General features: G+C 71.9%; 55 protein-coding genes (1 of these 55 running past the window's edge). 27 read left to right on the forward strand and 28 right to left on the reverse strand.

Going from position 1 to position 56039, the window contains the following annotated elements; all coding sequences use genetic code 11:
- Nucleotides 1-1479, forward strand: a 1479-nt coding sequence (locus ACFYOS_RS10105) for a zinc ribbon domain-containing protein (RefSeq protein ID WP_387137957.1), incomplete at its 5' end; no start/stop codon positions are given.
- An 11-nt stretch (nt 1480-1490) separates the two neighbouring features.
- On the opposite strand, the gene ACFYOS_RS10110 is transcribed toward ACFYOS_RS10105, so the two are convergent.
- The 4 genes from ACFYOS_RS10110 to ACFYOS_RS10125 all read right to left on the reverse strand — a co-directional run bounded on the left by ACFYOS_RS10110 (nt 1491) and on the right by ACFYOS_RS10125 (nt 7195).
- Entirely contained in the window at nt 1491-3368 is a 1878-nt protein-coding gene (locus ACFYOS_RS10110) for a potassium transporter Kup (RefSeq protein ID WP_387137960.1), read from the reverse strand.
- Nucleotides 3369-3899: 531 nt separating this feature from the next.
- Nucleotides 3900-5276, reverse strand: a complete 1377-nt coding sequence (locus ACFYOS_RS10115; RefSeq protein WP_387137962.1) for a transaminase — start codon at nt 5274-5276, stop codon at nt 3900-3902.
- Between the two features lie 92 nt (nt 5277-5368).
- Nucleotides 5369-6235 (reverse strand): NAD(P)-dependent oxidoreductase, encoded by an 867-nt coding sequence (locus ACFYOS_RS10120; RefSeq protein WP_387137965.1) that lies wholly within the window; start codon nt 6233-6235, stop codon nt 5369-5371.
- A gap of 186 nt (nt 6236-6421) precedes the next feature.
- Nucleotides 6422-7195, reverse strand: coding sequence for a hypothetical protein (locus tag ACFYOS_RS10125; RefSeq protein WP_387137968.1), 774 nt, complete (start codon nt 7193-7195; stop codon nt 6422-6424).
- Between the two features lie 224 nt (nt 7196-7419).
- Between ACFYOS_RS10125 and ACFYOS_RS10130 the strand changes: the two genes are divergently transcribed.
- Nucleotides 7420-7848, forward strand: coding sequence for a hypothetical protein (locus tag ACFYOS_RS10130; RefSeq protein WP_387137969.1), 429 nt, complete (start codon nt 7420-7422; stop codon nt 7846-7848).
- Between the two features lie 170 nt (nt 7849-8018).
- On the opposite strand, the gene ACFYOS_RS10135 is transcribed toward ACFYOS_RS10130, so the two are convergent.
- Nucleotides 8019-8678 carry a TMEM175 family protein gene (locus ACFYOS_RS10135; protein WP_387137972.1) on the reverse strand — a complete coding sequence of 220 codons (660 nt, stop codon included), beginning with the start codon at nt 8676-8678 and terminating at the stop codon, nt 8019-8021.
- Between the two features lie 136 nt (nt 8679-8814).
- On the opposite strand from ACFYOS_RS10135, the gene ACFYOS_RS10140 reads away from it, so the two are divergent.
- Nucleotides 8815-9228 (forward strand): TIGR03668 family PPOX class F420-dependent oxidoreductase, encoded by a 414-nt coding sequence (locus ACFYOS_RS10140; protein ID WP_387137975.1) that lies wholly within the window; start codon nt 8815-8817, stop codon nt 9226-9228.
- 16 nt (nt 9229-9244) lie between these two features.
- On the opposite strand, the gene ACFYOS_RS10145 is transcribed toward ACFYOS_RS10140, so the two are convergent.
- The 4 genes from ACFYOS_RS10145 to ACFYOS_RS10160 form a co-directional block, all read right to left on the reverse strand.
- A complete protein-coding gene (locus ACFYOS_RS10145) occupies nt 9245-10156 on the reverse strand; it encodes a TIGR03619 family F420-dependent LLM class oxidoreductase (RefSeq protein ID WP_387137978.1) in 912 nt (303 codons plus the stop codon).
- Nucleotides 10157-10243: 87 nt separating this feature from the next.
- Complete coding sequence (locus ACFYOS_RS10150) at nt 10244-11872, reverse strand: family 10 glycosylhydrolase (RefSeq protein ID WP_387137981.1); 1629 nt, start codon at nt 11870-11872, stop codon at nt 10244-10246.
- Nucleotides 11873-11977: 105 nt separating this feature from the next.
- Nucleotides 11978-12754 carry an alpha/beta fold hydrolase gene (locus tag ACFYOS_RS10155; RefSeq protein ID WP_387137983.1) on the reverse strand — a complete coding sequence of 259 codons (777 nt, stop codon included), beginning with the start codon at nt 12752-12754 and terminating at the stop codon, nt 11978-11980.
- Nucleotides 12751-14139, reverse strand: coding sequence for an acyltransferase (locus ACFYOS_RS10160; RefSeq protein ID WP_387137986.1), 1389 nt, complete (start codon nt 14137-14139; stop codon nt 12751-12753). Before ACFYOS_RS10160 ends, ACFYOS_RS10155 begins: the two co-directional genes overlap by 4 nt.
- 265 nt (nt 14140-14404) lie before the next feature.
- Between ACFYOS_RS10160 and ACFYOS_RS10165 the strand changes: the two genes are divergently transcribed.
- From ACFYOS_RS10165 to hypE, 13 genes are read left to right on the forward strand one after another with little or no spacing between them, the layout of a single operon-like run.
- A complete protein-coding gene (locus ACFYOS_RS10165) occupies nt 14405-15817 on the forward strand; it encodes a hypothetical protein (RefSeq protein WP_387137989.1) in 1413 nt (470 codons plus the stop codon).
- Complete coding sequence (locus ACFYOS_RS10170) at nt 15814-16398, forward strand: hydrogenase maturation protease (protein WP_387137992.1); 585 nt, start codon at nt 15814-15816, stop codon at nt 16396-16398. The genes ACFYOS_RS10165 and ACFYOS_RS10170 overlap by 4 nt, the downstream gene beginning before the upstream one ends.
- A complete protein-coding gene (locus ACFYOS_RS10175; RefSeq protein ID WP_387137995.1) occupies nt 16391-16747 on the forward strand; it encodes a hydrogenase maturation nickel metallochaperone HypA in 357 nt (118 codons plus the stop codon). Before ACFYOS_RS10170 ends, ACFYOS_RS10175 begins: the two co-directional genes overlap by 8 nt.
- Nucleotides 16747-17286: a hemerythrin domain-containing protein gene (locus ACFYOS_RS10180; protein WP_387137998.1), complete on the forward strand. Its 540-nt coding sequence runs from the start codon at nt 16747-16749 to the stop codon at nt 17284-17286. The genes ACFYOS_RS10175 and ACFYOS_RS10180 overlap by 1 nt, the downstream gene beginning before the upstream one ends.
- Nucleotides 17283-18404: a hydrogenase expression protein HypE gene (locus tag ACFYOS_RS10185; protein WP_387138001.1), complete on the forward strand. Its 1122-nt coding sequence runs from the start codon at nt 17283-17285 to the stop codon at nt 18402-18404. Before ACFYOS_RS10180 ends, ACFYOS_RS10185 begins: the two co-directional genes overlap by 4 nt.
- Complete coding sequence (locus ACFYOS_RS10190) at nt 18401-20200, forward strand: nickel-dependent hydrogenase large subunit (RefSeq protein ID WP_387138004.1); 1800 nt, start codon at nt 18401-18403, stop codon at nt 20198-20200. Before ACFYOS_RS10185 ends, ACFYOS_RS10190 begins: the two co-directional genes overlap by 4 nt.
- Nucleotides 20193-20804 carry a hypothetical protein gene (locus ACFYOS_RS10195; protein ID WP_387138007.1) on the forward strand — a complete coding sequence of 204 codons (612 nt, stop codon included), beginning with the start codon at nt 20193-20195 and terminating at the stop codon, nt 20802-20804. The genes ACFYOS_RS10190 and ACFYOS_RS10195 overlap by 8 nt, the downstream gene beginning before the upstream one ends.
- Nucleotides 20801-21415 carry a DUF5947 family protein gene (locus ACFYOS_RS10200; RefSeq protein WP_387138010.1) on the forward strand — a complete coding sequence of 205 codons (615 nt, stop codon included), beginning with the start codon at nt 20801-20803 and terminating at the stop codon, nt 21413-21415. Before ACFYOS_RS10195 ends, ACFYOS_RS10200 begins: the two co-directional genes overlap by 4 nt.
- A 14-nt stretch (nt 21416-21429) precedes the next feature.
- Complete coding sequence (locus tag ACFYOS_RS10205; protein WP_387138013.1) at nt 21430-21633, forward strand: hypothetical protein; 204 nt, start codon at nt 21430-21432, stop codon at nt 21631-21633.
- A gap of 31 nt (nt 21634-21664) precedes the next feature.
- On the forward strand, nt 21665-21766 hold the full coding sequence (locus tag ACFYOS_RS10210; protein WP_387138016.1) for a DUF6893 family small protein: 102 nt from the start codon (nt 21665-21667) through the stop codon (nt 21764-21766).
- Between the two features lie 21 nt (nt 21767-21787).
- Nucleotides 21788-22060, forward strand: a complete 273-nt coding sequence (locus tag ACFYOS_RS10215; RefSeq protein ID WP_387138019.1) for a HypC/HybG/HupF family hydrogenase formation chaperone — start codon at nt 21788-21790, stop codon at nt 22058-22060.
- Between the two features lie 10 nt (nt 22061-22070).
- Nucleotides 22071-23198: a hydrogenase formation protein HypD gene (gene hypD / locus ACFYOS_RS10220; protein WP_387138022.1), complete on the forward strand. Its 1128-nt coding sequence runs from the start codon at nt 22071-22073 to the stop codon at nt 23196-23198.
- The gene (gene hypE, locus ACFYOS_RS10225) at nt 23195-24346 is read left to right on the forward strand and encodes a hydrogenase expression/formation protein HypE (RefSeq protein WP_387138024.1); all 1152 of its coding nucleotides are present in this window, start codon (nt 23195-23197) and stop codon (nt 24344-24346) included. The genes hypD and hypE overlap by 4 nt, the downstream gene beginning before the upstream one ends.
- Nucleotides 24347-24353: 7 nt before the next feature.
- On the opposite strand, the gene hypF is transcribed toward hypE, so the two are convergent.
- The 6 genes from hypF to ACFYOS_RS10255 form a co-directional block, all read right to left on the reverse strand.
- Nucleotides 24354-26618 (reverse strand): carbamoyltransferase HypF, encoded by a 2265-nt coding sequence (gene hypF, locus ACFYOS_RS10230; RefSeq protein ID WP_387138027.1) that lies wholly within the window; start codon nt 26616-26618, stop codon nt 24354-24356.
- Nucleotides 26619-26643: 25 nt separating this feature from the next.
- Entirely contained in the window at nt 26644-27309 is a 666-nt protein-coding gene (locus ACFYOS_RS10235) for an SIS domain-containing protein (protein ID WP_387138030.1), read from the reverse strand.
- Complete coding sequence (locus ACFYOS_RS10240; protein ID WP_387138033.1) at nt 27306-27548, reverse strand: HypC/HybG/HupF family hydrogenase formation chaperone; 243 nt, start codon at nt 27546-27548, stop codon at nt 27306-27308. Before ACFYOS_RS10240 ends, ACFYOS_RS10235 begins: the two co-directional genes overlap by 4 nt.
- On the reverse strand, nt 27545-28147 hold the full coding sequence (locus ACFYOS_RS10245) for an SIS domain-containing protein (protein ID WP_387138036.1): 603 nt from the start codon (nt 28145-28147) through the stop codon (nt 27545-27547). The genes ACFYOS_RS10240 and ACFYOS_RS10245 overlap by 4 nt, the downstream gene beginning before the upstream one ends.
- Nucleotides 28148-28169: 22 nt before the next feature.
- On the reverse strand, nt 28170-28547 hold the full coding sequence (locus tag ACFYOS_RS10250) for a helix-turn-helix transcriptional regulator (protein ID WP_387138039.1): 378 nt from the start codon (nt 28545-28547) through the stop codon (nt 28170-28172).
- Between the two features lie 169 nt (nt 28548-28716).
- Complete coding sequence (locus ACFYOS_RS10255) at nt 28717-29982, reverse strand: Ig-like domain-containing protein (RefSeq protein ID WP_387138042.1); 1266 nt, start codon at nt 29980-29982, stop codon at nt 28717-28719.
- 525 nt (nt 29983-30507) lie between these two features.
- On the opposite strand from ACFYOS_RS10255, the gene ACFYOS_RS10260 reads away from it, so the two are divergent.
- On the forward strand, nt 30508-31761 hold the full coding sequence (locus ACFYOS_RS10260) for a D-alanyl-D-alanine carboxypeptidase family protein (RefSeq protein ID WP_387138044.1): 1254 nt from the start codon (nt 30508-30510) through the stop codon (nt 31759-31761).
- Nucleotides 31762-31902: 141 nt separating this feature from the next.
- Here the strand turns inward: ACFYOS_RS10260 and ACFYOS_RS10265 are convergent, their stop codons facing one another.
- Both ACFYOS_RS10265 and ACFYOS_RS10270 read right to left on the reverse strand, forming a co-directional pair.
- Nucleotides 31903-32961, reverse strand: coding sequence for a S8 family serine peptidase (locus tag ACFYOS_RS10265; RefSeq protein WP_387138047.1), 1059 nt, complete (start codon nt 32959-32961; stop codon nt 31903-31905).
- A 169-nt stretch (nt 32962-33130) separates the two neighbouring features.
- Nucleotides 33131-35437 (reverse strand): hypothetical protein, encoded by a 2307-nt coding sequence (locus ACFYOS_RS10270; RefSeq protein ID WP_387138050.1) that lies wholly within the window; start codon nt 35435-35437, stop codon nt 33131-33133.
- A 149-nt stretch (nt 35438-35586) separates the two neighbouring features.
- Between ACFYOS_RS10270 and ACFYOS_RS10275 the strand changes: the two genes are divergently transcribed.
- Entirely contained in the window at nt 35587-36738 is a 1152-nt protein-coding gene (locus tag ACFYOS_RS10275; protein ID WP_387138052.1) for a hypothetical protein, read from the forward strand.
- A 184-nt stretch (nt 36739-36922) separates the two neighbouring features.
- A complete protein-coding gene (locus ACFYOS_RS10280) occupies nt 36923-37942 on the forward strand; it encodes an ice-binding family protein (protein WP_387138054.1) in 1020 nt (339 codons plus the stop codon).
- A 28-nt stretch (nt 37943-37970) separates the two neighbouring features.
- On the opposite strand, the gene ACFYOS_RS10285 is transcribed toward ACFYOS_RS10280, so the two are convergent.
- Nucleotides 37971-38939: a DMT family transporter gene (locus ACFYOS_RS10285; RefSeq protein WP_387138057.1), complete on the reverse strand. Its 969-nt coding sequence runs from the start codon at nt 38937-38939 to the stop codon at nt 37971-37973.
- 105 nt (nt 38940-39044) lie between these two features.
- Here ACFYOS_RS10285 and ACFYOS_RS10290 point away from each other — a divergent pair, with 105 nt between their 5' ends.
- On the forward strand, nt 39045-39941 hold the full coding sequence (locus ACFYOS_RS10290) for a LysR family transcriptional regulator (protein ID WP_387138060.1): 897 nt from the start codon (nt 39045-39047) through the stop codon (nt 39939-39941).
- A gap of 24 nt (nt 39942-39965) precedes the next feature.
- Here ACFYOS_RS10290 and ACFYOS_RS10295 read toward each other — a convergent pair whose 3' ends face one another.
- The 9 genes from ACFYOS_RS10295 to coxB are packed head-to-tail and all read right to left on the reverse strand — an operon-like array spanning nt 39966 to nt 48649.
- Nucleotides 39966-41732, reverse strand: a complete 1767-nt coding sequence (locus ACFYOS_RS10295; protein WP_387138062.1) for a cytochrome bc complex cytochrome b subunit — start codon at nt 41730-41732, stop codon at nt 39966-39968.
- Entirely contained in the window at nt 41729-42592 is an 864-nt protein-coding gene (locus tag ACFYOS_RS10300; protein WP_387138065.1) for a Rieske 2Fe-2S domain-containing protein, read from the reverse strand. Before ACFYOS_RS10300 ends, ACFYOS_RS10295 begins: the two co-directional genes overlap by 4 nt.
- Complete coding sequence (locus ACFYOS_RS10305; protein WP_387138068.1) at nt 42589-43374, reverse strand: c-type cytochrome; 786 nt, start codon at nt 43372-43374, stop codon at nt 42589-42591. Before ACFYOS_RS10305 ends, ACFYOS_RS10300 begins: the two co-directional genes overlap by 4 nt.
- A 3-nt stretch (nt 43375-43377) precedes the next feature.
- Nucleotides 43378-43764, reverse strand: coding sequence for a c-type cytochrome (locus ACFYOS_RS10310; protein WP_387138071.1), 387 nt, complete (start codon nt 43762-43764; stop codon nt 43378-43380).
- Nucleotides 43761-44675: a cytochrome c oxidase assembly protein gene (locus tag ACFYOS_RS10315; protein WP_387138074.1), complete on the reverse strand. Its 915-nt coding sequence runs from the start codon at nt 44673-44675 to the stop codon at nt 43761-43763. The genes ACFYOS_RS10310 and ACFYOS_RS10315 overlap by 4 nt, the downstream gene beginning before the upstream one ends.
- Nucleotides 44663-45064, reverse strand: a complete 402-nt coding sequence (locus ACFYOS_RS10320; RefSeq protein ID WP_387138077.1) for a hypothetical protein — start codon at nt 45062-45064, stop codon at nt 44663-44665. The genes ACFYOS_RS10315 and ACFYOS_RS10320 overlap by 13 nt, the downstream gene beginning before the upstream one ends.
- Entirely contained in the window at nt 45064-45693 is a 630-nt protein-coding gene (locus tag ACFYOS_RS10325; protein ID WP_387138081.1) for a heme-copper oxidase subunit III, read from the reverse strand. The genes ACFYOS_RS10320 and ACFYOS_RS10325 overlap by 1 nt, the downstream gene beginning before the upstream one ends.
- Nucleotides 45690-47618 (reverse strand): cytochrome c oxidase subunit I, encoded by a 1929-nt coding sequence (ctaD, locus tag ACFYOS_RS10330; protein WP_387138084.1) that lies wholly within the window; start codon nt 47616-47618, stop codon nt 45690-45692. The genes ACFYOS_RS10325 and ctaD overlap by 4 nt, the downstream gene beginning before the upstream one ends.
- Before the next feature lie 8 nt (nt 47619-47626).
- Entirely contained in the window at nt 47627-48649 is a 1023-nt protein-coding gene (gene coxB / locus ACFYOS_RS10335) for a cytochrome c oxidase subunit II (RefSeq protein WP_387138564.1), read from the reverse strand.
- 144 nt (nt 48650-48793) lie between these two features.
- Here coxB and ccsA point away from each other — a divergent pair, with 144 nt between their 5' ends.
- Genes ccsA through ACFYOS_RS10360 form a run of 5 tightly spaced genes read left to right on the forward strand, consistent with a single transcriptional unit; the run spans nt 48794 to nt 53333 of the window.
- Nucleotides 48794-49552 (forward strand): cytochrome c biogenesis protein CcsA, encoded by a 759-nt coding sequence (ccsA, locus tag ACFYOS_RS10340; RefSeq protein ID WP_387138087.1) that lies wholly within the window; start codon nt 48794-48796, stop codon nt 49550-49552.
- Nucleotides 49552-49959, forward strand: a complete 408-nt coding sequence (locus tag ACFYOS_RS10345) for a cytochrome c maturation protein CcmE (RefSeq protein WP_387138090.1) — start codon at nt 49552-49554, stop codon at nt 49957-49959. Before ccsA ends, ACFYOS_RS10345 begins: the two co-directional genes overlap by 1 nt.
- The gene (locus tag ACFYOS_RS10350) at nt 49949-51880 is read left to right on the forward strand and encodes a heme lyase CcmF/NrfE family subunit (RefSeq protein ID WP_387138092.1); all 1932 of its coding nucleotides are present in this window, start codon (nt 49949-49951) and stop codon (nt 51878-51880) included. The genes ACFYOS_RS10345 and ACFYOS_RS10350 overlap by 11 nt, the downstream gene beginning before the upstream one ends.
- A complete protein-coding gene (locus ACFYOS_RS10355; protein ID WP_387138095.1) occupies nt 51877-52437 on the forward strand; it encodes a TlpA family protein disulfide reductase in 561 nt (186 codons plus the stop codon). The genes ACFYOS_RS10350 and ACFYOS_RS10355 overlap by 4 nt, the downstream gene beginning before the upstream one ends.
- The gene (locus tag ACFYOS_RS10360) at nt 52434-53333 is read left to right on the forward strand and encodes a cytochrome c-type biogenesis protein CcmH (RefSeq protein ID WP_387138098.1); all 900 of its coding nucleotides are present in this window, start codon (nt 52434-52436) and stop codon (nt 53331-53333) included. The genes ACFYOS_RS10355 and ACFYOS_RS10360 overlap by 4 nt, the downstream gene beginning before the upstream one ends.
- Before the next feature lie 90 nt (nt 53334-53423).
- On the opposite strand, the gene glpK is transcribed toward ACFYOS_RS10360, so the two are convergent.
- Nucleotides 53424-54941 (reverse strand): glycerol kinase GlpK, encoded by a 1518-nt coding sequence (gene glpK / locus ACFYOS_RS10365; RefSeq protein ID WP_387138101.1) that lies wholly within the window; start codon nt 54939-54941, stop codon nt 53424-53426.
- Between the two features lie 128 nt (nt 54942-55069).
- On the opposite strand from glpK, the gene ACFYOS_RS10370 reads away from it, so the two are divergent.
- Nucleotides 55070-55840, forward strand: a complete 771-nt coding sequence (locus ACFYOS_RS10370) for an ArsR family transcriptional regulator (protein ID WP_387138104.1) — start codon at nt 55070-55072, stop codon at nt 55838-55840.
- A gap of 22 nt (nt 55841-55862) precedes the next feature.
- Nucleotides 55863-56039 carry the 5' end (the start) of a VOC family protein gene (locus ACFYOS_RS10375; RefSeq protein WP_387138107.1) on the forward strand. Its footprint extends 207 nt past the window's final position, so the window shows 177 of its 384 coding nt (coding positions 1-177); the start codon lies at nt 55863-55865; its stop codon lies off the right edge, out of view.

Here is a 56039-nt window from a genome sequence, read left to right on the forward strand (position 1 = left end):
GTCATCAAGGGCCGTACCCGGCAGGCCGCCACGTTCCTTGCCGCGCATGGCCGCCTGCCGATGGACGTGTTCGAGCTCGAAGGCGCCCCGCGAGTTGCGCGGATGCTGCTGCTGGCCGCGTGTGATCGGCAGCAGGCCACCATCGAACGTAGCGAGGCCGACGCTGGCAGGGCGCTGCTGCGCTTGCAATTGCCCACCCGACCTGATCCGCGAGCGTACCGGGACTGGACATGGGTCGCCTGTCCGATCACGCTGCCACCCACGGTTCCCGTCTCGGCGGTGCTGCACCTACCCACCCTCCGCGTCACCGGCCGACAGGTACGCGCCGATATGGCATACACCCACGCCGTGCCGAAAGCCCGACGCACCGGTCACACGGTGGCGATCGGCGTGGACTGGGGCCTGAACACGCTGCTCAGCGCGGGGGCCCTGCGACTGCAAGGGGACGGCCGGATCTCCGCGTTGGGGGCTGGCGCCCAGTTCCGGGCCGCCGGTGTCGTGGCCAAGCAGCACCGCCTGCGCCGTCACAGTGAGCGGCTGCACGCCAAGGCCGACCAGTACGTGCGGCTGATCGGCGGCCGTACCGACGAGCACCTAACCGCGAAACACGAGGTGCTGCGCGACGAGATCCGCCACGTGTCCGCTCGCCGCTCGAACCTCAACCACGCGCTCGCTCGGGCCGCGGCCAGGTGGACTGTGGACCAGGCGATCGCCGCCGGGGCGACCGTGATCTATGTGGAAGACCTGCGGTCGATGGAAGCCAAGGGCATGAGCGCCACCATGAACACCCGCCTGTCCCAGCAGGTCCGCGGGCAGATCAGCGACCGGATGCGGCACCTCGCCGCCGAGCACGGTATCGCCGTCGTCACCGTCCCCGCCCGCAACACCTCAAAACACTGCCCGCAGTGCCTGACCCCGCTACGACATTGCAAAGCCCCTGACAAGCCGACCGTGGCCGGTTGGAAGTGGGCCATCTGCCCCAAACAGTCCTGCCGGTGGCAGGGCGACCGCGACCACGGCGCCTGGCGCCGCATCGCCGCCCGCGGCCTGACCCACCAGGCCAACACCGTCACCGACCGCACCAACGGCGCCATGACGATCCGCTCGGTCGTGGACGCGCTCGAAGCCACAGCCGTCATCACCGTGACCGCCAAGGCCAGCCGTCAGGATCGGTCGAAGACCGGCCCTACCCGGCGCCACACCTCACGCCCCGCGCCCCGGCGACGCAGGGCACCCTCCCCCACCCGGCCCCACAGCCGAGCGGGCAAGCGTCCGGAGGGACACGCACCAACGGACCGGACGAGGCTGCCCCGCGCAGCCCACCGGCACCAGGACGTGACCACGATCAGCACACCCACCACCGGCCACCGGCCACGAGGGGCCGCACTGGGCGCGGGATTCCACTTCCACGCCCACGCATCCCCGCCACGGTGGGAAACGATCCCGGAAACCCAATCCGACTCAGGATCACTAAGCTAATCAGAGACGCTCTACACGTCGATGTGGGCGCCCATGATGACGGTGCGGTCGCGCGGCAGGCCGAAGTGCTCGGCGGCATCGGCGGTGATGTAGGAGGTGGCGATGAACAGTCGCTTGCGCCAGGGCGCCATCGTCGGACTTTCTCCGCGCCGAAGCTCGATCTTCGACAGGAAGTAGGAAGCCTGGTCGAGCTCCAACCGCCCCTCGGTCACGGCCGGGTCGAGCAGGCGTAGCACCTCGGGCACGTCCGGTGCCTCCAGGTAGCCGAACCGGGCGCTGACGAAAATGATCCCGTCGTCGGCGTAGCCCAGGTCGTCAACACTGGTCCGCTGGTACGCGGGAACCCGCGGCATGGGCTCGGTCTCGATCGAGAGGATCAGGATGTGCTCGTGGCGGACCCGGTTGTGCTCGACGTTGGCCCGCATGGCCAGGGGGGCGGTGTCCCTGCCCCGGTTGAGGAAGACGGCCGTGCCCGCGACGGTGTCCGGCGGTTCGTTGCGCAGTCTGGTGACGAAGTCGTGCAGGGACCCCTCGCGGCGTTGCCGTTCCGCGGTCACGATCTCGCGTCCCCGTTGCCAGGTCGTCATGATGGTGAACGCGGTGAGGCCGATGAGCAGCGGCAGCCACGCCCCGTGCACCAGCTTGGTCACGTTGGCCCCGACGAACAGCAGGTCGACCACGAGCAGTGGGATCGCGCCGAGGCCGAGCAGCCACGCCGGGACGTTCCATTTCCAGCGGCCGACGTAGAAGAACAGCAAGGTGGTGATCGTGATCGTCCCGGTGACCGCCATGCCGAACGCGAACGCGAGCGCCACTGAGCTGCGGAACGCGAACACCAGAGTCAGCACCGAGACCATCAGCAACCAGTTGATCCACGGGACGTAGATCTGGCCGATCGTGGATTCCGACGTGTGGATGACCCGCAGCCTGGGCAGGTAGCCGAGCTCGGCGGCCTGCGACGCGACGGAGTAGGCGCCGGTGATCACCGCTTGGGAGGCGATCACCGTCGCCGCGGTGGCCAGGACCACCAACGGCAGCCGCCCCCAGGTGGGTACGAGCAGGAAGAACGGGCTGCTGACGTTGTCGCCGTCCGCGAGAATCAACGCGCCCTGGCCGAGATAGCTCAACACGCACGCGGGAAAGACCAGTGCGAGCCAGGCTCGGGTGATCGACCGGCGGCCGAAGTGACCCATGTCCGCGTACAGCGCCTCGGCGCCGGTGACCGCGAGCACGATGGCGGCCAGGGCGAAGAACGCGACGCCGAAGTGGCCAACCAGGAAGGTGAGCGCGTAGGTCGGCGACAACGCCCGGAGGATGGCCGGGTGGTGTGCGATGCCGATGATGCCGCACGCGCTGATGACCAGAAACCAGATGATCATGATCGGCCCGAACAGGCGGCCGACGGTCGCGGTCCCCCGGCGCTGCACCATGAACAGCGCGATGATGATCACCGCGGTGATCGGCACGACGAGGTCCGCCAGCGACGGTTCGACGACCTTCAGCCCCTCGACCGCCGACAGCACCGAGATCGCCGGGGTGATCATGCTGTCGCCGAAGAACAACGCGGCACCGAAGATGCCCAGCCCGGCAAGCACCGGCACCGCCCGCCGGCTCTGCGCTGCCTTCGACCGCCGCAGCAGGGTGATGAGCGCCATGATGCCGCCCTCACCCTCGTTGTCGGCGCGCATCGCCAACAGCACGTAGGTGACCGTGACGATGATCATCACCGACCAGAACACCAACGACACCACCCCGAACACGTTCTCGGTGCTGATCGGAACGGGATGCGGATCGCTCGGATTGAACACCGTCTGCAGGGTGTAGATCGGACTGGTGCCAATGTCACCGAACACCACCCCGAGCGCACCGACCACCAACGCAACCGGCACCGGCCCACCCGGACGCGGACCGTGGGCGGCCAACGACCGCGACGCGGGCCCGGTGTCCGTCGTGCTCGGTTGCCCTCGCTCGGTCACGACGAGGCCTCCCGCATCGGAAGGTGCACGTCCTCGCATGCCCACGACATGCCGGCGCTGGGTGTCAACACACCCGGACAGTACTGGCCGCGCCGGCGACGCGCGGCACGTCACGACGATTCACACCGGCCGGTGGCTCGTCGCAAACGCTCCTGACGTTGGCCGCCTCGCAGCTCGGGTCACCGCTGCCATCCGGCCAGATGTCGCCGTGCTGGTCAACGCGGCCACGGCGCCGTTCCACCGACCACACCCTGATCGCCCGCGACTCGACCGGCCCGCTCTCCACCCTCGGCGGCTGAGCCCGGTCGAAGCCGTGGCGCCGGCGAGTCAGAACCGGGCACTGGAACTGGACGTGCCGGGCCTCGCTGGCACTGCTCGCATTTCCGACCGGGCCCCCGCTCATCGGCGGCCGGGCCCACGTCGGCCCGCCTCCCGGCGCGCTGTTCAGCCGAGCAGCTCGCGCAGCGCGTCGGCGAAGACCTCGTGGTGCCGGGCGACGTCGTCGACGGTGGTCTGCGGGCACATCAACGCCATGTTGTGGAACGGGGTCAGCAGGATGCCCCGGTTGATCAGGTAGACGTGCAGGTAGTCCTCCAGGCCGGGGTCGGCGCAGGCGGCGGACTCGGTGCCGGTGCGGGGAGCCGGAGCGGCGAAGCGGTACTCCACCCGCGCGCCGAGCTGGCTCACCGACCAGGGCAGGGCGTAGTCCCCGATGAGCTTGCGGATGCCCTCGGCGAAGACGGTCGCCACGTCGATCATGCCGGCGAACGCGTCGTCGGTGAGCACCTCCTGCAGCGTGGCCCGGGTGGCCGCGATCGACACCGGGTTGCCGGCGAGCGTGCCCCCCACACCGCCCATGTCGACCAGGTCGAGGTCCGCCCGGCCGGTCAGCGCGGCGGCGAGCTCGGCAGACAGGCCGTACGCGCCGACCGGGACACCGCCACCGATGGCCTTGCCGATCGTGACCACGTCCGGCGTCAGGCCCCACGCGGCGGTCGCCCCGCCCGGCCCGGCGGAGAACGTGTGCGTCTCGTCGTTGATCAGGTAGGTGCCATGCTGTCGGGTGAGCGCGCGGACCCCGTCGAGGTAACCGGGTTCGGGTAGGACGATGCCGATGTTGGTCAGCGCCGGCTCCATCAGCACCGCGGCGACGTCGCCGTGGGCGAGTTCCCGGGCCAGCCCGTCGAGGTCGTTGAACTCGGCGACCCGGCTGGTCAGGGTCACGTCGCAGGGCGCGCCGACGTTGCCCTCCCGGCTGCGCGGGCGCCCGTCCGACCCGACCACGATCAGTGATTCGTCCACCGAGCCGTGGTAGCAGTAGCTGTTGACCAGGATGCGCGGACGGCCGGTGACGGCGCGCAGCAGCCGGATCGCCCACCGGTTGGCATCGGTGGCGGTCAGCGTGAAGCTCCAGGCGGGGAGTCCGAAGCGACGGCTCAGCTCGGCCCCGACCGTCGCCGCCTCCTCGGTGGGCAGCATCGTGCTCGCCCCGCCGAGCTCGGCCAACCGCCGGGTGACCGCGGCGACCACCGGAGCGGGAGAGTGACCGGCCATCGCCCCGGTGTCGCCGAGGCAGAAGTCGACGTAGTCGTTGCCGTCGATGTCGGTGAGTCGGGCACCGCGCGCCCGGTCCACGTACACCGGAAAGCCGGCCGCGTTCTTGTTCATCCACGTCATCGGCACCTTGCCGAACAGGTGGTCGGCGCGGGCGTACGCGGCCGCGGACCGGGGGTGCCGGTCGACGAACGCGGCCCGCTCCCGCTCCAGCAGCCTGCCCAGGCGCGCGCGATCAACCCCGACAGCTTCGAAATCCGTACGCATTCGGCGACGGTAGCAACGTAGTCGTCATCGAACCAGTGTCTGGACGACTGATTCCTACCCAGCGCCAGGTAGCCGCATCCGTTGTTCCTGGCTCATCGCGTGTCCTCGAGCGCCCGTGTCACGACCGTCAGATCGTCCCCGCCGAGGCCCTGCTCCACCGCCCGCCGCCACTCCGCGGCGAGAGCCTCCGCTGCGGGGAAGCGGCCGGGTCGCACCTCGTGCAGCGCGAGGTCCACGTCCTTGAGCGCAAGGTCGAGCGTGTACTGCGCGGTGAAGTCGTCCCGGCCGATGCGCTCCAACTTCTCGGCCGCCCAGGGCGACACCAGCGGACTACCGCCCAGGGCGTGGAGGACCGCGGCGCGGTCCAGGCCGAGCGTGTCACCGAGGGCGACCGCCGCAGCGACCCCCTCCGCGACGAAGGCGAGCAGCAGGTTGTTCACCAACTTCAGCCGCGACCCGGCGCCGACCGGCCCGACCCAGAGCGTCTGCTGCCCGATCGCGTCGAAGACCGGCGCCACCCGGTCCCGTACCTGCTCCGGGCCCGAGGCGAGGACGACGAGCCGGCCCTGCTGCGCCGGTCCCCGACTGCCGGCAACCGGAGCGTCCACCAGCGTCACCCCGGGACGCTGCGCACCGACCAGCTCGGCCAGGCGCTCGGTCTCGGTCACCCCGATGGTGCTCATCTGCGCCCAGACAGCCTCGTCGGGCAGTGCGGCCAGCATGCCCTGGCCGACCGCGATGGACCGCACCGCGTCCGCGTCGGTCACCATGGTCACGACCACGTCCGCCTGGCGTACCGCGTCAGCTGGGCTGGCGGCGACCTCGGCGCCCTGGTCGCCGATCCGGCGAGCCGGCTCCGGTCGCCGGTTCCACACCACGGTGGTCAACCCGGCCCGGATCATGTTCGCTGCCATCGGCGCTCCCATGCCGCCGAGCCCCAGCACCGCTACCCGCGTCATCGCCGCCCCCGCCATCCCTCCCCGGCAGCGTAGGCAGAACGACGACCGCGGGCGACCGGACCGCCGACACTCACTCGCCGGTGACAGACACCTGTCGCGCCGCTGGTCTGACTATCCGTACTGCTCGGCGGGTGGGCTGATCTTCTGCCAGTTCACCACCTCGAAGCGTACGAGCGGCCGGGAGCGTCACCGGTCGTAGTAGAAGTCGGCGGCTTCCCCAGCGCCCGCCGGCGCCTTGATCTTCAGGGGCTTCCCGTGACCACTCATTGTGGTGGTCAACGTCAGCTTCGGGCCTTTGCTGGGCGTGAGCTCCACTTTGATCGAGGTGACCCAGCCCTGGTCGTCGGTCGTGATCGTGAACGGCGACAGGGGCATGCCGAGCGAGACGAGGCTCGGTGCACCCACAGGGAGGAACGACTTCGTGTCTTTGCCGTCCGGGTCGAAGCGGCCGGTATAGGTATATGGGCCGGTTCGCTGCACCGAGGTGATCGTCGCGGTGAACGTCTTCAGGCCGGTCGGGTCGATCCAGTCGAAGCGCAGGAAGGGGTCGTCCCGCTTCAGCCGCTTCAGGTCGACGTGCACCCAGTCTTTCTCGTCGGCCGGCCGGACGTAGCTGTCGTTGCCGATCACGATCCGGCTTCCCGCCGCCGGGTACTTCCCACCGGTGACCGCGATCGTCGCTTGGAACCGGCGCGTCTTCGGGTCGAAGGCACCGGTGCCCTTGATGTTCTGCCCCTCGGGCAGGTTGCCGCGCACCGCATACCGATGGGTGACGCCCTGCGACCGCCGCAAGGCCTCGCCCAATTCGGCACGAGCCGTGTCGGGCGTCGGAGTTTGCGCGACGGTGTCGGCCCTGGCCGTCGGTCGAGGCTGGCTGGGCTCCGCCGACCCGGTGCATCCAGTCGAGAGGAACAGGATGCCGGCCAGAGCCGGCGTGAGCAGGGTGGCGCGGTGTTTCATGATGGTCCCCCGTGCAGTAGCCGACCGGTGGCCGGGACGAAGGGACGATAGCGAACTCGGCCGACGCCGGATGCCCCTCGGCGACGGGCCGGTACCGGCCTGCGACGCTGCCAGGGTGACCTCCATTCGGTCGGCGATCTGGTAGGTTGCGGCGGCGAACGCGGGGGCAAACGGGGAGGAACACTGTGCGGTCGGCTCGACTTGGACTGCTCAGCTCGGTCGTCATGGCGCTGGTCGTGATGACGGGCTGCACCGATGGCACCGATTCGACGGGCACCGCCGCGCCATCGACCGGCGGCGACGCGGCGGCCACCGCGCCGAGCGCCGCGGCGGGCCCGGACACCGAGACCAAGGCCGCCTGCGCCACCATGAGCGCCGACATCAAGACCACCATGGCGAAGGTCGCCAAGGCGGAGAAGATCGGACCTCCGGCGGGACACTCCGCGGTCAGCGCGCAGTACTCCGCTGGCGCCGCCGGGTTCTACGCCCACACCTTCACCACAAGCGACCCGGTCAACGACGCCGCGAAGCAGGTCGCGACTGCCATGTCGGACCTCGCCGACAAGTACGCGACCGGCCCGGCAGACAGGCCGAGCCGGACGGCCTTGGACACGGCCGTCAAGCAGCTCACGGCCGCCTGCGCGGCGAACTGAGTCCACTGGCCGCCCGGCGCTTCGACCCGTTCGACACCCCGACCGTTGACGTACCACTGAGCCGCCGGAACGTCCGGTTCACCTGACGCCACCAACGTGGACCCGCTCGCCAGCACTGTCCGGGCATCGGACGCGCTGCGTCCTGGCACAGATGCCACCACCACCGGCGGTCAGTCGCTGGGCGGTCTGGTGATTCGGACGGCGAGGAGCTGCGCGAGCGGGAGGCAGACGAGGACCAGCAGGCCAGCCGTGGGCGAGGTGAACGCCACCAGGGTGGCGACGGCAAAGGTCACCGACAGCGCAATGGGCGGCATCAGCGCCCGGGGCGTTCCCGGACTCGACGCCGCACGTAGTTCGGGGCGACGGGCGACCCACCAGGCCTGAGCGAGCGCAAGCAGGCTGATGACCAGCATCTTGCTGAGATAGAGGACCGCGGAGTCGGTACGCAGGCGCGTCTCCACGAAGAGCCGCGCGGTGGGAAACGGCAGGAAGACCACCGCCATCAGCCACATCGTGTTGAGGATGAGCAGGCGCTCGTCGTAGTCGACGAGCTGTTCGTAGAGGTGCCGGTGCGTTCGCCAGAACAACGCGATGACCAGGAATGACACCGCGAAGGACAGCACGTCCCCGAGGTGCTCGGCGAACAGTTGCGCCACCGACTGCCGGGCCGTACTCGCATCGGCGAAGTCGACAAGCGGAAGCACCAGCAGGGTCAGCGCGATCGCCACACCTGCGTCGGTGAACGCGGTGACTCGCTGCAGCGTGCGCTCACGGCGCTGGCGGACGTCGGGGCGCCGGCGTGGACCAGCGCCGGCGCGTTCCTCGCTCATGCCCTGATTCTGACGAACGGGGCATCCTCGTGTTCCGAGGTTTCGCGTCGCCTGAGTGCCTGCGGTTGGGTAGCTGCCAAGACCTGGGCCGTCGCAAGGAGTCACCTCGACGAGCGTCCGCTGTTACGGTCGGTCTGTGCCCACCGAGGAACTCCGGCATCGGGTAGGGACGGCCCGAGTGGCTCGGCTGGCCACCGTCGGGGCCGATGCCTGTCCGCACCTGGTGCCGGTGTGCTTCGTTCTGCTCGGCGACGTCGTCTACCACGCGGTCGATGAGAAGCCCAAGCGCCACCGGCGACTACGCCGGCTCGAGAACATTCGGGCTACGGGGAACGCCTGCCTGCTGATCGACGAGTACGACGAGGACTGGTCGCGGCTGTGGTGGGTCCGGCTGGACGGGCACGGCTGGCTGGTGGGTGACCGCGCGGAGGAGGCCGCGGCCCGCGTGGCGCTGACCGACAAGTATCCGCAGTACCTCCAGCGGCCGCCGGCCGGGCCGGTGGTGGCGGTGCGGGTGACTCACTGGTCGGCGTGGTCCGGGGCGGAGTGACAGCGGGCCCTGGGTGTCAGCGGGTCGGAGCGAGGGCGTCGAGCACCTCTTCGGCGCGCCGCAGCGACGCCTGCGCGTCCGCGCGTGGTGAGCCGATCTCCGGATCGAAGTTGAGGTCGACGAACAATTCGGTGATGCCCGCCTCGGCAAGCCGGTTGAGATCCGACTGGACCTGCTCCAGGGTGCCGGTGAGCGGCTGGCGCTCGGGCGGGCCGGCCGGGCGTACGCGGACCGCGCCGCGACAGACGAACCGCAGCGGGCGCGGATCACGCCCGGCGTCCGCCGCGGCGGCCTTCACCGTCGCTACCGCCTCGCCGATGCTCGTCAGGTCCGCCTGGCTGCCGCTGACCCAGCCGTCGGCGAGCCGGCCCGCCCGGCTCAGCGCCGCGGGCGCGTGGCCGCCGAGCAGGATTGGCGGGTGCGGCCGCTGCACCGGCTTCGGCTCGAGACGCGTCGGCGGCACCTGGTAGAACTCGCCGTGATGCTCGGCGACGTCGTTCTGCCAGAGGGTGCGAAGGACCACGAGGAACTCGTCGGCCAGATGGCCCCGCCGATGCTTCGTCGCACCCGTCGCCTGATACTCCTCGTCCGCCCAGCCGAGGCCGAGTCCGAGGTCGAGCCGTCCTCCGGCGAGGATGTCGAGCGTTGTGGTCTGCTTGGCCAGCACCACCGGGGAAATGAACGGCATGTTGAGCACCGCGACGCCGAGCCGGATCCGCGTGGTGTGGGCCGCCAGGAACGCTAGTGTGATCAGCGGGTCCTGGACACTGTGGTAGGCCTCGCTCCAGTTGAGGTCGGCGGGCACCAACAGGCGCTGGAACGTCCATAGCGAGTGGTATCCGAGCTGCTCGGCGCGGCGGGCGACGTGGATCATGTTCTCCGGTGTGGCCCACGAGCCGGATATGGGCGGGGCGAAACCAATCTCCACCCCGACACGGTAACCAGTTCCGACCTGTGCCGGACTGGAACCACCGGCAGGTGCGCCGGGAGTCCAACCGCCGGGCGGGTTTGCCGCTTATGGCGCGGGCACGGACATCGGCGCACTGATCCGGCCCTCGTTTCCGCTGCGGTCCAGGCCGGACACGCAGTAGGACAGCGAGCGGTCGGCCGGGGCGGTGCGGTCGACCCAGGCGGTACCTCGGGCGGTGCCGACGAGCCGTGCCACGTCGCCGTCCACCCGGTACACGGCGAAGCTCGTGGCGCCGTCTCCCCGCCAGGTCAGCGCCACCCCGCCGGTGCCACGCCGCACGTCGGCGACTGCGGGTGCGGCCGGCGGCGCCGCCGGTAGCTGCGCCATCGCGGGCACCAGCGCCGGATCGGCGTAGTGCGCCCTGCTGTACCGGCTGACCGCCCCGAGCTTGTCGGCGCGGACCTGCCTGGCGCTGAAGTGCACGCTCCCGTTCACCCCGTACCGCCGGTTGAGGGTGAGCTGGCGGTCCAGCTCGGCCGGGTCGCGCCAGGCGCCGCGTTCGCCCACCCGGTAGTCGGCCTGGCCGATGTAGAGCTGCACCCGGGTGCCCTTGACCGTGGCGGCCCACCAGGGCAGCAGTTTGGCGTAGTCGGCCTTGCCGAACCCGATGTGCCAGTAGAGCTGCGGCACGACGTAGTCCAGCCACTGCTCGCGTACCCAGAGCCGGGTGTCGGCGTAGATGTCGTCGTAGCTCTGCAGCCCCGTGGTCGCCGAGCCGGCCGGGTCGGTGCGCTTGTTGCGCCAGATACCGAACGGGCTGATGCCGAACTTCACCCACGGCTTCATCGCCTTGATCCGCTCGCTCATCTCCCGGACCAGCGTGTTGACGTTGTCCCGGCGCCAGGCGTGCTTGTCGGCGAACCGCCGGCCGTACCGGGCGAACGCCGCGTCGTCCGGGAAGTCCTGCCCGGCCTCCGGGTACGGGTAGAAGAAGTCGTCGAAGTGCACCCCGTCGACGTCGTACCGCTGGACCGCCTCCAGCATCGAGTCCTCGACGAACGTGCGCGCCTCCGGAATGCCGGGGTTGAAGTAGAGGCGGCTGCCGGGCCGGTCGGCGCTGGGGTAGGTCACCACCCAGTCGGGGTGCTGGCGCAGCGGATGGGTCGGCGCGAGCTGGTCCAGCCGAGGGCCGGGACCGCCCACGGTGGCGGGCTGCCCACCCCGGTACGGGTTGAACCAGGCGTGGAACTCCAGGTTGCGGGCGTGAGCCTCGGCGACCATGAACTCCATCGGGTCCCAGCCCGGGTCACGGCCGTCGCGTCGCCCGGTCAGCCACTCCGACCACGGCGCGTACCGGGACGGCCAGAGCGCGTCCCCGCTCGGCCGCACGTGCACGAACACCGCGTTGTGGTTGCGCCGCACGGCCAGGTCCAGCCAGCCCCGGAACTCCGCCTTCGCCGTCTCGGCCGGCAGCCCGCGCCGGCTCGGCCAGTCGATGTTGTTCACCGTCGTGATCCACATGCCGCGCAACTCGCGGGGCGCCCGGACGGGCCGGCCGGCGCAGCTGGCGGTCCCGGTCGCCGTGCCGATCGCCGGCTCCCGTGCACCTCCGTCGTCGACCACCCGGTCCCGCAGCGACCAGGCACCGACTCCGACCGCCATGGCGAGCGTGGTGATCACCGCGACGAGCGTCCGGGTACGACGGCGGTGTACGGGCGGAGCGGCGGCGGACATTGACCCAGTCTGCCCAGTCGGGCTGGCCGGGGTGAACCAGGGCTCCGGTTACTTAACGGTCAGCTAAGGCAGGCGGCTGACGCAGACCGCCGCGGGCGGGCCCGATCAGGCCCCGAGGAAATCGTCTGTCACCCGCGCGAACTCGTCCGGGTGCGTCCAGATGAGGGCGTGGTCGGCATCGTCGATGACGATCAGGCGGGACCCGGCTATGCCGTCATGGAGCATCTTCGCGTGGTGGATCGGCACCGCTTGATCGTTCGACGCGGCGAGGACGAGCGACGGGCAGGCGATCTGCGTCAGCCGGCGCCGGCTGTCGAACGCCATCGTCTCCTTCCAGGCGGAGACCATCAACGTACGGTCCTGGTCGGCCATGAGCCCGGCGAGCCAGTCGGCACGCTCCTTGCCGAGCTGCGACGCCCCGCGGGACACCACCAACTTCGCCATCAGCCGCAGGCCGAGGACCCGCAGCATCAACGGCACGACCTGGCCCTCCACCTTTTCGCGCCACGTCACCATGTTGAAGGCGTACGTGCAGGCGAGCACGAGGCGGTGGCACCGTTCGGGAAAGCCGAGGACCAGTTGTTGGGCGATGGCGCCGCCCTGCGAGTAGCCGAGCACGGCGGTGGAGTCGATACCCAGATGGTCGAGCAGCTGCGACAGGTCAGCCGCGAGCTGCGCCGGCGCGTACGGCGGTGGAAGGTTCCGGCTCCGCCCGTGGCCGCGCAGGTCGGGCACGATCACGCGATGCCGGGCGGCGAAGTGCTCGATCACCGGCGCGAACATCTCGCCGGTGACCATCAACCCGTGCACGAGCAGGAGGGGCGGACCCGACCCGTGCTCGGTGAAGTAGAGCGGCAGGGCAGGCGAGCGGGCAGAGCTCATGGCCGCGTTGATCTGAGGAGCCGCAGGATGCCGGCCCCGATCAGGTAGGCGACCAGTGTGCCGAGCGGCAGCCCCAGCGGCTCGGGCGCCGACATCGGGGTCATGGTGTTGATCACCAGGCCGGCCACCACACCCGCGTAGCCGATCGCGGTGAGCAGCGTGCGGGCGGTGTCGGCCCGGCCGGTGCCCGCCGGTTCACGGTGTCGATGGCGGGTCCGGCGGACGGTACGCATCTCGATCGGGCCGAGGACGGTGACCAGCGGCAGCAGGACCACGGCCAGCGCCAGGACCCAGAGCGCGCGGAGCGCCCACCAGGTTCCGCCGCCCACCGGTGCCGAGGGCAGCCAGTGGACCAGGTTCAGCACGCCGACCAGCAACAGGACCGCGCTCAGGTGCCACAGGAAGACGGTCAGGACGACGGCGTTCACCCCGATCACCGCCCGCCAGGGCCGGGGACGGCGCAACCACCGTTCGATCGGGCGGTGCAGCAGCAGGATGAGCCCGAGCTGCAGGGTGGCCAGGGCCAGCAGGGCCAGGCTGGGTGGCGAGGAGTTGTCCAGCCGCTCCCCCGGCACTGTGATCATCTGGACCGGATAGGGGCCGACGACGGTGAGCAGCAGCAGCCCACCAAACCCCACGAGCAGGAGGGAAATGGCCGCTGGCCGGCCTGTCGGCAGCCGACGGGGGAGCAGCCGGCGAAGTCCGTCGCCCGCGGCCCGGCCGGTCCGGTCCCGCAACGCGTCGTACCAGGCGAAGCCGATCTGGTGGATGACCAGCCAGCCGAAAAGGAAGTTGCCGCCGGATACCCGGCCGTGGCCGAGGAGCCGCCCGACGTCGCCGGCGGCCACCAGCACCAGCAGCACCAGCGGTACGAGGAACCCGACGCGGCGGTGCAGCGGATACATGATCGGAGTGAGCCCCACCACGGCGACGTAGGCGCTGAGGAACCACAGCGGGATGGTGAGCAGCGAGACCACGGTCCGGATCTGGACGGGATCCGCGCCCGACAGCCGCCCGACCAGGCTGCCGACGGCGAGGGTCAGGAGCAGCACGGTGGTGGGGCCGATCAGCCGTGCGCTGCGGTCCAGCAGCCATTCGGCGACGTTGCCGCCCCGAGCCTGGCTGTTGGTCAGCGAAGCGGCGTTGGCGAAGCCACCCACCAGGAAGAACACGGGAATCACCTGGAAGATCCAGGTGAGCGGACGGGCCCACGCGAGGTCGGTCAGCGCATCGATGACGGTGAGATGGCCGGAACTGTCGTAGACCACGACGACGTCCGTCCAGTGACCCACCACCACGAGGCAGATCGCGAGGGCCCGGAGGAGGTCGAGGTACCGCTCCCGGCCAGCCGGCGTGCGCTCGGCGAGCTGTCGCACCCGGTACATCGGCTCAGCCGGGGGCGGCAACCATGCCGCTCTCCGGTCGGAAGTGGTCACGCGTCATCGGCGCCTCCGGTCGCCGGGTACCCGGCGACGACGCCGGCACACCTCCGCCCCGGCTCGGAACACCGGCCGTGGCCTCACCCGGTCCGGTGAGTGCTGTCGGCACCTACCCGCGGCGCGCACTTACCGGCGCCCGTCCGGGCGAGGTAGACCAGGGTGACCGCTTGCCGGAGCGGGTTCCTGCGTGCTCTGAAGGGGGTCGACGACCGTGCGGACCGATTGCCCCAGCCCCCCGCTCGACGGAGCCGAGGCGGTCGCGGACGCGATCCTGTACGAGGGGTACCTGCTCTACCCCTATCGGCGTTCATCGGTCAAGAACCGGGTCCGCTGGCAGTTCGGGGTCCTGATGCCCCCGGCCTGGGCGGAGGCGCACGGCCTGGCCGACAGCGGCGTGGCCGGTTCGGCGGAGTCGCCGTGGCAGCAGACCGCCTGCCTGGTGGAGGCGCAGGACACGGCGACCGTCCGGATCCGGTTGCGGTTCCTGCACCTGCAACGCAAGGTGGCCGAGCTGCGCACGGCCGACGGCGGGTACCGGCCGGTCGACCGGATGGAGGTCGGTGACCGCACGGAGCTCAGCTTCGACGAGGCGGTGCCACGGGAGTTCGACATCGAGGCGTCGGTCCGCGACCTGCGGCGTGGCCGCCGCCTCGACGTCCGGGTGCCGGGCGGGGAGGACGTCGAGCCGCTGTTCGACGACCGGGGCGAGCCGGTCGGGCGGGTGGTCCGCCGCCGATGGCCGTTGTCCGCAGCGGTCACCGCTTCCGCCGTCCCGTGTCAGGCGCCCTTCCGCCTGCTGCGGCTCGGGATCCGGGTCGAGAACACGGACCGGACGACGGCGCCGGACAGCCCGCGGGACGAGGCGTTGCGCTGCTGCCTGCTCGCGGCCCACACGCTGGCCGCCGTCAGCCGGGGGCGGTTCCTGTCCCTGCTCGACCCGCCCGAGTGGGCGGCGCAGGCCGCGCGGGAGTGCCGCAACGTGCACACGTTTCCGGTGCTCGCCGGCGAGCCCGGCACCGCCGACGTGCTGCTCTCGTCACCCATCATCCTCTACGACCATCCGCGGATCGCGCCGGAGAGCCCGGGCGACCTGCACGACGCGACCGAGATCGACGAGATCCTCTCGCTGCGTACGCTCACCCTGTCCGACGCGGAAAAGCGGGAGGTACGGGCCACCGACCCCCGCGCTGCCGCCATTCTGGACCGGGTCGACACCATGCCACCAGAGGTGTTCGAACGGCTGCACGGGGCGATCCGGGCACTGGGGCCCGTCGGCCGGCGCGGCGACGCCGCCACCGACCCGGAACGGCCGTGGTGGGAGCCGGGCGCCGAGGCGGCAGTGTCGCCGGACAACGAGACGGTCCTGGTCGGGGGCACCGTGCTGGCGCGGGGTAGCCGGGTCCGGCTACGACCGCGTCGGCGGGGCACGGACGCGCACGACATGTTCCTGGACGGCCGTACCGGCCGGGTGGAGCAGGTGCTGCTCGACGTGGACGGGACGCGGTTCCTGGCCGTGACGGTGGACGACGACCCGGGCGCGGAACTGCACCAGTGGTACGGGCGCCTGCGTCACTTCCGGCCGGAAGAGGTCGAGCCGTTGTCCGGAGGGACGGCAGCGCCGTGAGCAACCCCAACAGCGGGCGGATCCTGGTCGCCGGCATCGGCAACATCTTCCTCGGCGACGACGCGTTCGGCGTCGAGGTCATCCGGCGCCTCCGGGACGCGGTCCTCCCACCGGCGGTGGATGTGTCCGATTACGGCATCCGCGGGATGCATCTGGCCTACGATCTGCTGGACGGCCGCCACGACGTGCTGGTCCTGGTGGACGCGTTGCCGCTGGACGAGCCGCCCGGGACGTTGGCCGTCGTCCAGGTGGACCTCGACGACCCGGGCTGGACGCTGCGGCCGGCCGACGTGTTGGCGGCGCCGGCCGCCGACGCGCACGCCATGGATCCCGAGTCGGTGCTGCGCCTGCTGCGCAGCCTGGGCGGCCGGGTCGACCGGGTCTTCGTGGTGGGTTGCCAACCCGCCGTCCTCGACGAGCGCATGGGGCTGTCAGCTCCGGTGGCGGCCGCGATCGACGAGGCGATCCGGATGGTGGTCGGGATCGCAGCGGAGGAGGCGGCGCGGCTCACCGCCGTGCCCGAGCGGCGGGAGAGCGCGCTGCGGGTGGCAGCCGATAGGGGGGTGAGCACCGATGCATGAGACTGGTCTGGCCGAGGCGATCGTGTCGGCGGCGGTACGCCGAGCCGCCGGCCGGCAGGTCACCGGCCTGCGGGTGCGGATCGGCGGCCACGCGATCGACCCCGACGTCGTCACGCAGGGCATCCAGGTCGCCGCGGCCGGCACGGTCGTCGCGGACTCCACCGTCGATCTGGTGCTGGAGCCGATGACGGTGCGGTGCCACGAGTGCGGCCGTAGCGGTCCGGTTCGCGACCATCTGGCGATGGTGGCCTGTCCGCAGTGCGGGGGCGTCGACATCGACGTCAGCGGCAGCGACGACGTCGTGCTGGAGTCCATCACGGTGAACAGCGCCGAGCTGGGGGCGGTCTGATGGACGCCACCGAGCTGCTGCGGCACGACCACCGGGTGGTGGAGCAACTGTTCCGGGACTATCGGGCAGCGGAGTCGGACGCGCAGCGTCGCGGCGTCGTGGAGATTCTCGTCCGCGAGCTGTCGAAACACGCCGCCCTCGAGGAGGTCCTCTTCTACCCGTTCGCCGCGAAAGTGCTGGCCGACGGGCAGGTCGACCGACACCTCGCCGAGCATGCGCCCATCAAGGAGCTGCTCCTCGAACTGGACCGCTGCCGGGCCGGCGACCGCGCGCAGGACGAGCTGATGGACCGGCTGGCGTCCGCCGTCGCGCGGCACGTCCGGGACGACGAGAACGAGCTCATGCCGCAGCTGTGCGCCCGCGCCGACGAGCAGGCCCTCCGGGAGTTGGGACAGGAGATCGACGAGGGCAAGCAACGGGCCCCGACCCGCCCGCACCCGCACGCGCCGGACAAGCCGCCGGCGCTGGCCCTCGCGGCGCCGGTGGCGGCCATCTACGACCGGCTGCGGGATCGCATGCAAGGGAGACCACGCACATGACGCAGAGCAGGCGCGACACCGCGGTGATCCCCCGGGAGAACGGGTTCGACGAGATCACCATCCTGTGGATCTCCGAGGGCATGAGTTGTGACGGCGATTCCGTGTCGATGACCGCCTCCGCTCAGCCGGCGATCGAGGACATCGCGCTCGGGCTCATTCCCGGTCTGCCGAAGGTCAACCTGCACAACAAGGTGTTGTCGCCGGCAGCCGGCGGCGAGGAGTTCCTGGCGCCGTACCGCCGGGCGGCCCGTGGGGAGATGACCGAGCCGTTCATCCTCGTCATCGAGGGCTCGATCCCGAACGAGAACATCAACGGCGACGGGTACTGGACGTCGTTCGGCAACGACGAGAAGACCGGCGAGCCGCTGACCCTGAACTGGTGGATCGACCACCTGGCGCCCAAGGCCTGGGCGGTCGTCGCGGCCGGCACGTGCGCGACGTACGGCGGCATCCATGCCATGGCGGGCAACGCGACCGGGTGCATGGGCCTGGCCGACTATCTCGGCTGGGACTTCCGGTCCCAGGGTGGCCTGCCGATCGTCAACGTGCCCGGCTGCCCGATCCAGCCGGAGAACTTCATGGAGACCCTGACCTGGGTGCTCTACCACGCCGCCGGCTCGGCACCACCCCCGCCGCTGGACCACATGCTGCGGCCGCAGTGGCTGTTCGGCAAGACCGTGCACGAGGGCTGCGACCGGGCCGCCTACTACGAGCAGGCCGACTTCGCCAAGGACTACAACTCGCCCAAGTGCCAGGTGAAGATCGGCTGCTGGGGGCCGGTCATCAACTGCAACGTCCCGAAGCGCGGCTGGATGGGCGGCGTGGGCGGCTGCCCCAACGTCGGCGGCATCTGCATCGGCTGCACCATGCCGGGCTTCCCCGACAAGTTCATGCCGTTCATGGACATGCCTCCCGGCGGCAGCCTGTCCACGTTGCTCATCAAGCCGTACGGCGCCCTGATCCGCCGCCTGCGCGGCATCACCAACGTCACCGCCAACCGGGAACCGAAGTGGCACCACAACGGTCCGGAGCTCACCAGCGGCTACAACCCCCGGTGGCGCCCGTACGGTCCGGCCGATCCCCGGCGACAGGCAGCAATCGAGAGGAACCGACCGTGACCGCGACGAAGCCGAAGCCGGCCACCGGCCAGAAGCCCGGCGAACTGGTGGAGATGGCCTGGGACCCGATCACCCGGATCATCGGCAACCTCGGCGTCTACACGAAGATCGATTTCGCGAACCGCGTGGTCGCCGAGTGCCACACCACGTCGTCGCTGTTCCGCGGCTACTCGGTCTTCATGAAGGGGAAGGACCCACGCGACGCCGGCTTCATCACCAGCCGGATCTGCGGCATCTGCGGCGACAACCACACCACCTGCTCCGTCTACGCGCAGAACATGGCGTACGGCATCAAGACCCCACCCCTGGCGGAGTGGATCATCAACCTCGGCGAGGCCGCCGAGTACATGTTCGACCACACCCTGTTCCAGGACAATCTCGTCTTCGTCGACTTCTGCGAGGCGATGGTCAAGCAGACCAACCCCAGCGTCCTCGCCCGCGCGGAAGCCACCGCCGCACCCGGCCGGGACATCCACGGCTACCGGACGATCGCCGACATCCTGCGGGCCTACAACCCGTTCGAGGGCGAGGTCTACAAGGAGGCGCTGAAGGTCAGCCGGACGACCCGGGAGATGTTCTGCCTCATGGAGGGCCGGCACGTCCACCCGTCCACGGTCTACCCCGGCGGCGTCGGCACCATGCCCCAGCCGACGCTGTTCACCGACTACCTGAGCCGGCTGATCAGCATCCTGGACTTCGTGAAGAAGGCCGTCGCCATGAACGACGACGTCTTCGACTTCTGGTACGAGGCCCTGCCCGGCTACGAGGAGGTGGGCCGCCGCCGGGTCCTGCTCGGCTGCTGGGGCGCGTTCCAGAACCCCGACGTCGTCGACTACCGGTACGAGACCATGCCGACCTGGGGGCGGGCCATGCACGTCACGCCCGGCATCGTGGTCGACGGCGAACTGCTCACCACCGATCTGGTCGACATCAACCTCGGCATCCGGATCCTGCTCGGCAGCTCGTACTACAAGGACTGGGTCGGTGCGGAGGAGCCGTTCGTCAGCCACGACCCGCTCGGCAACCCGGTCGACATCCGCCATCCCTGGAACCAGACCACACTGCCGGATCCGCAGAAGCGCAACTTCGACGACAAGTACAGCTGGGTGATGAGCCCGCGATGGTTCGACAAGAGCAGCGGACAGCACCTCGCGCTGGACACCGGCGGCGGCCCCTTCGCGCGGCTGTACACCACGGCGCTGGCGAAGATGGTCGACACCCCGTACGTCAAGTCGACCGGACGCAGCGTGCGGATCTCGCTGCCGAAGAGCCAGCGGCTGCCCGAGATGACGTTGGAGTGGAAGATCCCGCGCTGGTCGAACGCGCTGGAGCGGGACCGCTCCCGGGCCTACTTCATCGCGTACGCCGCGGCGATGTCGCTGTACTTCCTCGAGCGGGCGATGGAGCGGATGCGTGGCGGCGACATGCGCGTCTTCGCCGAGTTCGACGTGCCGGACGATGCGATCGGCTGCGGCTTCCACGAGGCCGTCCGGGGCACCCTGTCCCACCATCTCGTGATCAGGGACCGCAAGATCGCCAACTACCACCCGTACCCGCCGACGCCGTGGAACGGCAGTCCCCGCGACAGCTACGGCACACCCGGTCCGTACGAGGACGCCATCCAGAACACACCCATCTTCGAGGAGAACGGCCCGGACAACTTCAAGGGCGTGGACATCATGCGGGCGGTGCGCAGTTTCGATCCCTGCCTGCCCTGCGGCGTGCACATGTACGTCGGCGGTGGTCGTACCCTCCAAAAGATCCACTCACCGATGTTCGGCGCGTCCCATGGGTGAGCAGCCGGACATCCGACGTCTCGACGATGCGGCCGTCGAGCCGCGGCTGGCCCGCCTGGACGCCGTGCTCGGCCAGCTCGAGCAGACCCCCGGCCGCACCGCCGAGCTGGCGCTGGAAGCGGCCGAGCTCCTGACCGAGGTGTACGGCGAGGCGTTGGCCCGGGTCACCGAGCTCGCCGCCGACAGCACCCAGGCGCTCGACCGGCTCACCGGCGACGAACTGCTGCGGCACCTGCTGTTGTTGCACCGCATCCACCCGGATCCGCTGGACCGGCGCGTGGCCCGGGCGGTCGACGATCTCCGGCCGCAGCTGCGCGCGCAGGGCGCCGAGATCGCGTTGGTCGGCGTCCAGGACGAGGTGGCGAGGATCAGCCTGGCCGCGAGCTCGTGCGGCGGTGGCGGAGCCGCGCTGCGTGACCTGGTGCGGGAGCAGGTGTTGACGTTCGCGCCGGAGCTGTCCGCAGTCGACGTGGTGGCGCCCGCCCCGGCTCCGGCACTGATTCCGGTCGCCTCCCTGTGGCAGCGGCCGGACCGGACCGACGAGGCGACGATGAGCGAGGTGGGGAAAGCCGCCCAGCCGCTCGCCCGGGGTGGCACGGCATGACGGCGGGCGGCCTGCAGCGGGCGATCCGACGCACGAGGCAGCGCGCGGCCACGGTCGAGCGCTGCGGCATGTGCGCCGGGCCGGTCGGCCCGGCACACCGGCACGTGTGGGACGAGCAGGACGGCGAGCTGATGTGCGCCTGCCCGCCGTGCTCCCTGCTGTTCGAACGCGAGGCGGCCGGCGCCGGCCGGTACCAGCTCGTCCCGACCCAGGGCAGCGAGTTGACGGGCCTGTCCGTCGACGAGCTCGGTGTTCCGGTCGGCCTGGTGTTCTTCGTGAAGCAGCGGGACGGCCGGGTGCTCGGCCACTACCCGAGTCCCCTCGGCACGACCGAGTCGGAGATCGATGCCGACGCCTGGCGCACGGTCGAGGCGCGATCGCCCGCGCTGGCCGAGCTGAAGCCACGGGTCGAGGCGTTCCTGGTGTGGACCGGCACGCTGCGCGGCGGCAGCCAACAGTGGGTGGTACCGGTCGACGACTGCTTCCGGCTTGTCGCGCTCATCCGCCAGCACTGGACGGGCATGTCTGGCGGAAGCGCGGTGTGGCGGGAGATTCCCCGGTTCTTCGACGATCTCGGCCGACGACATGCTCGGCTGTCCGGCAACGACTGACGGAGGAGGCGGCAATGGCGGAGATCCGGGTTGGCGATCCCGATGTCGAACTCGACGCCCCGGCGCACACCAAGGGGGTGGAGGAGGGCAACTCGCGGAGAAGAAGGCAGTCAGGCCATCACGATGACGGGACGGTGGACGCCCGCCGCTCGACCGGCGTCCGGCCCGAGAAGCACGGCCCGATCCTGCCGATCATGCCGAACCTGCCGCCCGGCTGAGGATCCGGCGCGGGCCCGAAGGAGGTGAATCATGCGGAAGCTGTTGGTGCTGCTGGCCGGGGTGGCCGTGGCGGGGATGTTCTGGAAGGAGCTTCCCGCGCTGCGGCGCTACATCAAGATCGAGAAGATGTGACCGGAGAGGACGGGTAGATCGATGTGCCTTGGCATCCCGGGCGAAATCGTCGAGATCAAGGCCGGCCGCGACGACCTCGCCATCGTCGACGTCGTGGGTGTTCGGCGGGCGATCAACATCGGCCTGCTCGGTCCGGACCAGGTCGGTATCGGCGACTGGGTGCTCGTCCACGTCGGCTTCGCCATGTCGAAGATCGACGAAGCCGAGGCGGCCGCCACGTTGGCAATGTTGAACGGTCTCGGACAGGCGTACACCGACGAGCTGCAGGCGCTCGCCGAATCCGACATCACCTAGGAAAGATCAGATGCGTTTCGTCGACGAGTACCGCGACGCGGACAAGGCCCAGGCGTTGGCCACCCAGATCGCCGCACTGTGCGAGCCGGGCCGGCAGTACAAGTTCATGGAGGTCTGCGGCGGGCACACGCACACCATCTACAAGCACGGGATCGAGGACTACCTGCCGGAGAGCGTCTCGCTGGTGCACGGGCCGGGCTGCCCGGTCTGCGTCATCCCGATGGGCCGGGTGGACGACGCCATCGCCATCGCCCACGAGCCGGGCGTCATCATGACGGCATTCGGCGACATGATGCGGGTCCCGGGCGGGACCGGCTCCTTCCTCGACGCCAAGGCGGCCGGTGCGGACATCCGGATGGTGTACTCGCCGCTGGACGCCCTGAAGATCGCGCGGACCAACCCGGACCGCAAGGTGGTCTTCATGGCAATCGGGTTCGAGACCACCTCGCCGTCCACCGCCGTGACCGTGCTGCGGGCAGCGGCCGAGGGCATCGACAACTTCTCGATCTTCTGCAACCACGTGACGATCCTGCCGGCGATCAAGGCGATCCTCGACTCACCGGACCTGCGTCTCGACGGCTTCCTCGGGCCCGGGCACGTCTCCACCGTCATCGGCTGCCGGCCGTACGAGTTCATCGCCCGCGACCACGGCAAGCCGCTGGTGTGCGCCGGGTTCGAACCGCTGGATCTCCTGCAGTCGGTCTTCATGCTGCTCAAGCAGCTCGCCGAGGGCCGCTGCGAGGTGGAGAACCAGTACACCCGGGTGGTGCCCTGGGACGGCAACCTGCGGGCGCTGGAGGCGATCGGCCAGGTCATGCAGCTGCGGCCGTACTTCGAGTGGCGCGGGCTCGGCTTCATCTCGCACTCGGCGCTGCGGATGCGGGACGAGTACGCGGCGTACGACGCCGAGCGGATCTTCGACGTTCCCGGGGTGCGCGTGGCGGACCCGAAGGCCTGCCAGTGCGGCGAGGTGCTCAAGGGAGTGCTCAAGCCCTGGGAGTGCAAGGTGTTCGGCACCGCGTGCACGCCGGAGACGCCCATCGGCACGTGCATGGTCTCCTCGGAGGGCGCGTGCGCGGCCTACTACAACTTCGGCCGCTTCACGCGGCAGCGGCTCACGGAGGCGACCCGGGCATGACGACCGAGCGCACCGCCGGCTGGGCCGAACACGCGGTGGCCGAGGCCGAGACGACGACCGGTCACGAGCCGGGGCGGCTGTCGCCGGAGCAGCTGGTGCTGCAGCGCATCGAACGGGCCCGCCGGCGCGCGCCGAAGATCAGGGAGAGCCGGATCACCCTCGCGCACGGGGCGGGCGGAAAGGCGACGCACAGCCTGATCGAAGGGCTGTTCGTCGAGGCGTTCCGCAACCCGACGCTCGAGGAGCTCGACGACGGGGCGGTGCTCACCGTGGGCGGCGGCCGGCTGGCCTTCACCACCGACTCGTACGTGGTGTCGCCACTGTTCTTCCCAGGCGGGGACATCGGCGATCTCGCCGTCAACGGCACCGTCAACGACCTCGCGGTCAGCGGCGCCCGCCCGCTGTACCTGTCGGCCGGGTTCATCCTGGAGGAAGGCTTTCCCGTCGCCGACCTGCGGCGGATCACCGCGTCCATGGCCGCCGCCGCCGAACGCGCCGGCGTCCAGGTGGTCACCGGCGACACCAAGGTGGTGCAGCGGGGCAAGGCCGACGGTTGCTACATCAACACGGCGGGCGTCGGCGTGCTGGAGCGACCGGTGAGCCTGGGCACCTCGCACGTCCGGCCGGGTGACGCGGTCATCGTCTCCGGGCCGATCGGCGACCACGGCGTCACCATCATGCTCGCCCGGGGCGAGCTGGACATCGCGGCGGACCTCGCCTCGGACACCGCGGCGTTGCCCGGTCTGGTGGATGCCCTGCTGGACGCGGCGCCCGGGGTGCGGCTGCTGCGCGACGCCACCCGGGGTGGCGTGGCGACCATCCTCAACGAGGTGGCGCAGGCGGCACAGGTCGCCGTCGTCGTCGACGAGGCCGCGGTCCCGGTGCGTCCCGCCGTGACCGGCGCCTGCGAACTGCTCGGCATCGACCCGCTCTACGTGGCCTGCGAGGGCCGCCTCGTGGCCGTGGTGGACGGGGCGCAGGCCGACGCCGCCCTGGCGGCGCTGCGCGAGCACCCGCTCGGCGACGGCGCGGCGGTCATCGGCCGGGTCACCGCCGACCCGCCCGGGATGGTGTTGCTCCACACGGCGTTCGGCGGCACCCGGGTGGTCGACATGCTGGTCGGCGACCCGCTCCCCCGCATCTGCTGACGGCACCTCAGGACGCGGGAACGGCCCGGGCCGCGGCCACCACGGCCTGGCCGAGGGAGATGCCACCGTCGTTGGGCGGCACCCGCGAGTGCACCAGCACCCGGAAGCCGTCCCGCTCCAGCCCGCTCACCACCCGGTCGAGCAGCAGCACGTTCTGGAAGACCCCGCCGGAGAGCGCGACCGCGGCCAGGCCGGTGCGCTCCCGGACGGCTCCCGCCGCCCGGACCACGGCGTCCGCCAGGCCGTGGTGGAAGCGCGCCGCGATCCGGCCGGCGTCCACCTGGGCGAGCAGGTCCTCGACCACGCACCGGACCAGCCCGCGTCCGACGTCCAGCAGCGGGACCGGACCCGCCGCATCGACCCGGTAGCCGCCCCGCTCGTCGGGATCGGCCCGCTGCTCCAGGGCGATCGCCGCCTGCCCCTCGTACGTGACGCGATCGTGCAGGTCGAGCAGCGCCGAGACGGCGTCGAACAGCCGGCCCGCGCTGGAGGTACGCGGCGAGTTCGTCCCGCTCCGCGCCAGCGTCACCACCGCGGGCCAGTGCCGCTCGTGCCGGCGCCGCACCGGCAGGTCCGGCACGGCGTCGCCGTAGATCTCGTCGAGGTAGGCCGCCGCCATCCGCCACGGCTCGTGCACCGCCGCGACCCCGCCCGGCATCGGCACCGCGCCCAGGTGGCCGACCCGCTCGAACCCGGCCAGGTCCGCGACGAGCAGCTCACCTCCCCAGAGGGTGCCGTCCGGGCCGAACCCGAGGCCGTCGAAGGCGACGCCGATCACCGGTCCGGGGTCGCGGTTGTCGGCCAGGCAGGACGCGATGTGGGCGTGGTGGTGCTGGACGCCGAGCAGCTCGACGTCGTCGCGCTGCACGGCGTACTTGGTGGACAGGTATTCGGGATGCAGGTCATGGGCGACGACCTCGGGTCGGACGTCGAAGAGCCGGGTGAAGTGCGCGATCCCGTCGGTGAACGCCCGCAGCGTCTCGTAGTTCTCCAGGTCACCGACGTGGTGCGACACGAACGCCCGGTGGCCCTTCGCCACGCAGAACGTGTTCTTCAGCTCCGCGCCGCACGCCAGCACCGGCCGGTCGAACCGCCAGGGCAGGGTGATCGGCGCGGGCACGTAGCCACGCGACCGCCGCACCGGCAGCTCACGACCCCGGAACACGCGCACCACCGAGTCGTCGGTCCGGACGTGGATCCGCCGGTCGTGCGTCAGGAGCCCGTCGGCGATCCGCGCGAGCCGCCGGCGGGCGTCGTCGTCGCGGTGGGCGATCGGTTCGTCGGAGACGTTGCCGCTGGTCAGCACGATCGGCATGCCGAGCCGCCCGAGCAGCAGCTGGTGCAGCGGCGTGTACGGCAGCAGCACGCCCAGGTCGCGGTTGCCCGGCGCCACCGACGCGGCGACCGGGGCGTCGGCGCGGCGGGGCAGCAGCACCACGGGACGGCGGGCCCCGGTGAGCACCGGCACGGCCGCCGGCGCCACGTCGACCAGGGCCCGCGCCGCCGGCAGGTCGGCCGCCATCACGGCGAACGGTTTCTCCTCGCGGTGCTTGCGGGCACGCAGCGTCGAGACGACCCGGTCGTCGTCGGCCCGGGTGGCCAGGTGGTAGCCGCCGAGGCCCTTGACCGCGAGGATCCGGCCGGCGCGCAGCCACCGGACGGCCGTGTCCAGGGGATCACCGGCAACCGGGGCGCCGTCGGCGGTGACGAGCCGGAGGGCCGGACCGCAGGCGGGGCAGCACACCGGCTCGGCGTGGAAGCGGCGGTTCGCCGGGTCCGCGTACTCGGCGGCGCAGTCGGCGCAGAGCGGGAACTCGGCCATCGTGGTGGTACGGCGGTCGTACGGTACGTCCTCGACGATCGTGAAGCGCGGGCCGCAGTTGGTGCAGTTCGTGAACGGGTAGCCGTGGCGCCGGTCCGTCGGCTCGGCGAGCTCCGCGAGGCAGTCCCGGCAGGTGGCGGTGTCCGGGGAGATCAGGGCTTCCCGGCCCGCGCCGGTGACGCTGGTGACGATGGCGAAGCCGGGCTGGCCGGTCGGCGGCACCGCCTCGGTGGTGAGCCGTTCGACCTGGGCGAGTGTCGGTGCCCGCCGGCTGAGGTCGGCCACGAAGGCGGTCAGGCGGTCTCTGTCCCCTTCGACCTCGACGAAGACGCCGGCGGTGTCGTTGCCGACGAACCCGGCCAGGTCGTACTCGGTGGCCAGCGCGTGCACGAACGGCCGGAAGCCGACCCCCTGCACGATGCCCTCGACGCGCACGTGCACCCGTCGCACGTTGGCCAGCTCCACGGCAACCCGGTCAGCGTGAGTCGGCCAGCGCCTGCTGGGTGAGTTCCCAGAGCACGTGGTAGACCGTCGTCTGCGCCTCCTGGACCCGGTGCACCGATGGCGAGGGCACCACGAACAGGTGGTCGATGGCCGCGGACTCCGCCATTCGGCCGCCGTCGTACCCGGCGATGCCGACGGTGAGCATGCCCCGCCGGGCCGCCTCCTCGAACGCCCGCAGGACGTTGTTCGATCCGCCGCTCGTGGACAGCCCCACCGCGATGTCCCCGGCCCGGCCGAATGCCGCCAGCTGTCGGGCGAAGACCACCTCGAACCCGACGTCGTTGGCGAGCGCCGTGATCAGCGCGACGTCGTGGGCCAGCGAGATTGCCGGCAGCGGGCGGGCGGCCTGCGGCGGGTGCAGGAACAACTGCGCGAGGTCCTGCGCGTCCGTACTGCTTCCGCCGTTGCCGAAGGTGAACAGCGTGCCGCCGGCGTGGAAGGCCGCGGCGCACCGGCGGGCGCAGTCGACCAACCGCGGCCCGTGCTCGGCGGCGAGGGATTCGCGGAGGGCGACTATCTCCGCCGCCTTCTCCGCGGTAGATCTCGCCACCGCGGCGAGTACCGCGTCCACGTCGGTCGGCCGGGTGTCGAGGAACGGGTACAGCGCACCGATGGCGCCCTCGACGCGGGCGCTCACGAGCGCTTCTCCACGACGGCGATGGCCTCCTTGGCGTGCACCAGCACGACGTCACCCGGGGCCGCCTCGACCAGGGCCACACTGACCTCCTCCGGTCCGGCGTCCGTGTCGACCACGGCCAGGCCGTCGGCGATCAACTCCCGCACCGGGACGGCCACCGCCGTGTCGGAGCAGGTGATGCAGACGTCGTCGTGGCACTCGGGTACGGCCCGCGTGGTCGGCACCGGCTGCGGATTCACCGGACCGCCTCCGGCTCCAGCAGTCCGGGTTGCTCGAAGAACACGTGCACCAACTCCCACAGGATGTGATAGATCGTCACGTGCACCTCCTTGACGATGCACGGGTCCTCGGAGCGGGCAACGACGACATGGTCGGCGACGGCGTCGTGGGCGATGTCCCCGCCGTCGTCGCCGAGCAGCCCGACGGTGAGGAGGCCGAGGTCGCGGGCCGTCACCAGGCCACGCCGGACGTTGGCGCACCGGCCGTCGACGGACAGTCCGAGCGCGATGTCCTCCGGGGCGGCGAGCAGGCGCAACTGAGCCGAGAACACCTCGTCGAAGCCCTCCGCCCGGGCGATCCCGGTGAGGGTGGCGGCGTCGTTGGTCAACGAGATCGCCGGCAGCGCCCGCTTGCCCACGATGACCGGGTGGACGAACTCCACCACGACGTGCTGGGCGTCCGTCGCCGGCCCGCCGTTGCCGAAGACGATCAACTTGCCGCCGCGATGGAAGCGTACGGCCATCTCGTAGCAGGCCTGCGCGATCTGCGCCGCGTCGCCGGCGAGCGCCTCGGCGGGTGCCACCCGGCGGGCGAACGCGCGGTGGACTGTCGGTATCACCGGCGACTGCATGCTCCTCCGATCAGCGCCCGGAGACCGCGTACCGGTCGGCGCGGCCGACCCGCGTCCCCTCGAAGGCATCCGCCGAGCGGCGCAGGCAGGCACCGATGACCTGGTCGAGCTGCGCCAGTCGGACCCGCCACGACCGGAGATCGTTGCGGCCCTTGGCGGTGAGGTCATAGCACCGGCGAGCCGGGCCCGCCCCGGCGGTCTCCCACACGGAGATCAGCGACCGATCGCGTTCCAGGCCGCGCAGCACCCGGTAGACCTGGCCGGGTTCCACATCGGGCAACCCCATCGCTCTGAGCCGGTCGATCAGGTCGTACCCGTGGCCGGGCCGCTCGAAGATCAGGAGCAGGAGAAGCGGATGCAGCAGACCCCGCAGCTCACGTCCGTGCATGCCAATCCCTCCCCCGGCGCAGGGCACCGCGTCTCCTGCAGCTAACCACACTTTCTCCCAAAAAGGGCAGATTGCCCGAATCGAGTAGACCACGCCAGCGCCGCGGCCCGCGACCGGATCGAGCATCCGGCCGCGGGCCGCGGCGCCATCGTGGCGAAGACGTCCCGGATCAACCGCCGCTGTTGGAGCGGGCGGGCGCGGGCGCCGAACCCCCGGCCACCACACCCGGGTGCGGCGTGGCGCCGACCGTGGGCTTCAGCCCCGCCGGTACGGGCAGCGCGCTGCCCTTGGCGAACTCGTCCCACCCGACGTTCCAGGCGGTCCAGCCGTTGCCCGGGTCCAGCGTCACCTCGGTGCCCTTGACCGTCACCAGGTCACCGACCTGCGTGATCTTCATCAGCCAGTCGGCGTTGGTGTTGGAGACGTTGGTGCAGCCGTGGGAGACGTTGATGTAGCCCTGGTCTCCCTCCGACCACGGGGCCGCGTGGATGAACTCCCCTCCGTCGGTGAGCCGCTGCGCGTCCTCGACGTCGACGACGTAGCCACCCATCGGGTCACCCCGGGTGTCGAAGGTCGTGTAGTCGAACTTTTCCATGATCACCATGTTGCCGCTCGAGGTCGGGGTGCTCGACTTGCCGAGACTCACCGGGATCTTCCGCAGCAGCTTGCCGTCCTGATAAACCGACATCTGCTTGCTGCCGTTGTCGATGTCCAGCGAGACCTGGCGGCCGACCTTCGAACTCGCCGACCGGTCCGCGTCCCCGACGAGTTCCTTGCCGATCGGCAACCCCTCCAGCGCGCTCCGCACACTGATCTTCGTGCCCGGCTTCCAGAAGTCTGGGGCTCGGTACTCGACCTGCTTGCCGTCGTTCAGCCACGACCAGGTGCCCGGCTGCGGTGGATCCGTCTTCACGAACAACCGCCGCTGCACGTCCGCCCTGGCCTCCTTCGGAATGCCCGGGTCGAACGTGACCACCATCGGCATCGCCGTCCCGTACGTCTGATCCCCGGTGAAATTCAGGACAGTGGTGACCGCTGGCTTGGTCGATTTCGCCATCGTCGTGAACATCGTCTTCTGCGTGGTCGTCCGGCCCTTTTCACCGGTGGCGGTGACCTCCGCCGTGTACGTCCGCGAATTCTGCAGGGGGCGGGTCGGCACCCAACCCGACCCGTCCTCCCGCGGCTCCGCCGGCACCTGGGCACCCTTGTCGTCGATCAGCCGCACCGCGGTGATCTTCCCACCCTTGACGGCGGTCCCCACCTCGGCGCTGATCGGCACGTCCCGCGACCGGTCGCCCGGCGTCACCGTCAATTGCGGCGGTGCCGGGGCCGCGTGCCGGGTGCCCGGCAGGCGGTCGGCGGTGCACCCGACGAGGACCAACGGTGTGGCCGCGATGGTCACCGACAGCAGCCTCAATCGCCGCCTCAGCTCCATATTGCTCCCCCCGTTCGTGGATTTCCCTCCGCCCACATTCTCTCGGCGACGGGGGGATGCGACGCGATTTCGCCAGATTCATCGGAAGGACTTCCGGGAAACATTTCCCATTCTTTACTAGATGGCTTCAACGGGCCGAGGATCTCTTTCCGCGACTGTTCCGACGGAAAGCGGGACACACTACTCGCCCATCCCGTCCCGACCCGGCTGCGCCCAGCGGTTCCGCTTGCGGCGGCCTCGACCCTGCAGCCGCACAGAATTCCCGGTGCTCCGGATCGAGCCGACCGGGCCGCTGTGCGCTGGTTCGCCTCGAACGCACCGATCGCCGCACGGTCGGGACATCCGCTCGCGGACCCGCCGCTCACCGGACCGGCAGGAAACTGCACTATCCGCAGCGAGCCTCGCGAAGTGGCACAAGGCGATCGAACGAGCGCGGCCGATCCCGACGCCGGAATTCTCGCCGTCCCGGGACTACTTTCGGCAACCGGGCCATGCCCGCCATCTCGGCGATTACGGTGCTTTAGCGTGACCGCAATTCGCATTACTGCCGTGGCGCTCAGCGCCCTCCTGACCACGCCCGCCGTGGTGGCCGAGTCACCGACGCGGGCGGCGGCCGCGCCGTACGTGCCCTGCCCGACCGTCAAGCCGCCAGCACCCCCGCCCGCCGCACCGTCTCCGCCACCGGTCCGTCCCGCCGACCAGGCCGTCGGCGGCGAGGCGCTGGCGACGGCCGGACTGTCCATCCCCGCGGGTGCGCCGATGGCGCCGGCGGTGACCGCCACCTCGTGGGTCGTGGCCGACCTCGACAGTGGCGCGGTGCTGGGTGGATGCGGCCCGCACGAGCTCCGCACACCAGCCAGCGTGCAGAAGATGCTGCTGGCCGCGACCCTGATGCCCCGCCTCGACCCGGCACAGGTGGTCGAGGTGACCCGGGCGGATCTGCAGGACCTCGACCCGGCCAGTTCCCTGATGGGGGTGGCCGAGGGCGGCCGCTACTCGATCGAGAGCCTGTGGCTGGGGCTGCTCCTCAAATCGGGAAACGACGCGGCCAACGTACTGGCCCGGGTCGGCGGCGGCACCGCCGGGCGGCAGGGCGGCGTGCAGGCGATGAACGACGAGGCCCACCGGCTGGGCGCGAACCAGACCCACGCGGCGACACCATCCGGCCTGGACGGCCCCGGTCAGTACACCAGCGCATACGACCTGGCGCTGATCGCGCGCGCCACCTACGCCCGCGCCGACTTCCGGCGATACATCGCCACCCGGGTGGCGGAGATACCGGCAGCGCCGGGAACGCCGGGCTTCGCCATCACCCACGACAACACACTGCTGGACCACTACGCCGGGACGCTCGGCGGGAAGACGGGCTTCACCGACCTGGCCCGACAGACGTACGTGGGGGTGGCCGAACGTAACGGTCGGCGGCTCGCCGTGACCCTGCTCGGCGCGGAGACCGCGCCACTGGGGAGCCTGGGCGAGTCGGCAGCCCTGCTCGACTGGGGCTTCGCGCTCTCCCCCAACGCGTCGGTCGGCCGCCTGGTCACCCCCGACGAGAAGAAGGACGAGCGCCCCGTCGCCGCCGTCAAGGGCGAGCGCCACGGCCAGGCCGCAAGCTCGTCAGCGGTCCCCCTGCGGACCGCTCTCGGCGCCGGCGTCGCCGTCGTGCTGGCCGTCCTGCTCCTGGCGGCTCCGTGGCGACGGAAAGGCGTACGGCGCGCCGCAGACCAGCCCGTGCTGAGTCCACAATCAGGGGCTGACCGGTCCCCGTCCGAACCGTAGGCGAACGGCACCACTGCGCCGGGATGGAGGAACGGTATCCGGTGGATGTGCGCCGGCCGCCGCCCGTGGCCGAGGATTCCCGGCCCGCCGGGCGCGGGCCGGGAATCCGCGGGGCCCCGACGAGTCGCGCGGACGGCGGCGTCAGGTGAGCGGCGCGGCCACTGCGGCCTGAGCGTCGACGACGCCCCAGCCGTACAGCGGCGAGTAGACGCCGCGCAGGCCGGCAACGGGGGTGCGGGCGGTGGACATCAGCACCGAGTAGACGTTGTCAAGGCTGCGGTGCTGGGCGAAGAGCAGGGCGGCAACCCCTGACACGGCGGGGGTCGCCATCGACGTGCCGGCGTACGCGTCGTAGTTCCCCTGTCCGCAGCCCGCGGAACCGGTGCCGACGGGGACGCTGGACCACACGTCGTCGTCGCAGTTGACGAGGCCGGCACCACCGGGAGCGGCGACCGCCTTCAGGTCGGTCTTCACGCCCAGATTGGAGTACCAGGCCTTCACCTCGTTGCGATCGGTGGCGGCGACGCAGAGGGCGCCGGCTTCCCAGGCCGGGGTGTCGCACAGCGGCGCGGTCTCATTGCCGGCAGCGGCGATGACGGCGACGCCCTTCGTCTGCGCGTAGGCGATTGCCGCGGTGGCGTCGGCCTCGAGCCCGGTGAGCGTGAGGGCCTGGGAGCCCGGCAGCGCCCCGAGGCTGAGGTTGATCACCTTCGCGCCGTGGTCGGCCGCGTAGCGGATGCCGGCGGCGATGTCGGCGAAGCTGCCACTGCCCGCCTCCAACACCTTGATCGGCATGATCTTCGCGTCCGGGGCGACCCCCGCCCCACCGACACCGTTGCCGGTTGCCGCCGCCGCGATGCCCGAGACGTGGGTGCCGTGCTCGTCGCCGGCGTCGGCCGTGCCGTTGGGGCCCCGCCAGTCGCCGTTGCCGCAGGAGGTCGGGCCGCAGTCGACGAAAGTGGCACCGGGCACGAGTTTGGCGCTCAGGTCCGGATGGCTGAGGTCGACGCCGGTGTCCACCACCGCGATCACCACACCGGCTCCGGTGCTGGTCGCCCAGGCCTGTTCGGCGTGGATCTGCCGCAGCCCCCACTGCTTGTCGTACAAGGGGTCGTTGGGGCCCGCCTGCGCGGGCGTAGCGGTGACGGCCACGAGTGCCGTGACCACTGCGGCGCCGGTGAGTAGCCGGGTGATCGACATGGGACCTCCTCAATGCGGTGGGGTTCATCCGCATATCGGAGAAGAGAGTCGATACGCAACAGCGCCGGTGGAAACGACCTGTCGTACCGCCGCCGCGCTGACCTGGGAGATCCGTTCCGGGTCGGGTTGACCAGCCGTGCGACGTCGGCGGTCACCGCTGATCGCCGGGTCAGCTGCTGCCCAGCCGGGCGACGAGGTCGCGCACGGCCTGCCGGTACTCCTCCTCGTTCGGGTCGAAGCTGTGGCCGCGAACCGGTGGCGGCACGGTGTCCCTCGGTGGGGTCAGCAGGCCCTGCGGGTCGGGCAGCCGTCGGTCCACGCCGCTCGCCGGATCGACGCGTGCCCCCGGGCCCGCCGCCGGCCGGGCTGGTCCCGGGGAAAGGACCCAACCACCGATCCAGTCGGTGTCACGCCAGAGGTTCAGCCAGCGCCAGTTCACCCGGTCGCCGATGTCGCGCAGCGTCCCGGGACCCAGATACGCCGGAAAGACCATGCTGTAGAGCCGGCGCAACGGATTGGCATGGGTCAGCAGCGCGACCCGTTCGAGGCAGGCGGGCTCCAGCTGCAGCACCGCCGAGGCCACCAGCAGCGCGCCGTGGCTGTGCCCGGACAGCACCACGGCGCCGCCGTGACGGGTCAGGTACCGGATCCGCCGGATGAGCTCCGGCACCACGCGTTCGGTGTAGCAGGGCGGGGCGAGCGGGTGGGTGGTGCGTGGCCAGAAGGTGGCCAGGTCCCACAGCACCCCGACGATGCCGACCGCCTTCGCACGGTGGGCGGACAGGGCGGCGACCGCCATCGCGACGGCGAACAGCCCGGTGAGGTTGCTGCCGAGGTGACTGATGAACACCACCGACCGGGCCAGCGACTCACCCCCGATGCGCAGGCCCAACTCTCTGGGCCCGATGCCGGCGAGGGAGAGCCCGGCGGAACCGAGAATCAGCACGAAGATGACGGCGTACGCGGCGGGCAGGGGCCAACTCTCGTCGGTCAGCCTCGCCCGGGCGATGGCGTCACGCACCGCGCGGACCCGTGGCTGCGGTTCCGGCGGGGCGTCCGGGAAGTCGCGGCGCAGGACCTCCATCGCGGCCCGACGCCGGCGACGCACCGTCAGCCGGCCGCGCAGGACGGCGGCAAGCGCGGTCACCAGCACGGCCACGAAGAAGCCCATCGCCGCCCACCGGTACGCCACCGGCGGCAACAGTGGCGGAACTCCGCTGGGCAACAGCCGGCGCGGGGTGGGATTGAGGTTCCGGTCGAGATAGTACGAGGCCGCGTAGACGACGGCGGACGAATAGGCCACCCCCAGTCCGACGGCGAAAGCGGCGACGACGGGGGCACCCAGACCGTCCAGGAAGGTGGGGGTCCTCGTCCGGCTGCGCTGCCGCAGGACGACCGCGGCGAGGATCAGGATCAGTGCCGCCTGACTGACGTAGAGCCAGGCCACCAGCGCGTCGTAGCCGGGCAGCTCGGGCCCGGTGGTCCACCGGGACCGGGGCAGGGCGGCGTAGCCGACCGTCAGCGCGGTGACCGCCAGCATGGCCGCGCGGACCGCGTGGATGAGCGCGCCGACCCGCCCGTCGGCGGGGTGGCCGGGTCGGGCCGGACGGCAGAGCAGCGCCGCCGCGGCGACGATGACGACGGCGGCCAGGGCGAGCAGGGCGTAGCCGACGGCCCGATTGTCATGCGGGGCGACCGCCCCGAGCAGCACGACATCGACGGTGCCGAGCGCGATCGCCACGTGCAACGCCCGCAGCCGCCGCAGGAAGGCCCGGTTGTCCCAGAAGCCGTGGACGTCGAGTCGGGGGGCGCCGCAACCTCCCGGGACCGGGGTCGCCGAGGCGTCCTCGGGCAGCCGCCACGATCGTGCCCCGAGCCACCACATGAGCGCCACGGCGGCGATCGGCACCAGGGCGGACAGCGCGATCCGCTGCCCGGGCTGCAGACCGGCCAGCCACGAGACCGTCCGGCGGTCCGCGGTGCAGTGCGGGTAGGCGGCGCACTGCCAGGCGACGAGGTCGATCGCCACGCCGACGACCGACAGCACGTACATCGCGGTCAGCGTGACGGCCAGCAGCCGGCAGATCGCCCGGGCGACCGCAACGGACCCGGGCGGCGCCGGCGGGAGCATCCAGATCGCGATGTTGCTCAGCATGAACGGCAACAGCAGCACCAGGGAGAGCGTGCGGGTCGCCCGTCCGCCCGTCAGGTCGCCCCAGCGGTACGCCTCGATGAGCACCCCGCCCGGCCCTCTCGGGTCGCCGTAGCCCGCCTTCGGACGGAAGAAACCAGCGTTCTGGTCGCCGGCCACCCTGGTCACGATCGGTCGGTCGAGGATCTCCTCCGCGCTCGATCCGCCGACGCCCGGTACCCGCAACTCGGTCGTCTTCACCGGCACCGCCGTCCCGTCGACTGTTCGCGGCGACCGCTTACCCGTTACGCCCTGCACCACGCGCCCCAGCACGACAAGGCGCATGTTCAGCATGTTTCGCCCTGGCATGCCACCTTCCCCGCCGCGGCATGACCGGGGCGGCTTCGTACCCGATTCGGGCAGTGCCGCGGGTAGCCAGGCCGTGCCCGTCGACGTTGAACCACACGTACGGTCGGTCGGCGGATGGATTGGTGGTGCGACGTGGCCTCGGTGGCGCGATGCGCTGGGCGAGCGACCTGATGCGGTGGATGTCGGCAGTCGTCGGTCTGGCCCTCCTGGTCGTCGTCTTGAGCAGCATCCTGCGCAATCTGGTGGTGACGCGCGGGTTGGGGTCCGCGCTGGTGCGGATGCTGTGGCTTGCGATGCGGTGGGTGCTGCGCCGGGCATCGGCGCCCTTCCACAGCTACGAGACCCGCGACCGGTTCCTCGCCTGGCTGGCGCCGGCCGTGCTGATCGCGATGCTGTGGTCGTGGCTGATCGGGCTGCTGGTCGCTTACGGGCTGCTCATGCACGCGGCCTCCGGACTCTCCTGGCCGGACTCCTTCCGCGAGGCCGGATCCAGCCTGCTCACCCTCGGATTCGCCTCCAGTGCCCGGACCGCACTGAACCCGCTGGACTTCATCGCCGCGGCGAGTGGACCGCTGGTCATCGCGCTGCAGATCGCCTATCTGCCGACGCTGTACGGCGCGTACAACCGCCGGGAACTGGAGGTCACCCTGCTCCAGTCCCGCGCCTCCCAGCCCGCCTGGGGACCCGAACTGCTCGCCCGGCAGGCCCTCGTCGGCACCGTGGACGAACTGCAGGGGCTGTACGAGAACTGGGAGCGGCTGGCCGCGGACATCGGCGAGACGCACAGCAACTACCCGGTGCTGCTGTCGTTCCGCTCGCCGCGCCCGTACCGCGGCTGGGTTGTCGCCCTGATCGCGGTGATGGATGCCGCCGCCATGCACATCTCGCTCGCCCCGTCCGCGGCATCCGTCCCCGCCGCGCGGCTGATGCTGCGCTCGGGCTTCACCGCGCTGCGCGACATCGCCCGGGTCGTCCATATCCCGTTCAATCCCGACCCCGACCCCGGCGATCCGCTCCAGCTCACGTTCGAGGAGTACGCCGAGGCGGTGGCGCACGTGACGAAAGCGGGCTTCGTCGTGGAACGATCGACGGAGGAGTCCTGGCCGCACTTTCGCGGCTGGCGGGTCAACTACGAGAGCATCGGCTACGCGCTGGCCCGCAGCGTCGACGCGGTGCCCGCGCTGTGGAGCGGCGGGCGGGACTTCCCCCACGCGCCGCTGGCACCCCGCAGGCCCACCGACCGACGGCCGGAGTCGCCCCGGAACCGTCCATCCTGACGCGCTCCGTCGAGGGTGACCGGCCAGTGGTTGCTGCCGCCGCCGGTCTTGGCCGGGCCAGGCTCGGGGAGGCCGCGGCGGCAGGTTTGTCCTCGATCACGGCGGGCAGGCGGTGGGCGCGTACCGGGCGCCGCGAAACGCACCCTTCGCGTTGTCGCCACCGTCAAGCGAACGGACACCAGCCATGACCAACAACTTCACGCATGCCGCCGGCAAGGGTCTTCGCCTGGCCCGGTCGGCGTTCTTCGGGTCAAGCCTGGTCCTCGCCGGGTTGGCCTCCGCACACTCCGCGGCAAAGGTGGAGAGCGCCGTCGACCTCGCTACCGCGGCCTCCTACGCCGTGCTCGCCGACAGTGCCGTCACCAACAGCGGAAACTCGGTGATCACCGGGGACGTCGGCATACACCCGGGCACGAACGTGTCAGGATTCCCACCGGGAGCCATCAACGGCACCCGCCACATCGGCGACGCCGCAGCGCAGCGCGCACAGTCCGACCTGACGGCCGCGTACGACGAGGCAGCCGGACGAGCCTCGAGCCGGACGATCGGCCCCCGGCTCGAAAGACAGACGCTCACCCCTGGCGTCTACAAGGTCCGTCAGCACGCCAACCTGGCCGGCACGCTCACCTTGGACGCTCAGGGGAATCCTGGGGCCGTCTTCATCATCCAGGTCGACTCCACGCTGACCACGGCAGAGAACAGCGGCGTGCGGGTGGTGAACTCGCCGAGACCCGCCTGCAGTGTCTTCTGGACCGTTCGCGACTCCGCCATCCTCGGCGCCAACACGTCCCTCGTCGGCCGGATCATGGCCGTCAAGGACATCACGCTCCAATCCGCCGCGAAGCTCGAGCAGGGTGGCGCACTGAGCCGTGACGGTGCGGTCACCCTGGACACCAACGCGGTCAGCCGCTCCGACTGTGCCGCCGCAGGCACACCGACCCAGCGGCCGACGACGGCACCGGCCAGCCCCACGAGCCCGGGCCCGTCGCAAACCGGTACCCCAGCGGCGCCAGCACCGGTTCCGCCCGGTACGACCGCACCGGGTACGACGACGCCGGAGACCGGCGCACCCGTTCCCTCCACGCCGGAACTGACAGTGCCGCCGCCGGCGGCGCCGAGCGTGCCGGAGGTGACGGTGCCTCCGCCGGCCGCGCCCGGACTGCCGGCGCCGCCGCCGGCGGCGCCCGGGTTGGGGGTCGGGTAGGAAGGAAGGGCAGCCCGTGCCTGGCGCGTCAACGCGCCCGAACGGGCTGCCCCTCGATGGGCCGCGGTAGAGCGGTGCGGTTCCGTGCGGCATTCCGTTCGTCCCCCAGCGGCCGCTGGCGTCGCGGTCGCCAGCGGGTCATGCCGACGCCCAGCAGGACGACGACCATGCCGGCGGTCATCCGCAGCGTGACGTGCTCGTCGAGCACAACCGCGCCCAACGCCACCGAGACCACGGGCAGCAGATAGCCGACACTGGCGGCGTTGGTCGCACCCTCCTGCGTGATGATCTTGTAGGTGAGGTGGAAGGTGACCGCCGTACAGCCGAGGGCGAGGACGGCGAGGGCGATGACCGGCGCCGCGGTCACGTGCGGCAGGTACAGGCCACCGACGGGCAGGAACAGCGCGCTCCAGCCGGCCGCGGCGAGAAGTTGGGCGCTGGACAGCACGATCGTCGGAATGCCTCGTCCGACCAGGGTCCGCGCCATGTAGGCGAAGGCGGCGGCGTAGCTCGCCGCCGCGCCGAGGATGGCCAGGGCGTTCCAGCCGACCAGACCGCCGTGCCGCCACGGGGCGAAGATGGTCACGACGCCGACGAAGCCGAGCAGCAGTCCGCCGAGGCGGACCGGCCGCAGGTCGCGCTCCGTGCCGATCGCGACCCCCAGCAGCAGGGACCACAGTGGAGTCGTGGCGTTCAGCACCCCGGCGGTGCCCGAGTCGACCGTCCGCTGGCCGAGACTGAACAGGGCGAACGGCAGGGCGTTGCAGAGGAAGGCCGCCACCGCCAGCTGCCGCCAGGTCGACCAACCGTGCGGCAGGCGGTGGCCGGACAACCGGCAGACGAGCAGGAGTGCCGCAGCGCCCAGGGCGCACCGGGTGAAGGTCACCTGGGCGGGTGAGAACCCGTCCAGGGCCACGCTGATCCACAGGAAGGTCGAGCCCCACAGCAGGGCCAGTACGCCCACCCGGAGCAGATTGCGGGTGCCACTGCTGGCCATGGATCCTCCGTCGAGGCGTGTCGTCGGGCCGCGCCAGGTCCACCGTGCCCCGCGCCACTCGACAGGACAAGTGAAAGTTCCTACCTGACCGTTAAGCTCTGCTACATGCTCGACGTACGACGCCTCCAGGTCCTGCGCGCGGTCGTGACCAGCGGCTCGGTCACCGCGGCCGCCACCCACCTGGGCTACACCCCGTCCGCGGTCAGCCAGCAGATCGCGGCGCTGGAGCGGGAGACCGGTGTCCGCCTGCTGGAGCGGATCGGCCGTGGCGTGCGCCCCACCGCGGCGGGCCGGCTGCTCACCGAGCATGCCGGGATCATCGGCCGGAGCATCGCCGAGGCGGAGACCGCGCTGGCCGAGCTACGGTCGGGCCGCACCGGGCGACTGACGGTGCGGTACTTCGCCACCGCCGGTGCCGCCCTGATCCCGCCCGCGCTGGCGCGCTTCCGCCACCACCACCCGGACGTGCGGGTCGAGCTCAAGCTGACCGACCCTGACGATCCGCTGCCCGAGGTGGCGCAGGGCCACGCGGACCTGGCCATCCTTGTCCGGGCGGGCAGGCCGGTCCGAGACGGCGTCCACCTCGTCCACCTGCTCGACGATCCCTACCTTGCCGTGCTGCCCCGGGGCCACCACCTCGCCGGGAAGGCGGCCGTCGACCTGGCGGAACTCGCCGAGGAGGCCTGGGTCACCAGCGAGCCTGCCGGGCCATGCCGGGAGGCGGTCCTGGCCGCCTGCGCGGCCGCCGGCTTCCACCCGCGGACCGCCGTGGAGTGCGACGACTACCCGACCGCTCAGGGTTTCGTCGCCGCCGGGCTCGGCGTCAGCGTGATCCCGCGGACCGCGCTCGACAGCCCGCACCCCGAGGTGGTCGTGCGGGAAATCCAGAACCCGCAGCCTGCCCGGCGGATCCACGCGGCGGTCCGGGAGGCCTCGCTCGAGCAACCGGCGCTGCGCGGCCTGCTCACCGCGCTGCGCGACGCGGCACGCGGGCGCGGCTGACCCGCCGCCGCCCAGCCCGGGTGGTCACGTGGGCTCACCACCGCCCGAGGTGGCGTCCGTCTTCTCCACTGGAGGAGGGCCCGCGTCGCCGTCCCGTCGCCGGCGACGGTCCCGCCGGCGCTGGAGCAGCGCCGCGACGAGCAACGATCCGGCGGCTGCCGCGCGTCCCCACCGGCGCAGCGCCGCCCGGACCGGCCCGGGCGGAGGCTGCGGCGGCGGCCCTGGCACCACGACCCGGTCCACGCCCGGGTACGCCAGCCGGGATGCCTCGACCGCCTCCTCCTCCGACAGCGCAACCCGGTTACCGGTGAGGACCAGCCGCCGGGCCTCGTCCCGGTAGCGCCAGCGCCACACCTCCCCCTCCGGCCACAGCTCGATCCGCTCCCCCGGCCGGTCGGGGGCGGGGGTCTCGGGTTCGTCGTCGTGCGCCGGGGGGCGGGGCGAGGGTCGGCCGCCGCGGCGCAGGTCGGCCCGGGTGAGGCCGCCGATCGAGGCCGCGTCGCTGCGGGACAGCGCCCGCGCGGTCAGGAACGCGACCGCGCCGGTCAGGACCGGCACGACGAACACCAGCACCCGGAACAGCGTCAGCAGGTCGTAGACCGGCACGCCGAGCAACCGGGCGAGGATGTCGTCACCGGCAGCCACCACGAGCACCGCGAAGAAGGTCAGCGCGGCCACGCCGACGCCGACCCGGACGGGGTGGTCCCGGGGCCGGTCGAGCAGGTGGTGCGGGCGGCGGTCCCGGTTCCACCGCCGCTCGGCGAACGGCCAGAGGTAGAGGGCGGCGAAGGCCAGCCCGCCGAGCACGACCCCGGGGAAGAACGGCCCCGGGACCAGGTACCCGGCAATGCGAAACTCCCAGGACGGGAACAGCCGCAGCGCGCCGTCACCCCAGGCGACGTACCAGTCCGGCTGCGCCGGCGAGGTGGACTGGGCCGGCTCGAACGGGCCGTAGAGCCACACCGGGTTGATCTGGGCCAGGCCGCCGAGGGCGAACAGCACGGCCAGGACCCAGGCGAAGAGGGCGAGCGAGCGGAGAGTGTAGCTCGGCCACAGTCGTGACCCGACCACGTTGTGCTCCGTCCGGCCCGGGCCCGGGAACTGGGTGTGTTTCTGCCGCACCAGGATGGCCAGGTGCAGGGAGATGAGGGCGACGAGGATCGCCGGTACGAGCAGCACGTGGCTGACGAACATCCGCGGGATCATCTCGTCGGAGGGGAACTCGCCCCCCAGGGCCAGGGAGGCCAGCCAGGTGCCGACCAGCGGGACGGACTCGACCACCGAGGTGATGATCCGCAGGCCCATCCCGGAGAGAAGGTCGTCGGGCATGGAGTAGCCGGTGAAGCCGTTGGCCAGGGCGAGGGTGAGCATGGTGACGCCGATCAGCCAGTTGAGTTCCCGCGGCTTCCGGAAGGCGCCGGTGAAGAAGATCCGGGACAGGTGCAGGACGATCGCGGCGAGGAAGACCAGGGACGCCCAGTGGTGGGTCTGCCGGATCAACAGACCGGCCCGCACGTCCCAGCTCAGCCGCACCGTCGAGGCGTAGGCGGCGGAGGTGGTGCTGCCGTCCAGCGGGGCGTACGCGCCCTGGTAGACCCGGTCGGCGGAACTGGCGTCGAAGAAGAAGGTGAGGTAGACGCCGGTGAGGATCAGCGCGACGAACGAGTAGAGCGCGATCTCGCCGAGCATGAACGACCAGTGGTCGGGGAAGACCTTCGCCAGCGCCCGGCGGGTGATCGGGGAGAGCCGGAGCCGGTCGTCCAGCGCGCGGGCCAGGCGGTCGATGATCATTGCCGGCTCCAGAACCCGGCGCCGGGCGGCGCGGTGAAGTCGCCGGTGGCCCGCAGGAAGCCGTCCGGGTCGACCTCGATCGGGAGTCCCGGCAGCGGTCGCGCCGCGGGGCCCGCGATGGGCCGGGCACCGGCCAGCAGGTCGAACGACGACTGGTGGCAGGGGCAGAGCACCCGGCCGGTGCCCTTCAGGTAGAGCCGCACCGGACAGCCGGCGTGGGTGCACAGCAGCGACCAGACGACCAGTCCGCCCAGCTGCCCGCCGGCGGGCGGGCGGGAGAAGCGCTCGGGGTCGAGGCGGACCGCGAACGCGGGGGCGTCGCCGGCGTCAGGGTTTCCCTCCGGGAAGACCGCGACCATCGTCTCGGCGGGCACGTCGTCCGGCCGCAACGGCCGTCCCTCCCCGTCGACCAGCCGTACGCCGGGCCCCCACGGGGTGTCCTTCAGTGCCCGCGGCGGGCGGACCCGGTCCCACGGGAGCAGGGAGCGCAGCGGGAACAGCACGGCGACGCCGAGGGCGGTCAACGCGAACCCGAGTGCCGCGAGCAGGCCGTACCGGCGTGTCGGGCTGTCCGGCGCGTCGAACACCGCCGCGGTCATCGCCTGCTCGGCCGGGGGCGGGGTGAAGCCCTCGTGCTCCTCGACGTACCCGCCGACCGGCACCAACCGCCCGGCCCAGACCGCGAGACCCACCGCCAGACCGGCGAAGGCGACCGCCAGGGACACCCCCTCCCACCGGGTGTCGCCACCCAGTCCGTACGTCACCGCGAAGCCGACCGCCCCGGCGGCGCTCAACAGGAACGCGGCGACGATCCGGCGGCTCGCGGCCCGCTCGGTCGCCGACGGGGTCGGGCGCCTCACTCCGCTGCCCTCCGGCCCAGCCAGCGCACGCCGGCCAGCAGCAGTCCGAGCACCGCCAGCCAGGCGACCACGCCCTCGGCCAGCGGACCGAGCCGGCCGAGCGGGTTGCCGCCCCGGTCCAGTCGCTCGCTGCGCAGCCGCCGCACGTAGCTGGTCAGGTCGTCGACCTGCTGGTCGGTGAGCACCTGGCCGGGGAAGGCCGGCATCAGTCCGGGCCCGACCCGGACCGCCTCGGCGATCTGGGTGGCCGAGGCGTCGTACAGCGGCGGCGCGCTCCAGCCGTTGGTGAGCACGGCTCCCGAGCCGGTCGCCCCGTGGCAGGGCGCGCAGTTGCCGGCGAAGAGTTCCCGGCCGGAGACCACATTGCCGGGCGCGACCCGGGGGATCTGCGGGCCGCCGCCACCGAAGGTGGCCACGTGGCCGACCAGCGCGGAGATGTCATCCGCGGAGAAGACGGGTTCGCGGCGCCGGGCCTGGGGCACCTCCTGCGACACGGGCATCCGCCCGGTGGAGAGCTGGAAGTCCACCGCGGCGGGCCCGACCCCGATCAGGGACGGCCCCCGCTGCGACCCCCGCCCCTGCGGGCCGTGGCAGCTGGCGCACTGCTCCAGGTAGAGCTGGGTGCCGCGGTCGGCGGCGGGGGTGCTGGCGGCCGGGGTCGGGGTGGGGTCGGGCGCGGGCGCGAGCGCCACCGGCCCCACGGCGAGCGCCAGCACGAACCCGACCACCAGGGCCCGGCGCGGGTGCGGGGCGGGCAGGGTCACCGCTCGTCGTCGCCGCATCCGTCAGTCCAGCGTGTAGAGGTACGCGGCGATGTCCTGCGCGTCGATCGCGCTGACGCCCAGGTTCGGCATGGCGGTGCCCGGCTCGACGGCCTGCGGGTCGGTGATCCACCGTTGCAGGTTGTCCGCGTTGTTGGGCAGCTCACCGGCGATGTAGGACCGAGACCCGAAGCGGGTCAACGGCGGGCCGACCAGCCCACCGGCCCGGTCCACGCCGGGAATCGTGTGGCACGAGCCGCAGCCGTACTGGGCGATCAGCTTCGCACCCCGGTCGGGCCGTCCGGCGTGGGTCTCGGGCGGTGGCGGCGGCGACGTCGACGCGCAGCCGGTCATCGCGACGACCGGCAGCGCCGCCAGCACGGCTCCGAGCATCCAGAGACGACAGCTCATCGCACCACCCCTTCCGGTGCGCCGCCGGTCGGCGACGGCGTGGGAGGCCGGCCCGGCCAGGCAGGGACCGGGCGGTCGGGCCGCTCCCGGTCCAGCCGCAGCAGCCAGCTCAGGAAGACCGCCAACGCCACCACCAGCACCATCAGATCCATCGGCGCCCACATCAGCAGTCCGGCGAGCTGCTGGTCGGCGAGCGGGTCGGGGCCGAGCACGCGGGCGGGGTAGACCGGTTCGGGGGCGAAGGTGAGGACCGCGCCGAGGGCGGAGGCGGGCAGCATGGTGCCGACCAGCAGCAGCAGCGACACCGGCGCGGGCGTCCGGTGGCGAGCCGAACCGAGTACCGGCGCCCACAGCAGCCAGGCCGCGGCCACCAGGCTCAGATGCTCGGCGGCGTGCAGGACCGGGCGGTCCACCGCGGCGACGTACGGGCCCGGCAGGTGCCACAGCCACAGGACGACGGTCTGCACCGCTCCGGCCAGCAGGGCGTACCGGGCCGGCCGGCGCAGCCGACGCACCGGCGCCGCGGCCCGCCAGCGGGCCAGCAGCCGGCGCGGCGGCAGGGGCGCGGCCAGGGTCAGCGGCAGTCCCGCCGCGCCGGCCGCGAGCAGTGGGCCGGCCACCAGCACGAGCAGCATGTGCTGGGCCATGTGCCCGGCGAAGGAGGACTCCGCCAGGCGGTGCACCGGACCCTGGTCGGCCGCCAGCACCACGAGCAGCCCGCCGCCGAACGCGGCCACCCGCCAGCCTGGCACGACCCGGCCCCGGCCCCGACGCGCCCACAGCTCCTGCACGCCCCGGCCGTAGCCGGCCGCGAGCAGGCAGACCACGGCGACCGCCAGCATCGTCAGCAGCCCTTCGGCCACGTCGCTCTGGCCGGGCCCGTGGGCCCGGAACACGCTCAGCCCTGACATGGCGGAAACACCAGCACGGCGACCCCGCCGAGCACGATGATCGTCAGGAACAGCAGGTTCGCCCAGACACCCACCACGGCGAGCATCCGGGAACGGTCGACCGCCCGGTCTTCGGCGCCCGCCGACTGCGCCTGGGCGGTCCGCCGCCACACCAGCGTGGCCACCAGGAGCGATCCGACGGTGACCAGGGCCGGGAGCACCACCGCGAGCCACAGCGCCTGCCCCAGCGGTACGGCGGCGACGCGCTCGTGGCCCGCAGCGCAGGCCAGTTCGTCCAGCGGCCAGACGACGAGCAGATGCGCGGCCCAGGCGACCGCCCCGCCGAGCACGCCGTACCACAGCAGCAGCCCGCCGGTCAGGCGGGCGCGTGGGCCGGGTCGCGTGGTCATCACAGCCGCGGGGAGAGGTAGATGGTGAACAGGATGGCGACCCACACCGTGTCGACGAAGTGCCAGTAGATCGCGGCGTTGCGGACCCGTTCGTGGCGGTGGGCCCCGAAGCTGCCGCCGCGCAGGGAGGCGGCGAGCAACCACCCGATCATCGTCAACCCGACCAGCACGTGCAGGCCGTGGAAGCCGGTGATCAGATAGAACAGCGAGCCGTAGACGTCGGTGGTCATGGTGTAGTGCCGCAGGTCCTCGGCGTACTCGATGGCCAGCAGGGCCAGGAACGCCAGCCCGAGCACCATGGTCGCGGCGAGCCCGGCCCGCAGCCGCCAGCGCTGGCCCCGTCGGATGCCGTGTTCGGCCCAGACCACCGGCAGGCTGCTGGGCACCAGCACCGCGGTCATCACCAGCGGGATGAGCAGCTTCGGCTTGTCGATGCCGTCCGGCGGCCAGGTGGGGCCGTGCTGGAAGCGGAGGTAGTAGTAGCTGCCGAGCAGGCAGGCGAAGAGGGTGGCCTCGGTGGCCACGAACAGCACCATGCCCCACCAGCCGGTGGGCCGGCCGACCGGCTCTTCCGTGGTCAGCGCCGCGACGCCAGTGGCCGCGGCCACGACCCCACCCCGGTCCGTCATGACGCCACCCCGAGTTCCTGGTCGGGGCGGCGCGGCGGCCAGAGCCAGGCCGCGATCGTCGCCGCCACCACCAGCACCGCGACGGCCGCGATCGGGTACGCGGCGAGCAGCATGGCGGTGAAGAAGACCAGCAGCGCCCCGGCGAGCACGAGCGGCTTGAACGAGGGCTCCGGCATCCCCACCGCCCGCTCGGGGCGCGCGTCCAGCTCGCTGGTGAACAGGGTGCGCCGGCCTTCGCTGAGGATGCGGTCCGCGGTCGCTCCCGTGGTGGTCGACTCGGCGGTCCGCTCGTCCCAGGTGGGGTGCAGGCTGTGCACCCGCGGGATGACCGGGAAGTTGTAGGGCTCGGGCGGCGACGCCGTCGCCCATTCCAGACTGTCGCCCTCCCACGGGTCCGCCGGTGCCGGCCGGCCCCGCCGCACCGTGTGCAGCACGCCGATGAGCACCAGCAGCAGCCCGACCGCCAGCAGGTACGACCCGATGGTGCTGACCAGGTTCCAGCCGTCCCAACCCGGGTCGCTGCGGTACGTGTAGACCCGCCGGGGCAGACCGAACAGACCGGTGAGGTGCATGGGGAAGAACGTGACGTGCATGCCGGTGAAGACCAGCCAGAACGCCCATCGCCCGAGCCGCTCGTGGTACAGCCGGCCGGTGATCTTCGGTAGCCAGTAGTAGATGCCGGCGAGCATCGGGAAGACCGCCCCACCGATCAGCACGTAGTGGAAGTGCGCCACCACGAAGTACGAGTCGGTGACCTGCTGGTCGAACGCGGTCAGCGCGAACATCGCGCCGGTGAAGCCGCCGAGCACGAAGGTCACGATGAACCCGATGACGAAGAGCAGCGGCACCCGCAACACCAGCCGGCCGAGCAGCATGGTGGCCAGCCAGGCGAAGATCTGGATCCCGGACGGGATCGTGATGACCGTGCTGGCCGCGCTGAAGAAGCTGTACGACAGTTGCGGCAGCCCGGTGGCGAACATGTGGTGCACCCAGACCCCGAACGAGATGATGGAGATCGCGACGATCGCCAGCACGATCAACGGGTATCCGACGACACCGCGGCGGGTGAACGCGGGGAGCACGGCGGAGACGATCCCCAGCCCGGGCATCACGATGATGTACACGTCGGGGTGCCCGAAGATCCAGAACAGGTGCTGCCAGAGCAGCACGTTCCCCCCGCCTGACGGGTCGAAGAAGTGGGTGCCGAACCGGCGGTCGAGGAAGAGCATCGCGTTGTCCGCGTTCAGCGCCGGCAACGCGAAGATCACCATGAACGCGGTGGCCACGATCGCCCAGACGAACAACGGCACCCGGTTGAGCGACATCCCCGGCGCCCGCAGCTTCAGCGCGGTGACGATGAAGTTGATCGCGCCCGAGGTGGTGGAGATGCCGAGGAAGAGCAGGCCCAGCGCGTAGACGTCCATGTGCAGGCCGGGGTTGTGCTGCACCTGGTTGAGCGGCGCGTACGCGAACCAGCCGTTGTTCGGCGCCGCCCCGAACGGCAGGCTCGCCCACATGAACAGGCCGGCGAAGAGGAACACCCAGTAGCCGAAGGCGTTCAGCCTCGGGAACGCCATGTCCCGGGAGCCGATCATCAAGGGGACGAGGAAGTTGCCGAAGCCGAACAGCATCGGCGTGGCGAACAGGAAGATCATCGCCGTGCCGTGCATGGTGAAGAGCTGGTTGTACTCCTGCGGCGAGACGACGCCCGACTCCGGCCGGGCGAGCTGGGTACGCATCAGCAGCGCACTCAGCCCGGCGAGGACGAAGAAGAACGCGGCGGTGACCAGGTAGCGTCGGCCGATCTTCTTGTGGTCCACGGTGGTGAACCAGGCGCGCAGCGAGCGGGGCTCATCCCAGTGGTCGGCCAGCCGGGCCAGGTCGTCGCGGCCGATGCCGGTCGCTGGGCTGGTGGTCGTGGACATGGCGGCCCCTACTCCAGCGACCGTAGGTAGGCGATCAGGTCGGGCAGGCGGGCGGCGTCGACGGGCTGCGGGGGCATGGCGTTGCCGGGCTTGACGGTCTGGGAGTTGGCGATCCAGCCGCCGAGGTGTCCGGCGTCGTTGGGCACCGCGCCGGCGCCGATGCTCCACCGCGATCCCACGTTGGACAGGTCCGGCCCCACCCGCCCCTGCGCGCCGGTGCCCCGCACCGTATGGCAGGCGGCGCAGGTGCCCTGCACGAAGGTCTGCCGACCACGCCGTTCGGCCTCGGTCCCCGGCGCCCGGGCCGGGGCGTCCAGCCGGGCCAGCCAGGCGTCGAAGTCGGCGCGGGGCTCCGCCACCACCAGGAATGCCATGTGGGCGTGCTGGGTCCCGCAGTACTCGGCGCACTGGCCGCGGTAGCTGCCGTTCCGCCGCGCCTCCAGCCAGGTCTCGCGGGTCTGGCCGGCGATCAGGTCCGTCTTCGGCATCAGTTGCGGCACCCAGAAGCTGTGCAGCACGTCGTCGGTCCGCAGGCGTATCCTGACCCGCTCCCCCACCGGGATGTGAATCTCGTTGGCGGTGGCGCCGGAGGCGCCCGCGTACCGGACCTCCCACCACCACTTGTGGCCGGTGACCTCCACGGTCAGTGCGTCCCGGCCCGGGCCGGCGCCGAGCGCGGCGAGGTCCCGCAGGCCGACCCCGTACACGGCCACGAGGATGATGAACGGCAGCCCGGCCCCGGCGATCGTGACGAAGCGCAGCGGCTGGCCGTGGCGCACCCGGGCGGCGCCCCGCCGGAACACCAGCGCCCAGGCGAGCAGCGCCATGATCTCGGCGAACACCGCCACGGAGATCCAGAACAACAGCCACCAGAGGCCGTTGACCCGGGCCGCCCCGGTCCCTGCCGGATTCAAGGCCGACGGACTTCCGCCGGAGCAGCCGGCGAGGAGCAACAGGCCGTACAGCAGCGGCAGCACCGGCCGGGATCGGCGCTGCCGTCGGGCCGGGCCCGCGGTGGTCTGCCCTGTCATCTTCACCGGGAAGGACGTTAATCCCGCTCGACCGCCGTCATACCTTTTATCCCCGAACGAGGCGGTATGGGATCGGAATCGCCTTATGGTGGGCTCCAGTCCCCACCTTCGGTCAAGCGCCCCAGGGACGCGGACAGGGAGATCATGCAAGCCTCCACGGTGGACCTCGTCGCGGGCACCGCCAGAGCAGCCGCCGCGCGTCGGACGATGGCGTGGGCCGCCGGTGGGCTCGCCGCGGCGGCCGCCGTGGCCGGCACCTGGCTCGCGCCCCCAGACGAGTTGCAGGGCGATGCGCAGCGGATGATGTACCTGCACGTCCCCGCCGCCTGGGTGGCGTACGCCGCGTTCGCGGTCGTGCTCGCGACCAGCGGGGCGTACCTGATCGGCGGCGACCTGCGCTGGGACCGGTTCGCCCGGGCGGCGGCGGAACTCGGGGTGGTGCTCACCGCCGCCGCCATCGCCACCGGCTCGGTCTGGGGGCACCTGGTCTGGGGCACCTGGTGGGCCTGGGACCCCCGGCTGGTCAGCACCGCCCTGCTGCTGCTCACCTACGCCGGCTACCTCGCCCTGCGCCGGACGCTGGCCGAGCGGACCGGGGCGTGCGACGGCGCCGACCACCGGGTGGCGAAGCCGGCCGCGGTCGTCGGCGTGGCCGGCTTCTTCCTCGTACCCGTGGTGCACTTCTCCGTGGTCTGGTGGCGCTCGCTGCACCAGCAGGCGACGATGCTGGCCCCGCACCGCCCCCCGATCGACCCGCGGATGGCCACCGCGCTGCTCCTCGCCGTGGCCGCCGCGACCCTCGCCGCGTGCAGCCTGCTACTGCACCGGGTGGTCCGCCTGGAGCGCCGCCTGACCCCGGAGCCCTCCCCCACCGTCGAGCGCACGCCGGTGGGAGTCGGATGATGCGTCGCCGGGCGGGCCGGGCCGCCCTCCTCGCGGTGCTGCTCGCCGCCGGCGGCCTGCTGGTCACCAGCGCGCTCCGCGACACCGTCACCTACTACCGGACGCCGGGCGAGTTGCTCGACGATCCATCCGTCGCGCGGCACCGGGTTCGCCTCGGCGGCGACGTGGTGCCCGGATCGCTGCACCACGACGGCGACCTGGTCGTGTTCCGCCTCGCCGAGGGGGGCCACGAGATCACCGTCGAGCAGCGTGGCGCACCTCCGGAAACGTTCCGCGAGGGTACGGGGGCGGTCGTCGAGGGCACGCTGTCCCCCGATGGCGTGTTCCGCTCGGACCAGGTGGTGGTCCGGCACGGCAACGAGTACCGCCCGTCGTCCTCTCCCCTGGCGCCGGTCGATGCTCGGTGACCTCGGCACCGCCAGCCTCGCCGTCGGGCTGGCCTGCGCGACCCTGACCGCCCTGCTCTGGCTGCGGGTGGCGCTGTTCGGCGCAGCCATCCGCACCGCCCGGCTCGGCACCGCTGCCACCCTGGCCGCTGCCGCCGTGGCCTGCGCCCTGCTGGAGACGGCGCTGCTCCGGCACGACTTCGGCGTCCGGTTCGTGGCCGAGAACGGCGGCCGGCATGTCCCGCTCTACTACACGCTGACCAGCCTGTGGTCGGCCCTGGACGGTTCGCTGCTGCTGTGGCTGCTGGTCCTCGGCGGCTTCGCGGCGCTGCTGGCGCGGCGCGCGTACCTGCCGCGGCTGCACGCGTACGCGATGGTGGTCGTCAGCGTGGTCATGCTGTTCTTCTTCGCGCTGTCCACCTTCGCCGCGAACCCGTTCCGTCCGGTGAGTCCGGTGCCGGCCGACGGCCCCGGGCCGAACCCGCTGTTGCAACAGCACCCGGCAATGGGTGTGCACCCGCCGCTGCTCTACGCCGGCTACCTCGGTCTGGTAATACCATTCGCCTTCGCGTTGGCGGCGCCGCTGGCCGGGCGGGACGGGTCGGGCTGGGTGCGGCTGGCCCGCCCGTGGGCACTCGTGTCGTGGGCCGCGCTCACCGGCGGCATCGGCCTGGGTGCCTGGTGGTCGTACGCGGTGCTGGGCTGGGGCGGCTACTGGGCGTGGGACCCGGTGGAGAACGCCTCCCTGCTGCCCTGGCTGACCGCCACCGCGTTCCTGCACACCACCCTGGTACGCGGCCGGGCCGCCTGGCACGGCGCGCTCGCCTGCGCGAGCTTCCTGCTGGTGCTGCTCGGCACCTTCCTCACCCGGTCCGGCGCGGTGGCCAGCATGCACGCGTTCACCGACTCGCCGCTGGGCCCGATGCTGCTCGGCTTCGTGCTGCTGGCGGTGGTGGTGTCGACCGTCCTGACCGGCCGTCGGGCCCCCGAGCCGCCCCGTCCCCGGCGCTCGCGAGCGCTGTCCCGTCCCACCCTCGTGCTGGTCCATGGCGTACTTCTGGTGACCATCGCCGCGGTGGTGCTGATCGGTACGATCCTGCCGCTGCTCTCCGCGCCGCTCTCCGGCACGCGCAGCTCGGTGGGACCCGCCTACTACCAGCGGACGGCCGTGCCCCTGGCGGTCATCGTGCTGGTGGTGATGGGCGTGACGCCCGCGCTGCGGGTCCGCGACCGGGCGGCGGCGCTGCGGCGGCTCGCCGTGCCGGCCGGTGCCGGCCTGGGCACCGTGGCCGTGGTCGGCCTGCTCAGCCGGCCCGGCCCGGCCGCGCTCACCGCGTTCGGCGCGGCGGGGTTCGTCCTCACCGGCCTGGCCGGGGACCTGGCTCGCCGGCTGCGGCGGTCCGGTCCGCACCGGCAACCCGGCCGGCTGGCCGGGCTGGTCGCGCACGCCGGGCTCGCCCTGGTCGCGGTGGGCGTCGCCGGCTCGTCCGCCTACGGCCGGGATGCCGAACGGACGCTGCGGGTCGGCGAGACCCTGCGGGTGGGCGACGTCGCGGTCCGCCTGCTCGGCGTGGATCGGACCGGCGGCAGCGGAACCATGGCGGTACGGGCCCCGCTGGCGCTCACCGCGTCGGGCCGGGACGCGCGGACGATCGCGCCGGCGCTGCGCTACCACCCCGCCCGGGACACCGCCGTCACCGTGCCGGCGATCGGCACCGGCCTGCTGCGCGACACGTACGTGACGCTCATCGCCGTCAGTGCGGACAGCGGCAGCGCCACGGTTCGACTCGCGGTGAACCCGCTCGTCGGCCTGCTCTGGGCCGGCGGTGCGCTGACCGCCACCGGCGGGTTGCTCGCAGCCGCCGCAACCGCCCGTTCGCGACCGCGCTCCGACCGGCCGCGGCCCGTCCCGGCGGCCGTCGGTCCGGGAGCCGCGACGTGAGGCCCCCGACCCTGGGACGCTCCGGCTGGCTGCGCGCCGGACCGGCGACGGTCCTCGCGATCACCGTGGCCGTCGGCGCTCTGATCACCTTCGGCCTGCGCCCCCCCGCCACACCGACCCCCGACGCTCCGACGGTGCGCGGCACACCCGCGCCGGCATTGTCCGGCGCCACCCTGGACGGTGGCCGCTTCGTGCTCGCCGAGGCCCGGGGCGAGGTGGTACTGGTCAACGTGTTCGCCTCCTGGTGCGGGCCGTGCCGGGACGAGCTGCCGCTGCTGGTGGACGTCGAGCGCAGCTGGTCCCCGCGCGGCCTCCGGCTGGTCGGGCTGAACATCCGCGACGGCACCGACGCGGTCCGGGCGCTGCTCGAAGAGACGGGCGCGACGGGGCTGACCGTGGTGCCGGATCCGGACGGCACCCGGGCGGTCGAGTGGGGCGTCCGGGGCGTGCCGGAGACCTTCGTGGTGGGCCGGGACGGCCGGCTCGTCGACCGGCGGCAGGGCGTGGTGACGCGGCAGTGGCTGGAGCAGCGGATCGCGCCGCTGCTGGCCGGATGAGGTGGCGGCGCGCCCTGGTGGCGCTCGTGCTCCTCACGTTGGCCGCCGCGGCCGGCGCGGGGCTGGCCCGGTCGACGGGCGACCACGGCCGGCAGGACCCGGTACGGGCGGTGACCGTCGGGCTGCGCTGCCCGGCGTGCCAGGGCGAGTCGGTGGCGGACTCCCGGTCACCGATCGCGGCGGCGATGCGGCAGGCGGTGGCGGACCAGCTCGCCCAGGGGCGGGACCGCGACGAGATCCGCCGGTGGTTCGTCCAGCGGTACGGCGCGGACGTGCTGACCGATCCGCCGGCCCGCGGGGTCCGGCTGCTGCTCTGGGGCGTACCCGTGCTGGCCCTGCTGTCCGGCGGGTACGCGGCACTGCGGACGCTGCGGCCCGGCGCCGCCCGGGACCGTCCCGCCGCACCATGGACGCCGGACGCCCGGGGCGCACGGCGGGCGTGGCGGGTGGCGTCCGTGGGCGTGGTGGCGCTCGTGGCGTCCGTCGCGGTCGTCGCCGACCGGCTCGACCCGCCGGCTCGCCCGGCACCCGCCGACCCGGTCGCGGTCGCCCTCCAACTCGCCCACGACCTGGAGGCGCAGGGCCGGTACGACGCCGCGGCGCAGATGTACCAGGAGGCGTTGCGGGATCGGCCCGACGACGCCGTCCGGCTGCGACTCGCGTTCGCGCTGCTCCGGGCCGGCGACAGCGCCGGTGCGCAACGAACCGTCCGGGACGTCCTGGCTCGCGAGCCGGATTCCCCCGACGGCCTGCTGGTGCTGGGGCTGGCACAGCGGAACAGCCGGTCCGTCGAGGCGGAAAACACGCTACGGCGTTTCCTGGCCGTCGCACCGACACACCCGGCCGCTGCGGAGATCAGGCGGCTGCTGGCGCCGGGCGCACCTACCGGACGCTGACGGTGATCTTGTCGGCACCGTACCGGCCTGGGGCGGCCGGCGCGGGGCAGCCGGCCGCCCGGGTCCGTGGGCGGGGATGGGCGCGCGGCGTCAGCCGACGTCGACCCAGTCGAGGGTGCGCTGGACCGCCTTCTTCCACCAGGCGTAGCCGTTCTCGCGCTGCTCCGGCGACCAGGCCGGGTGCCAGCGCCGGCTCTCGTTCCAGTTCTCGCGCAGCTCGTCGGTGGTCTTCCAGAACTTGACGGCGAGGCCGGCGGCGTAGGCCGCGCCGAGCGCGGTGGTCTCCGCGACGACCGGCCGGCTGACCGGTACGCCGAGGATGTCCGCCTGCAGCTGCATGCACAGGTCGTTGACGGTGACGCCGCCGTCGACCTTCAGGCACTCCAGGTGCACCCCGGAGTCCTGCGCCATGGCCTCGGCCACGTCCCGGCTCTGATAGCAGATGGACTCGAGGGTGGCCCGGGCGATGTGGGCGTCGGTGTTGAACCGGGACAGCCCGACGATCGCGCCTCGAGCGTCGGAACGCCAGTACGGGGCGAACAGGCCGGAGAACGCGGGCACGAAGTAGACCCCGCCGCTGTCCTCCACCTGGCCGGCCAGGATCTCGCTCTGCGCGGCGCCGCTGATGATCTTGAGCTGGTCACGCAGCCACTGCACCGCCGACCCGGTCACCGCGATCGAGCCCTCCAACGCGTACACCGGTGCCTCGTCGCCGAACTGGTAGCAGACGGTGGTGAGCAGCCCGGCCTTGGACCGCACGATGTCCGTGCCGGTGTTGAGCAGCATGAAGTTGCCGGTGCCGTAGGTGTTCTTCGCCTCGCCCGGCGCGAAGCAGACCTGCCCGACCGTGGCGGCCTGCTGGTCGCCCAGGTCGCCGGTGATCGGGACCGGGCTGCTGAACGGGCCGTGCGGCACGGTGCTGCCGTACGAGCGCGGGTCGGAGGACGGCCGGATCTGCGGCAGCATGGCGCGGGGGATGCCGAAGAACGAGAGCAGCTCGTCGTCCCAGGCGAGCGTCTCCAGGTTCATCAGCATCGTGCGGCTGGCGTTGGTCGGGTCGGTGACATGCACGCCGCCCTCGATGCCGCCGGTGAGGTTCCACAGCAGCCAGGTGTCGGTGTTGCCGAAGACGGCCTCGCCGCGCTCGGCCGCCTCGCGGACCCCGTCGACGTTGTCGAGGATCCACTGAATCTTCCCCCCGGAGAAGTAGGTCGCCGGCGGCAGGCCGGCCTTGCGCCGGATGACGTCGCCCTTGCCCTCGCGTTCCAGCGCGGAGGCGATCCGGTCGGTGCGGGTGTCCTGCCAGACGATGGCGTTGTAGTAGGGCCGGCCGGTCCGGCGGTTCCACACCACAGTGGTCTCGCGCTGATTGGTGATGCCGAGCGCGGCGAGGTCGGAGCCGGTCAGCCCCTGGGCGTTCATCGCGGTCTGGATGACGGTCAGGGTCCGTTCCCAGATCTCGAGCGGGTTGTGCTCCACCCAGCCGGCCTGCGGCAGGATCTGCTGGTGTTCGAGCTGGTGACGGCCGGCCTCGTTGCCGCCATGGTCGAAGATCATGAATCGGGTGCTGGTGGTGCCCTGGTCTACCGCGCCGACGAAGTCAGCCATGCGGGGTCTCCTTCCGGTTGGGATCATTGTGGGTCGGCGGGTCGGACGCGGGCGAGTGGCCTTCTTCGGTGACGGCGCTCCGGGCGGACGGCCAGATCGATCAAACCCGTTTGATGTAACCTCGCCTCGTGGGCTCGTCGAGTCAAGCCGCCCCAGCGTTCGTACGCCTGGCCGGACATCCCCTGCGCTGGCGGGTGCTGACCGAACTCGCCCACAGTGACCTGCGGGTCCGTGAGCTGGTCGCACTGGTCGGCCAGCCGCAGAGCCTGATCTCCTACCACCTGCGGCTGCTGCGCGACGGCGGCCTGGTCACCGCCAGTCGCAGCAGCTTCGACGGCCGCGACAGCTACTACCACCTGGACCTGGACCGTTGCGCCCAGGCGTTGGCCGGCGCCGGCGCCGCCCTGCACCCGGCCCTGAACCTGGGCGGAACCCCACCCGCCCCGCCGGTCCACCCCCGGCAGCCCCGCGGCACAGTGCTGTTCGTGTGCACCGGCAACAGCGCCCGCTCACCGATCGCCGAGGCCCTGCTGCGCCACCACACCGCCGGCCAGGTGGAGGCGATCAGTGCCGGAACCCACCCCAAACCGCATCTGCATCCCAACGCCGTGCGGGTGCTGCGTCACCACTTCGGCATCGACATCGCCGCTCAGCGCCCCAGGCACCTGGATTCGCTCACCGGCCGCCGGTTCGACTACGTGATCAGCCTGTGCGACAAGGCCCGTGAGGCCCGTCCCGAGTTCGGCGACCAGGCCCGCCGCCTGCACTGGAGCATTGCCGACCCCGCCGCGGACGGCACCACCGACCAGGCCACCTACCCCGCCTTCACGCGCACCACCACGGACATCGGTACCCGGGTCCGGCATCTGCTGCCCGTGCTCGCCACCGCCCATCAGTAGCCGACTCAAGGAGGTCTCAGCCATGGCCACCACCGACCGGTACGCCAGCGTCCGCTACGTCGTCGACGACGTTCCGGCGGCCGTCGACTTCTACACCACCCATCTCGGCTTCCGCCTCAACAGCAGCGCGGGGTCCGCCTTCGCCGATGTGGTCCGCGGCCCGCTGCGGCTGCTGCTGTCCGGACCCGCCAGCTCCGGC

It is taken from the genome of Micromonospora sp. NPDC005806, from assembly GCF_042871425.1.
In the GTDB taxonomy this organism is placed as follows: Bacteria; Actinomycetota; Actinomycetes; order Mycobacteriales; family Micromonosporaceae; genus Micromonospora.

Bases quoted from the DNA above. Each gene is read 5' to 3' on its own strand.
- glpK (WP_387138101.1), bottom strand. From the start codon at position 54,941: ATGGCTGACTTCGTCGGCGCGGTAGACCAGGGCACCACCAGCACCCGA.
- ACFYOS_RS10280 (WP_387138054.1), top strand. From the start codon at position 36,923: ATGACCAACAACTTCACGCATGCCGCCGGCAAGGGTCTTCGCCTGGCC.
- ACFYOS_RS10285 (WP_387138057.1), bottom strand. From the start codon at position 38,939: ATGGCCAGCAGTGGCACCCGCAATCTGCTCCGGGTGGGCGTACTGGCC.
- ACFYOS_RS10115 (WP_387137962.1), bottom strand. From the start codon at position 5,276: ATGCGTACGGATTTCGAAGCTGTCGGGGTTGATCGCGCGCGCCTGGGC.
- hypD (WP_387138022.1), top strand. From the start codon at position 22,071: ATGCGTTTCGTCGACGAGTACCGCGACGCGGACAAGGCCCAGGCGTTG.
- ACFYOS_RS10175 (WP_387137995.1), top strand. From the start codon at position 16,391: ATGCATGAGACTGGTCTGGCCGAGGCGATCGTGTCGGCGGCGGTACGC.
- ACFYOS_RS10290 (WP_387138060.1), top strand. From the start codon at position 39,045: ATGCTCGACGTACGACGCCTCCAGGTCCTGCGCGCGGTCGTGACCAGC.
- ACFYOS_RS10125 (WP_387137968.1), bottom strand. From the start codon at position 7,195: ATGAAACACCGCGCCACCCTGCTCACGCCGGCTCTGGCCGGCATCCTG.
- ctaD (WP_387138084.1), bottom strand. From the start codon at position 47,618: ATGTCCACGACCACCAGCCCAGCGACCGGCATCGGCCGCGACGACCTG.
- ACFYOS_RS10315 (WP_387138074.1), bottom strand. From the start codon at position 44,675: ATGTCAGGGCTGAGCGTGTTCCGGGCCCACGGGCCCGGCCAGAGCGAC.
- ACFYOS_RS10150 (WP_387137981.1), bottom strand. From the start codon at position 11,872: ATGTCCGCCGCCGCTCCGCCCGTACACCGCCGTCGTACCCGGACGCTC.
- ACFYOS_RS10305 (WP_387138068.1), bottom strand. From the start codon at position 43,374: ATGCGGCGACGACGAGCGGTGACCCTGCCCGCCCCGCACCCGCGCCGG.
- coxB (WP_387138564.1), bottom strand. From the start codon at position 48,649: ATGACAGGGCAGACCACCGCGGGCCCGGCCCGACGGCAGCGCCGATCC.
- ACFYOS_RS10215 (WP_387138019.1), top strand. From the start codon at position 21,788: ATGTGCCTTGGCATCCCGGGCGAAATCGTCGAGATCAAGGCCGGCCGC.
- ACFYOS_RS10195 (WP_387138007.1), top strand. From the start codon at position 20,193: ATGGGTGAGCAGCCGGACATCCGACGTCTCGACGATGCGGCCGTCGAG.
- ACFYOS_RS10325 (WP_387138081.1), bottom strand. From the start codon at position 45,693: ATGACGGACCGGGGTGGGGTCGTGGCCGCGGCCACTGGCGTCGCGGCG.
- ACFYOS_RS10360 (WP_387138098.1), top strand. From the start codon at position 52,434: ATGAGGTGGCGGCGCGCCCTGGTGGCGCTCGTGCTCCTCACGTTGGCC.
- hypE (WP_387138024.1), top strand. From the start codon at position 23,195: ATGACGACCGAGCGCACCGCCGGCTGGGCCGAACACGCGGTGGCCGAG.
- ACFYOS_RS10350 (WP_387138092.1), top strand. From the start codon at position 49,949: ATGCTCGGTGACCTCGGCACCGCCAGCCTCGCCGTCGGGCTGGCCTGC.
- ACFYOS_RS10210 (WP_387138016.1), top strand. From the start codon at position 21,665: ATGCGGAAGCTGTTGGTGCTGCTGGCCGGGGTGGCCGTGGCGGGGATG.
- ACFYOS_RS10265 (WP_387138047.1), bottom strand. From the start codon at position 32,961: ATGTCGATCACCCGGCTACTCACCGGCGCCGCAGTGGTCACGGCACTC.
- ACFYOS_RS10320 (WP_387138077.1), bottom strand. From the start codon at position 45,064: ATGACCACGCGACCCGGCCCACGCGCCCGCCTGACCGGCGGGCTGCTG.
- ACFYOS_RS10180 (WP_387137998.1), top strand. From the start codon at position 16,747: ATGGACGCCACCGAGCTGCTGCGGCACGACCACCGGGTGGTGGAGCAA.
- ACFYOS_RS10345 (WP_387138090.1), top strand. From the start codon at position 49,552: ATGCGTCGCCGGGCGGGCCGGGCCGCCCTCCTCGCGGTGCTGCTCGCC.
- ACFYOS_RS10120 (WP_387137965.1), bottom strand. From the start codon at position 6,235: ATGACGCGGGTAGCGGTGCTGGGGCTCGGCGGCATGGGAGCGCCGATG.
- ACFYOS_RS10155 (WP_387137983.1), bottom strand. From the start codon at position 12,754: ATGAGCTCTGCCCGCTCGCCTGCCCTGCCGCTCTACTTCACCGAGCAC.
- ccsA (WP_387138087.1), top strand. From the start codon at position 48,794: ATGCAAGCCTCCACGGTGGACCTCGTCGCGGGCACCGCCAGAGCAGCC.
- ACFYOS_RS10160 (WP_387137986.1), bottom strand. From the start codon at position 14,139: ATGTACCGGGTGCGACAGCTCGCCGAGCGCACGCCGGCTGGCCGGGAG.
- ACFYOS_RS10185 (WP_387138001.1), top strand. From the start codon at position 17,283: ATGACGCAGAGCAGGCGCGACACCGCGGTGATCCCCCGGGAGAACGGG.
- ACFYOS_RS10310 (WP_387138071.1), bottom strand. From the start codon at position 43,764: ATGAGCTGTCGTCTCTGGATGCTCGGAGCCGTGCTGGCGGCGCTGCCG.
- ACFYOS_RS10270 (WP_387138050.1), bottom strand. From the start codon at position 35,437: ATGCGCCTTGTCGTGCTGGGGCGCGTGGTGCAGGGCGTAACGGGTAAG.
- ACFYOS_RS10200 (WP_387138010.1), top strand. From the start codon at position 20,801: ATGACGGCGGGCGGCCTGCAGCGGGCGATCCGACGCACGAGGCAGCGC.
- ACFYOS_RS10255 (WP_387138042.1), bottom strand. From the start codon at position 29,982: ATGGAGCTGAGGCGGCGATTGAGGCTGCTGTCGGTGACCATCGCGGCC.
- ACFYOS_RS10135 (WP_387137972.1), bottom strand. From the start codon at position 8,678: ATGAGCGAGGAACGCGCCGGCGCTGGTCCACGCCGGCGCCCCGACGTC.
- ACFYOS_RS10205 (WP_387138013.1), top strand. From the start codon at position 21,430: ATGGCGGAGATCCGGGTTGGCGATCCCGATGTCGAACTCGACGCCCCG.
- ACFYOS_RS10295 (WP_387138062.1), bottom strand. From the start codon at position 41,732: ATGATCATCGACCGCCTGGCCCGCGCGCTGGACGACCGGCTCCGGCTC.
- ACFYOS_RS10130 (WP_387137969.1), top strand. From the start codon at position 7,420: ATGGCGCTGGTCGTGATGACGGGCTGCACCGATGGCACCGATTCGACG.
- ACFYOS_RS10250 (WP_387138039.1), bottom strand. From the start codon at position 28,547: ATGCACGGACGTGAGCTGCGGGGTCTGCTGCATCCGCTTCTCCTGCTC.